The sequence below is a fragment of the Kribbella catacumbae DSM 19601 genome (assembly GCF_000372465.1).
Lineage (GTDB): Bacteria > Actinomycetota > Actinomycetes > Propionibacteriales > Kribbellaceae > Kribbella > Kribbella catacumbae.
Genome location: NZ_AQUZ01000018.1, coordinates 56357 through 111098, shown reverse-complemented (window position 1 = coordinate 111098; position 54742 = coordinate 56357). Strand labels below are relative to the sequence as shown.

Genomic DNA, 54742 nt, shown 5'->3' with positions numbered 1-54742 from the left:
GGTCTTCGAGGACGTAGCTGGCTCGGGTGGTGATGGGAGCGTCGGGCTGGGTGACGTAGGGGAGCACCCGGAAGTCGGAGCGCCACTGGTGCTGGTTGGCGGTGACGCGGACGTAGCCTCGTTGGGAGTTGAAGAACTTGAGGTGGGGGTTCGCGGCGAGGAACTGCTGGCCCTGCGGGGTGGTGTCGGCGCCGTCGCCGCCGCTGGTGATCGACGTACCGACGAACTCCGTGCCGACCGTGCGGGAGTCGGGGTCGGCGAAGTCGCGCTTCAGTTCCAGGGCGTAGTTCTGGTGCCGGTCGCCGGTGATCACCACCAGGTTCCGTACGCCGCTGTCCTGCGCGGCCGCGAGCACTTTGTTGCGCTCGGCAACATAGCCGTCCCACGGGTCGAGCCAGACGTGGGTCTCCGGGCCGGGGGTCCAGTCGGTCTGGCCCATCGGGGCCTGGTTGCCGAGCACCTGCCAGCGGGCGCGCGACGTACGGAACCCGTCGAGCAGCCACTTGCGCTGCTTGCCGCCGAGCATCGTGTTGTCCGGGTCGAACCGGTCGTCGCAGGTCGACGAGGCGCCGTCGCCGCACGGCTGGTCCGACCGGTACTGGCGGGTGTCCAGAATGGTGAAGTCGGCGAGCCGCCCGTACGGGAGCCGTCGGTGGAACCGGCCGTCGGGACCTGACGGCAGCTGCTCATGCCGTAGCGGCAGGTTCTCGTACATCGCCTGGAACGCCTGCGCCCGGCGGGCCCGGAACACCGCCGGATCCTGGTCCGGCTCGGTGTCGGCCTGCGAGAGGTCGCCGGCCCAGTTGTTCTCCACCTCGTGGTCGTCGAAGGTGTGGATCCACGGATGCGCGGCGTGCGCGGCCTGCAGCGGCGCCTCGGTCTTGTAGAGCGAGTACTGCAGCCGGTACCGCGCCAGGTCGAACGTCTCGGTGTGGAACCGCGGATCCGTCACGACACCGCGCTTGTTCGTCTTCACCCCGGACTCGTAGAGATAGTCGCCCAGGTGCACGACCAGGTCGAGGTCTTCGGCCGCCATGTGCTCGTACGCCGTGAAGTACCCGTCCTGCCAAGCGTTGCAGGAGGCGAACGCGAACCGCAGTTCACGCGGCGAGCTGAACGGATGCGGCGTGGTCCGGGTCCGGCCGACCGTCGAGACCTCGCCGCCGGTACGGAAGCGGTAGTAGTACTCGTGGTCGGGCAGCAACCCGCGGACCTCGGGGTGGACCGAATGCCCGAGTTCAGGCGTCGCGATCACGCTGGACCGGCGTACGATGTGGCGGAAGTGTTCGTCGCGGGCGACCTCGTACTCCACCCGGACCGGCTTGGCCGGCATTCCGCCGCGGCCGTCGACGACGTACGGGTCGAGGGCGAGGCGGGTCCAGAGCACGACACTCTCGTACTGCGGATCGCCGGACGCGACGCCGAGGGTGAACGGGTTGCCGGTGCCGGCCGGGGCGGCGTACGTGGTCGAGGCGTCCCAGGCGCCGGTGCCGAGGAGGACCGCGGCGGTGCCCGCGCCTCCGAGCCCGATGAAGCGACGACGTGAAACAGCCATGGGGTTCCTCCGTGAGCGGGCCGGTCGGTGGAAAGCGTTCTCAGCCTTCAAGCGCCAGGTGAACAGCGCGGTAAACGAGTTCCTCCGGAGGGTGAATCTCGGTCAATGGGTGACTTGGCAGGATGGGGCGCATGCAGACTGATGAGCGGATCCGCCGCGCCCGGCCGGACGACGTACCGGCGATCGTCGACCTCGTGCACGCCCTCGCGGAGTACGAGCGGGCACCTCTTGAATGCCGCCTGACGGCCGGCCAACTCCAGACAGCACTCTTCGGTACTGCGCCCGCCGTGTTCTGCCACGTCGCGGAGACCGGCGGCGAGGTGGTCGGCTGCGCGATCTGGTTCCTCAACTTCTCCACCTGGCGCGGCGTCCACGGCATCTACCTGGAAGACCTCTTCATCCACCCCACTCAACGCGGCTCCGGCCTCGGCAAAGCCCTCCTGACCGCCCTCGCCCAGGAATGCGTCCGCAACAACTACGAACGCCTCGAGTGGTCAGTCCTCGACTGGAACACCCCCGCCATCGACTTCTACAAGTCCCTGGCCGCCCACCCCCAAAACGAATGGACCACCTACCGCCTAACCGACAAACCCCTCACCGAACTGGGCTCGTGACCCGCTGAGTGAGAATGGGTGGGTGGAACTGAAACCCCTGTTGATCACCCGGCTCTGTAATGCGTCTGTTTGGCCGATTTTGGCGGGGGTCATCGTGATCGCCTTGCGCGGCGACCTGCCGGTCGTGGCTGTGGTCGGGGGTGCGCTGGTGTGCCTCGTGGCCGCGGTCTATCTGGGGTTCCTCGGGTGGCGGCTGGGGGTCGTCTGTGATGCGGGCGGGATCGACGTGCACGGATTGTTCCGCAGCCGGCGGATCGCGAAGGAGGAGATCGTCGCGATCACGAACTTCCCCGCCGTTCGGTGGAAGACCAGGGCCGGGAAGGCGCGCTGGACGCCGATCTTCGCGTTCGCCAACCTGGGCCGGGTGTTACCCCTGGTCGAGCGGCACAACGAGGCCGCCATCTCGATTCTCAAGGACTGGTTCGAGGACCCCAAGCCGCAGGCGCCGAAGAAGAAGCAGCGTCAGCGTCGCACGCGATAGCCGGTACTGCGTCAGCGGTTGGCGCGGTAGCGGCGTTTGGCCTCGTACATCGCGTTGTCGGCGGTGCGTAGGAGCTCGTCGAGGTCGGCGGCGTACGGGCTGACCACCGCGGTGCCGATACTCGCCGTGACCCGTACGTCGATGCCCTCGAGCGGTTGCCGGATGGACTCGTCGATCCGGCGCATCAGAACGTCGAGGTCGTCGCCGTCGATGTCCTCGGCCAGGATCGCGAACTCGTCGCCACCCAGCCGCGCCACCGTGTCGCCGTGCCGGACCTCGGTCAGCAGCCGGTCGGCGATCTCGCGAAGCGCCCTGTCGCCTTCCTCGTGCCCGTACTGGTCGTTGACCTGCTTGAAATGGTTGAGATCGCAGAACAACAGAACCCCGCGCCGCCCGCTCTGCCGGGACCTCTGCAATGCGGCGTTGAACCGGTGCTGGAGCAGCCGCCGGTTCGGCAGCCCGGTGAGCGGATCGTGCGCCGCGTGGTGCCGCAGTTCGCGTTCCTCGTCCTTGCGGGCAGTCACATCGTCGATCTGGATCAGGATAATGCGCGGCAGATCCTTGCCCTGGTTGACGATCGCCGCCGTGCCACCCAGCCAGATGTCGTTGCCGTCGGTCCGCCGGAAGGTCCGCTCGAACCGGTACGGACCTCGCCCGGTGCTGAGCTGCTCGATCTCCTGCTTGGTCTGCCCGGCTGTCTCGTCACGCAGATAGTCGACGAAGACAGTGCCGACCAGCTGGGCCGGGGTGTAGCCGGTGATGTGGCAGAACGCATCGTTGACGCGCAGGATCCGGCCCGCCTCCGGGCCGTCGAAGGCGATCGTCGCCATCCCGTTGCCGGCGCCCTCGAAGACCAGCCGGAAGGTTGTCTCACTCGCCTCGAGCCGGGCTTTCTCGGCGAGCAGGGCGTCGGTCAGCCGGGCCTTGTCGATCGCCAGACCGGCCTGCGTCGCGAAGATCTCCAACAGCTCGCGGTGGATCTGTCCCGGCCGCCGCTGGTCCTCCGGCAGGTCGACCGACAGCATCCCGACCAGCTCGCCGTCGGGCGAGTGCAGCGGCGCGAACAACGCGTCCAGCGGATGCCAGGCGTCCGGAGCCGACGAGACCGGGATCTCCGGCACCCAGCCGACGATCTCGCCCTCGGGCAGCCGCTCGTGCGGGACGAACCGCAGCCCGCCCCATTTGTCCGCGATCGCGAACTCGGCGTCGAAGATGTCGGCGGCGCTGATCGTGCCGAGCAGCGCCTCCTTGGCCTCCGGCGAGCCGGCCACCGCGATCACCTCGAACTTGCCGTCGGCCTGCCGCAGATTCAGGACGGCGATGCCGAAACCGAGGCCGTCCACGACGCCGTCGACCACTGCCTGGAGGGTTTCGGACAGGCTTCGCCCAGCGCCCATCCGGGCGCTCACTTCGTACAGACGGCGTACTGCCGTCATCCGTACAGTGGGCTCTTTCTGCACGTGCGATCTCCGGCGTCACGGCGTCGGCGGCCTCACGGGACCCCGCCGTGGTGAGGGCCCCCTTACAGGGTGACAGACGATGCCCGCCGGACAACGCTCTCCGACACGCCGGGACCGGCCCGATCAATGCCGGACGGGAGCCGATCCCTCGCTGCCTGTGACGAGAATACGCCTGCTGGCACCGACCGTGAGATTTGTCAGTACTGGAGCTCCGCCAGCGACCGGTACGACGTCCGCGCCGACTCCCATTCGTCGGTGGGGGCGTCGTGCTCGACCAGCCACTGCCGGACCCCGCCCGACTCGGCTTCGGCGAAGATCGCCGCGAAGTCGAGTTTGCCGGTACCGACATCCGCGAACGACCCGTCCTCGGCCATGTCCTTGACGTGCAGCGCGGGGAACCGGCCCGGGTGGTTGCGGAAGTAGTCGGCCGGGTTGCGACCGCCGTCGACCACCCAGTACAGGTCGAGCTCGAAGCCGAGCAGCTCGGGCTCCACCTCGTCGAGCAGGATGTCGAACAGCACCTGCCCGTCGACCTCGGCGAAATCATGGCCGTGGTTGTGGAAGAGCAGCTTCAGCCCTTCCTTCTTCGCCAGTTGCCCAGCGGTGTTGAAGGCGGCAGCGGCCTCGCGGAACCCATCGGGCGTCCGCAGCTTGACAGGCAGCGACGGTACGGCGACCCACTGGCCGCCGAGGGTTTGGACGTCCGCGAGGGCGCCCTCCCAGTTGTCGGTCAGCCGGGGATAGCCGACGTGCTCCAGCACGATCTTGAGGCCCGCCGCATCGGCGTACGAGCGGATCTCCTCGGCGGTGTGCCCGTGCCGGCCGCTCACGCCGACGGTTCGGTAGCCGATCTCGGCCAGCCGCCGCAAGGTGCCGGGGTAGTCCTCGGCGAGCGCCTTGCGCATCGTGTAGAGGTGCATGCCGATGCCATCGGCGGGTATGGTCCGGTCGCTCATGGAGGGTCTCCTTCGAGATTTTGTCAGGCGACGTGTTCCAGATACCGCGCCAGGGCGAGGTCGAAAACCTCTTGTCCCGGTGCGTCCCACAGTTCCTGGTTGAAGATCTCGACCTCGACCGGGCCGTTGTACCCCGCGGCGTCACAGGCCTCGCGAAGGCGGCGCAGCTCGATCGAGCCGTCGCCAATCATGCCGCGGCCGAGCAGGTTGTCGGCCGGCACCGGCGTCACCCAGTCGCTCACCTGGTAGGAGCAGATCCGGTCGCCGGCCCGCTCGATCTGCCGGTAGACATCGGCGTCCCACCACAAGTGGTAGGCGTCGACGATGACTCCGACCTGTTCCACCGGGAACTGCTCGGCCAGGTCGAGCGCGCCGCTCAGCGACGAGACGACGCAGCGGTCGGAGCAGAACATCGGATGCAGCGGCTCGACCGCGAGCCGGACGCCCCGCTCACCGGCGTACGGCGCAAGCTCGGCGAGGCCGTCGCGGATCATCCCGCGGGCGCCGTCGATGTCGCGGGAGCCAGGTGGCAGGCCGCCGCTGACGAGCACCAGTACGTCGGTACCGAGGGTGGCGGCCTCGTCGATGGCGCGACGGTTGTCCTCGATCTTCGCCTGGCGCTCAGCGGCGTCGGTGGCGGTGAAGAATCCGCTTCTGCACAAGGAGGAAACCCGCAGTCCGGCATCGGCGACGAGTTTCGCCGACCGCTCGACGCCGTACTCCTGGATCGGTTCGCGCCACAGGCCGATCCAGGACAGTTCTGCTTTGGCGCTGGCGGCAACTACTTCCTCCAGCGACCAGTACTTGGTCGTTGCCTGGTTCAAGCTGTAGCGGTTCATGCGTCGACTCCGCCGACGATGAGCAGCTTGCGGAAGCGGTCGACGGCCAGCTCGGGTGACGTCAGTACTCCGGCCGCGTCGGCCAGGCGGAACGTGTCAGCCAGGTGTGGCAACGAGCGTCCGGTCTGCAGTCCGCCGACCATGCCGAAGCCGGGTTGGTGGCCGTTAAGCCAAGCCAGGAAGGCGATTCCGGTCTTGTAGTAGTAGGTCGGAGCCGAGAAGATCTGCCGCGCCAGCGGGACGGTCGGCGCGAAGATCTCGTCGTACTTCGTCAGCTCGCCGTCGTCGAGTGCCTTCAACGCGGCCGCGGCGGCTGGCGCGATCGCCGCGAAGATCCCGAGTAGCGCGTCGCTGTGGTGATCCTCGTCGCCGCGGATCAGCTCCGGGTAGTTGAAGTCGTCGCCGGTGTAGAGCCGGACGCCGGCCGGAAGACGCTTGCGGAGAGCAACTTCTTTGCTTGCATCGAGCAAGGACACCTTGATGCCGTCGACCTTGCTGGTGTTGTCGTTGATCAGCTCGACAACCACGTCGGCCGCGGCGTCGAGCGAGTCGCTGCCCCAGTAGCCGTCCAGCGCTGGGTCGAACATCGACCCGAGCCAGTGCAGGATGACTGGCCGCGACGACTGGCCGAGCAGCCGGTCGTACACCTTGCGGTAGTCATCAGGCGATCCAGCCGCCGCGCACAATGCCCGACTCGCCATCAGAATCGGCTGGGCGCCAACCTCCTCAGCCAGCGCCAACTGCTCCTCGTACGCCGCGATCACCGCGTCCAAGGGGTGCACGCCAGCGGGGAGCTGGTCAGTGCCAACGCCAACCGCAATGCGCTTCTCCGAGGCGCCTGAAGGGCGCGAGGTCGCGGGCGCGCCGCCGCCCGCTACTCCACCGATCGCCGAGGCGCTGCGAAGCGGCGCTTCGGCGGCTGAGCGGCGGATCAGTTCTTGGGTTGCGGGCCAGTCGAGGCCCATGCCGCGTTGGGCGGTGTCCATCGCCTCGGCGACCGACAAGCCCAGCGACCACAGGTGCCGCCGGAACTCCAGCGTGTGCTCCCAGTCGATCACCGCGGGCGCGCCCGGCGAGTTGTCGCCGAGCGGGTCCGGGACGACATGCGCCGCCGCGAAGGCGAGTCGGCTGGTCGCCGGCTGATAGGTGCCGTGAGCAACCGGCGTACCGGTCAGCTGGTAGCTCTCCAGTCCGCCGTCGCCGGTAGGCAGCCGCAGGGACAGGCTCATGCCCGCGCCTCGATGTCGAGCGCGGGGACCTCCAGCTTGCGTCCTTCGCGCCACGACTGCAGGCCGAGTTCCGCGAGCTGGACGCCCTTGGCGCCCTCGACGAAATCCCAGGTGAACGGAGCGTCGTCGACGACGTGCCGCAGGAACATCTCCCACTGCACCTTGAAGCCGTTGTCGAACACCTCGTTGTCCGGTACCTCGGCCCACTGGTCGCGGAACGAGTACGCGGCGGGGAGATCGGGGTTCCAGACCGGCTTCGGCGTCGCGGAGCGGTGCTGGGCGCGGCAGTTGCGCAGTCCGGCGACCGCGCTGCCCTCGGTGCCGTCGACCTGGAACTCGACCAGTTCGTCGCGGAACACCCGCGTGGTCCAGGACGAGTTCAGCTGGGCGATGATGCCGCCCTCCAGCTCGAAGACGCCGTACGCCGCGTCCTCGGCGGTGGCGGTGTAGGCCTGCCCCTGCTCGTCGTACCGGGTCGGGATGTGTGTGGCGCCCTGGCAGTAGACCGACTTCACCGGCGCGAAGATCTGGTCGAGCACGTACCGCCAGTGGCAGAACATGTCGACGACGATGCCGCCGCCCTCTTCGGTCTTGTAGTTCCAGGCCGGCCGCTGCGCTTCTTGCCAGTCACCCTCGAAGACCCAGTAGCCGAACTCGCCGCGCACCGACAGGATCTCGCCGAAGAAGCCGCCGTCGACGAGCCGCTTCAGCTTGCGCAGGCCGGGCAGCGACAGCTTGTCCTGGACGACGCCGTTCTTCAGGCCGGAGTCGCGGACCAGGCGGGCCAGGTCGACGGCCGCCTCCAGGCCCTCGGCGATCGGCTTCTCGCAGTAGATCGCCTTGCGGGCCTCGACCGCGGCGCGGACCCCCTTCTCCCGGAGCTGGGTGAGCTGGGAGTCGAAGTAGATCTCCACGTCCGGCTCGGCCAGGGCCTCGGAGAGGTCGGTGGTCCAGCGGCTCAGGCCGTAGGTGTCCGCGATGTTCTTCAGCTTGAGCTCGTTGCGCCCGACCAGGATCGGCTCGGGGATGATCATCGACCCGTCCGCGGCCGGGATGCCGCCTTGCTCGCGGATGGCCACGATGGAGCGCTCCAGGTGCTGGCGCAGGCCCATCCGGCCGGTGACGCCGTTCATCACGATGCCGACGCGTCGATCGTTCACTGTGCTACCTCTCTTCGGCGCAGCGGCTGCATGCTCGCCTCCCTCGTCGCCTGGGAAAGGGCTTTCCAAGGCTCGTGACCGCAACCATAGGTGGGTCGTCACGACGAGTCAACCTGATGGGAAAGCTGGCGGAAAGCGATTGCAGGCCGATTCCGGACACCGCGCCCTCCGGTGCGTGCGACCGAGCGGATGGGGTACGGCGAGGCGATCGGCGTTAGCGTCGTTTCAGGAGACGGAAGGAGCACGGTGGCCAAGCGCGGTGAGCAGGCAACCGACGGGGTCGAAAGCTCGGATGCGGAGCGGCGGAGGGGTGAACGTCGGCGGACGGATCGGCGGCAAGGGGATCGCCGGCAGGCGGAGCCGCAGCCGGGTGAGCAGTCGGTCGACGAGCTGTCCGCCGAGCTGCGGGCGGCCGAGGAGCAGGCCCGGGATGAGCAGCGCGAGCTCTATCGCACCCTCGACCTGGCCCTGCGGATCGGCGAGGTCGTGCTCTCCAGCGGCGCCGGTACTGCGGACGCGACGGCGACGATCCTCAGCGTGACCGCGGCCGCCGGACTGCGCGGCTGCGAGGTCGACATCACCTTCACCTCGATCGCGATCTCGTACCAGGCCGCGCCCGACGTCGCCCCCGAGACGCACATGCGGATCGTCCGGTACCGCGGCCAGGACTTCTCCCGCCTCACCGCCGTCGACCAACTGGTACGCCGATTCGCCCGCGCCGAACTCACCCGCGAGGAGGCCAGCCGCGAACTCGCCCGGATGGTGTCCGCGGGCCCGCCGTTCCCGCGCTGGAGTTCCGTGGTCGCGTGGGGCGTGATGGCCGGCGGCGCGACCCTGCTGCTCGGTGGTGGCTGGCTGATCACGCTCGTCGCCGTCGTCACCGCGGTCGTGATCGAGCTCAGCAACCGCTGGTTCCACCGCCAGCGACTGCCCGCGTTCTATCAGCAGGTGGCCGGCGCATTCGTCGCCACTGCCGTCGCCCTGATCCTGTACGCCGTCCACGCACCGGTGAAACCGTCCCTGGTAGTTGCCGCCGGCATCATCATGCTGCTGGCCGGGATCGCCCTCACCGGTGCCGTCCAGGACGCGATCACCGGGTACTACGTGACCGCGGCCGCTCGCAGTCTCGAGGCGATGCTGTTGACCGGTGGCATCATCGCCGGCGTCTCCCTCGGCATCAGTCTCGGCATCAAACTCGGCCTCCCGGTCGCGATCGAGGCGCAGACGATCCAGCTCGCCAACCTCCCGATCATGGTCGGCTCAGGCGCCCTGATGGCAGTCGCGTTCGCCTACGCGTCGTACGCGCCGCTGCGCTCGCTGCTGCCGATCGCGGTGGTCGGTGCGCTGGGGTCACTCGTCTTCACTTTGATGGCGCGAGCCGAGTTCGGCCCTGCTTGGTCGACGGCGGCAGCAGCCTTCGTGGTCGGCCTCGGCGGCTACTCACTCGGTCGTCGCGTAGGCGTACCACCACTGGTGGTAGTCGTCTCCGGCACCGTGCCGCTGCTGCCAGGATTGACCATCTACAAGGGTTTGTACGAACTCATGAGCCTCGGCAACCTGGTCGGCATCGTCTCCCTGGCCACCGCCGTCGCCATCGGAGTCGCCCTCGCCTCAGGTGTCATCCTCGGCGAGTACGTAGCCCAACCCATCCGCCGCGAAGCCCGCCGCCTAGAAGACCGCCTAGCCGGCCCCCGTCTCGTCGGCCCTCGCCGCCCCATCCGCCGCCGCACCGAGCGCTCCCACCGCTCCCGCCGAACCCGCCGCTCAGGCCCAGCCTCGTGACCCTGAGAGTCGGGATGCGCCCCGACTCGGGAACGCTCCTACACGGCGTGAAGGCTTTTGGCCGCTCCGTGACAACAATCCTTCACGCGGTGCGAAGGGCGGAACCGGCCGCGTCCTACTGGCGGGTAGATGGCATCGCCCCAACTTGTTGCGGAAGCTCGAACAACGTGGCGCAGCACAGTCCCTTGCCGCCCGAGGCGGATGGATCGGCGACCGTACCGACCTGCGCGAACGACGCGCCATCGTTGGTGCTCTCGTAGATCGCGCCGATCCCGTCAGCGTTGCCGACGAAGGTGACCACGCTGGCCAGCACCCGTCCGTTCGCGGCGCCGCTGTGCTGGAGCCTGACCGCCCGCGGATAAAGCCCTGTGTCATCGCGAAGTAGTTGCCCCGTCGCGGCTTCGGCGTACGACGTGTTGACGAGGCAACCGATCAACAAGGCGAGGGCCAGCCCGAGCCGGCGCATCAGCGGATCTCTTCGAGTACGACGTCGTCGAGCTGTAGCCAGACATCCTGACCGTGCCCGAAGAATCCGGCGTAGAGCTGGACGAGCGACTCACGCCCGCTGTCGAACTCCACCCTGACCTGCGTGTACTGCGGATGCGCGCCGCCGGCCTTCTCTGCAAGGGCTTTGCCGCGGAGCGAGCGGACGCCGAGCATCGTCTCGCTGTTGTTGTCCGCGGTCCGCATCCAGGCGGACAGTCGATAGCGGTGATAAGGGCGCACGGCAACGTTCTGCTGGACTTGATGCAAGCCGATCGAGTCGCGCAGCAAGGCGTTGTTCGCGCCGCTGTGACCGAGGTTGGCCTTGTCGATGCCGCCGCGCCCGTTGAGTTGCCACGGCGGTGACAGCGACGGCCCGGCCTGTCCTTCGAAGCCGGGATCGCTGACCAGGTTGGTCTTCGCACCGTCGTCGGTCAGCTTGGTGTGCATCAGGAACACGTTGTACGGATCCCACTGCGACATCGTGAAGTAGAGATCCTGGCCGGACGACCACGGATGCAGGTACGTCCCATAGAGCCCGGGGAAGTCGGTGCCTCGGACAACGATTTGCTCGCCCGACCAAGGACCGGTGAGGGACGCCGCAGAACGCAGTACGACGGAAGCGCGCTGCTCGTCGAGGTACATCATCAGCCACTTGCCGAGGTGCGCGTTCCATTGCACGGATACTTCGCTGATCGGCCCGATGGCGATCGGTACTGCGGCGCCGATGCGGCTCGACCAGGTCTTGCCGTCCCAGTAGCGCCAGGAGCTCTTGGACAGCACCTGGTTCTCCGGCACGCGGGCCAGCTGCGCGTTGCCGAACCGGCCGTTCGGCGTACCGATCATGTAGACGTAGCCGTCCCGGCGGACCAGCGCGGTCATCTGGAAGTTGTCGTCCCAGGCGGCGGTGTTCTTCCAGATCGCCTTCGGGTCCTTGGTCCAGGTCTCGCCGTTGTCGTCGGAGTACGCGAAGCCGGAGTGGTTGGTGAACCAGCTCCCGGCCGGACCCCAGTAGTTGACCGACATGTACTGCACGTACTGCCGCTTGCCGACCGAGATGCCCCCGGTCGGGATGACGGTGTGCTCGTCCCGGTCGATCTTCTTGCAGTCCAGGAACTGCTTGGCGTGGCCGGGGCGGTCTTCGGCCGCGCTGTCGAGCGTCATGCCGTCGGCGAGGTTGCGGTCCTTGCTGCGGAACAGCAGGTTGCAGCGCCAGTCGAGGGTCGCCGGGTCGCCGACGCCACCGCCCGGGCCGGTCCAGCCGCTGCCGTAGCTGTCACCGAACGCGGTCAGGATCTCGCCCGAGCCGTTGTCCCACAGGATGCCGAGATCGGTGGACTTGAGCTGGAAGCGCGCCTCGGTGTCGTTGATCGAACCGGGCCCGGTGAGCTTGGCGACCTGCTCGGCAGGCGAAGGAATCGCTGACGCTTGGGCGACCGGTGGCGGGTTGGCCGGCAACATCGCGGCTCCGAGCAGCAAGGGCAGGATCAGAACGAATCGCTTCTGCATGCGCATCTCCTAGGCCGGGACAGAGCGCGGGAAATCGATTTCTGAAACACCGTAGCCATCACCCGGACCGCGGTCAACGCCTTGCGTCCTCCGGCAAGACCGAGAGCTCAGGCATGGTGCAGGCCCGGGGCCTCAGGCGCGCAGCGACTGCTCGAGGGCGTCGGCGGTCTGAGCGGTGGCGTCTTCTTCCTGGAGCAGGACGGCCAGCTCGGCCGCGCGCTGACGGGGGCCGTCGGCAAGCATCGGTTCGAGCGCGGCGAACAAGGTGGGTTCGCTCAGGTCGGTGAAGCGGAGTGTGCTGCCGACGCCCATTCGCTGGAGCTGGGCGCCCCAGAACGGCTGGTCGGCGAAGACCGCGCAGACCACCGTCGGGACGCCGGCGCGCAACGAGGTGGCCGACGTACCGGCGCCGCCGTGGTGGACGGCCGCGAGGCAGCGGGGCAGCACGGTGTCGTGGTTGAGGTTTCCGACGACTCGGACCGCGCTGTTGTTCGCAGTACCGGCTTTGAGAGTGACGAGAGCGCGAACGCCGAGCGTGTCGGCGACCTTTTCGATCATGGCCAGCGCGGCGTCCGGTTCGAGGACGGGCATGCTGCCGAAGCCGAAGTACACGGGTGGGTCACCGGCATCGAGCCACGCATCCAGCTCGGGGTCGTCAACCTCGGCGAGCAACCGGCGCTGGTCGGCTGACGGCGTCAGGAATCCGGTCAACGGCCGGCGCACGTCCCAGTCGATCAGCTCCGGTACGACGTGCCGGCTGTAAGCCTGAAGCTCCAGCGCGCCGGATCGTTCGAGGCGGACGCCGGTCGTCTCCTCGGTCGGTGGCAGGCCGACGCGGGCGCGGAGTTTGTTGACGAACGGCTCGAAGACCGGCCAGTTGGCGCTGTCGACCTGGGCATAGGTCTCCAGGTTCAGCTCCGGCGAGAAGATGTCGGTCGAGACCAGCAGGTGCGGGAACGCGCTGTTGCTGCGGATCGGCGCGTGATAGACGGACGCGTACGGGATGCCCGCGGCCTCGGCGATCACGACGGCCTCGAGTTCGGTCGCAGTACCGGAGACGAGGACGTCCGCTTCGGAGGCCAGTTCGATCAGGTCTGCCTGCAACTGGTCCGCGGTCTGATGCTTGTAGTCGAGCAACCAGTGCACATAGGACTGGAAATCGCCTGCGGCCAGCCACTGCTGGCCCTGCTCCGACTCCAGGAAGTCCTTGGCGCTCACCCGCAGATCGACCGTACGCAGGCCGAGCGCCCGCCCGATCCAGACCAGATCGGAACACAACCCGAGCGTGACGTCGTGCCCGCGCGCAGCCAGTTCCGCGCCGAGCACGGCCATCGGCTGCGCGTCCCCCCGGCTGCCCATTCCCACCATGACTACTCGCATGCGCCCACCCCTGAGCCTCGGTACGCCGCAGTCCGGCGTACGAACCCCGATGCTAAGCGCCGGACCCCGCTAGCGTCCCGCTTTCCTGTGCTTTACTGCTCGTGGTGCGATTCCAAGGTGTGGCGGCTGGGAGTGATCCCTGGCCCGTCGGCTCCGCGCGGTGCGGAGTGACCCGGCAACGACCGGGGCCAAGCGGTGATACCCCGCTCCTGCTCGGATCCGACCCGGGTCCCTGGTTGATGCTTTCATTCACCCAGAGGTAGCGAGCCATGTTCACAGGACGTATCGAGACCACCGCCACCGTCGCCGAGGTACGCGACGAATCCCTCCGGATCACAGTCGATCCAGCTATCCCGCTCGTTGCCGGAGGCGCCGTCTGTCTGGACGGTGTCCGGCTGACGATGATGTCGGCCGAACCGGGCGAGCTCGTGGCCACTGTCACCGACGAGACCCGCCGGCGGACAACGCTCGACCGAGTCACCGCCGGTACTCCGGTCCACTTCGAACTGCCCCTTGCGGCCGGTGACCGGATCGACGGGCACCTGGTCCAGGGGCATGTCGACGGCGTCGGCAAGGTACTCCGGGTCGACGACGAGCCGGCCGGGCGACGGGTTTGGATCAAGCCGGGTGAGCGGCTGCTCGCGCGGTTGGTGGCGAAGTCGTCGGTCGCGCTGAACGGGGTCAGCCTGACGGTGGCCGAAGTGCTCAAGGACCGCTTCTCGGTGGTGCTGGTGCCGGCCACGTTGCAGAAGACGAATCTCGGCACGCTCGCGGCGGGTGACCGGGTCAACCTGGAGAGTGACCTGCTCACCCGGATGGCACGGGAAGGGCACGGGCCCGAGCTGCTCGAAGCGGTGGCCCGGTTGCCATGGGCGGGTCACCTGAGCGGGCCGGTCGGCGTACAGAAAGTCGTTGCCCAGTTGGCCGCCGGCGGTGGTGTCGTGGTGTGGGATCCGACGCTGGAAGGCGAAGGGGATGTCGTCTTCGCGGCCGAGCGGTTCCGGCCGGAGGCGATGATCTTCCTGCTCACGCAGGCCTGCGGGCACACGACGATTCCGTGTGCGCCCGAAGTGCTGGAGCGGTTGGAGATTCCGCGGATGCCTGGCGAGGGGGATCGGCAGGGCACCCGGATGCATGTTCCGATCGATCTGGCCTCGCTGCCCGGGACCGGGGTGAGTGCGGCCGACCGGGCTGCCACGATTCGGCGGCTGGCCTCGGCGGACGCAGTACCGGGGGATTTTCTTCAGCCGGGGCACGTCTTTCCGCTCGCAGCTCGGTCGGGGTTGTTGAGTGAGCGTCGCGGGCACACGGAGGCGACGGTTGCGCTTTGTGTTGCTGCCGGTCTGGCTCCGGTCGGGGTGTGTTGCGAGGTGATGCGGCCGGATGGGGTGATGGCCGATGCTGTCGACCTGGAGCAGTTCGCGCTGCGCTGGGATCTCCCGATGATCGACGTCCATGATCTCGCCCGGTGGCTGTGATGGCCCTCAAGGTGACCCCTGGCGAGGTCAACCGTTAGAGTTACTGACTGGAAACATCGGCCTGCTATCGCCGGGTCAAGGCCCGGCGGGCTCGGAGGATCGACGTGGCACTGGGTAGGACGTCCCCGCGGGACCTGCCGCTGTTCGCGGAGCTGTCCGGCCGGGAGATCAAGGACATCTTCCGGGCCGGCGAAGAGGTCTCGGTTCCGGCCGGCTGGTCGCTGATCCTGGAGCAGACGCCACCGGACGCGGCGTACCTGATCCTGAGCGGGACGGCGGCGGTCCGGGTCAAGGGCGAGGAGATCGCCGTCCTCGGCCCGGGTGACATCGCCGGCGAGGTCGCGGTCCGGCAGAACCGGTTGCGGACGGCAACGGTCACGGCGAAGTCGCGGCTGCAGTTGCTGCACTTCACCCGGGAGAAGTTCGACGACCTGACCGACCGGCTGCCGAACTTCCGCAACGCCATCGACGCCACCATCGCCGAACGCCGTGGTCCCCAACCCGGCTGAGCCCGCCGGCCCCGAGCCCGCGGGCCGTGAGCCGGCGGGCCGTGAGCCGGCCGGTGCCGAGTCGCCCGGCCCGGAGCCTGCCGGATCTGAGCCGGATCTGGTGGCGATGCAGCGGGAGTTCGAGCAGGCGCTGCTCGGTGGTGAGCGGAAGTTCACCAGGATCCAGGTGTCCGAGCGGGCCGGTATCTCCAGCGAGCGCGCAGAGCAGATGTGGCACGCGCTCGGCTTCGCCACCGTCCCGGACGACGAGATCGCCTTCACCGACGGCGATGTCGAGGCGCTCCGGCTGGTCGCGGCGCTGGAGGACGACGGCTTCATCGACCCCGCGGTCGAGTCCTCGCTCGCACGCAAGCTCGGCCAGACCCAGTCCCGGCTGGCGTCATGGCAGTCGGCGATGTTCCTGGAGTTGCTGGCCGGCTCCAAGCTCTCCGCGGACGACGCCATCGAGGTCGCATCATTGTTGCTTCCGGCAATGGAACGGTTGCAGACCTACGTCTGGCGACGGCATCTCGCGGCGGCCGCCGGTCGCGCCATGGCCGGCTCCGACGAGCTGTCCCGCGGAGTCCGGGTGGTGGGCTTCGCCGACATCGTCAGCTATACCAGGCTGACCCGTCGGCTGTCCGTGGTCGAGCTGGGCAGCCTGATCGAACGCTTCGAAGGCCTCGCCGCCGATGTGGTCGCGCTGAACGGCGGCCGGGTGATCAAGTCGATCGGTGACGAGGTCCTCTTCGTCACCGACACTCCCGCCCAGGGCGCCGCACTCGCACTGGCCCTGCAGGACAAGGTCTCCGAGGTCGGCGACATGCCCGAGCTCAGGATCGGCCTCGCCTACGGCAGCATCCTGATCCGCCTGGGCGATGTGTACGGCGAGGTCGTCAACCTCGCTTCCCGGTTGACGTCGGAGGCCAAGCCCGGTCGCGTTCTCGCCGACCGTGAGCTCGCGGGCGCGCTCGACGGCCATCCGGCGTACCGGTTGCGCAGGCTTCGGCGGGTCTCCGTCCGCGGCTACCACCACCTGACGCCGTACGCGCTGCAGCGCGCTTCGTCGGACCACTGACCCGTCAGAGACAATGGCCGGGTGGATGAGATTTCAACGGCTGGGGAGCTGGCGTCGATCGCTGACGGGGATCCATTGGTGATGTGGGCCGGGCAGGGTGAGGTCGGTGGCCGAGTCAGAGCCTGGTACTCCGGGGACGCGGTGGCGGTGGCCGTTCATGATCTGTCGAAGCACGACCGGCTGGTGGTACGCGGGCCGATCGATGACCTCGCGCCACTCGTCGCCAGCGCGCTAGCGGAGATCGGGCGGCACCTCCGGCCGTTCGGCGAAGAGGCGCTGATCCGCGAGCTGGTCGAGCGCGTTCCCGGGCTGTCGGTCCGGGCGGCGTTCGGGTGGATGGAGACGACAGTTGCGCCTCCCCAGACGACCACGGCTGCGTGGATGGAAGGCGACGCCGGGGTCGACGAGCTCCTGAGCGAGGCATCGCCGGACTCCTACGCATGGCCGGGAAGTTCCGGCGTACTCCGGTGGGCAGCTGTCACTGGTGAAGCGGGCGAGTTGCTGAGCATCGCGGCTGACGCCTGGAGTGCTCCCGAGGTGGGGTTCCTGGCCGGGGTGGCTACGAAGCCGGCTGCGCGAGGGCAGGGATTGTCGCGGCAGGTGTGTGCGTTCGCGACGGCCGAGCTGGTGAAGCGGCATGGACTGACAGCACTGATGGTCCACGGTGACAACGATGCGGCGATAGCTGTCTATCGCAAGCTGGGCTACAAGTACCGCGCGGTTGCCGCGGCGCACGTGTAGCCCAGCGTTATTGGATCAGCGAGTCGGGGTGATCGTCAGCGTGACGCCCGGCTTGGACGACGTCGGCGGCGTCGGGGTGGGTGTCTTGCCCGGAGTCACGCTCGCGCCTGGCGGCGTGGGGGTCGCCGATGGTGTGGCGGGTGTCGTCGCCGGGGCAGGCGGCGGTACGAAGGGGGCCTTGTCGGAGTCCTTGCAGTTCTCGCTGGAGCCGTAGCCATCCGTGATGGTGCGCTGCGGGAAGGTGTTGCTGACAGAATCCGTGTTGCTCTCGGGAGTGTTGATCCGGCAGTCCTGCACTGGCAGGTTGATCGGGTTGCCGCTCTGGTCGTAGAGCCGGACCTTCACCTGCCGGCCCTGCTCGTCGAACGGGTAGATGTTGTCGACCTGGTTGCCATCCAGCCACAGGCCGCTTTCGCGGTAGCTGGCGGAGCTGGCGGAGTAGTCGTCGCCACTGCCGAACACTCCGGACGACGTGCCGCCGACGAAGCTGAAGGCCAGCCAGATCGGCACGATGATGGTCGCGATGACGTTCAGCGGTACGACGTACCAGAGCCAGCGGCGATCCTGCTGCGTCTTGCGGCCGATCCAGACCGAGACGGCGGCTCCGGCCAGGGCGCCGACCACCGTGACGGCAGAGGCCCCCGACATGGCGAAGATCGCGCCGCCGCCGACGACGCCGCGTGCCACCCACCAGACAGGCTGGCCGATGGTGACGAGCTCGTGCCGCACGTTCGGCGGGACCTGATCGAGCATGCCGCGGATGGACTCGGCGGCCTGCTGGCCGCGTCGGGTCTCCAGCACGACCTCCGGGTTGCTGCCGCGCAGAGCCCGCACCCCGAGGTACGCCGCGCCAAACAACGCGATCAGGCCGATCACGCCGAAGAACAGCGTTTCCTCGGTGCCGTTGGCCAGGCCGATGACCACGAAGAACGGTCCGACGATCGCGGCGGCAATGCCCCAGCGCAGCGCGGTTTCGCCGCCGGTCTTCTCCTTCGGGGTCGCCTTGCGGGGCGGGTAGCCGGCCGCGGTGCGCAGCTCATCGGCGTACTGCTGCGGCGTCCCGAGGCGCTCCTGCAGTGAGGCGGCCGTCGGCTCGTCCTCGAACTCAGCGGCGACCTCGGTCAGGTGGCCGCTGACATCGTCGAGCACGTCGGCCAGTTCGCCCGGCGGGAGGTCGCTCAGCTCGGCCCTGACCTGAGCCAGGTAGGTCGCGACCGGTCCGGTCAGAGTGCTGTTCACGCCGCCTCCTCGAGCAGCAACACCGACATGGTGTCGGCGAAGTGGTTCCACGTCTTGGTCGACTGAGCGAGCAGGTCCAAGCCGGTCTTGTTCAGTCCGTAGTACTTGCGGTGCGGGCCTTCCTCACTCGGCTGCACGTACGACGTCAGCGCGCCGGCCGCGAACAGCCGCCGCAACGTCCCGTACACCGAGGCGTCGGCGACGTCCTCGAGCCCGGCCGCGCGCAACCGGCGCAGTACGTCGTAGCCGTAGCCGTCCGCATCGCGCAGCACAGCCAGGACGGCCAGATCGAGCACGCCCTTGAGCAGCTGACTCGGGTCCATCGCCTCCACCACCTCCATTAGGTGCACCGCGAGACCGGACCCCTCAGACCGATCCCGCGGTGCTCTGCCGACCACACTACTACACACCGCAGAGTACTCCGCAATCCTGTTTCACCCCGAAGCGTCAGGTGCTGGGTGTTCCCCACGCGCTCTCCTTCGTCGCGTGCTTGGTCGAGCGCTCCCGCCCACCGGGTGTTTGCGCTCCTGCGTCGCGCGGTTTGACCACGTGTGGGTGGTCGGCCAGGTTGGCGAGGCGTGATGCGGTGGGTGTCCTGTCCCGACCGACAGGACATAGTCCTCGAATTGACCCGGGCAAGCGTTTGCGCGACCCGAAAATCGCACTATGTCCTGTCGGTCGGGACAGCATCCGCGACTCGCTCACTCCTCATGAGGCCGCGTCGGTGGTTGAGCGAAATCGATCAAGTCGGGGCAGCCCGGGGTCGGTCACAGTGGAGGTATGAACTCCACGGATGTGTTTGCTGGCTTTGTCGCCGCGGTTGCGGACAGCCTCGACGAGCCGGATACGACGGGGTGCGATCTGGCTGAGCGGGTGCATTTGTCGCGGTCGCATTGCGATCGGGTGATTGCGGCTGTGGCGGGTGAGTCGCCGTCTGCGTTTCGGCGGCGGTTGTTGCTTGAGCGGGCGGCGTACCGGTTGTTGGCGGGGGATGCCGGGGTGCTCGAGTTGGCGATCGAGGCGGGGTACGGGTCGCATGAGGCCTTTACGCGGGCGTTCAGCAGGGCGTTCGGGATGTCGCCGCGAGTGTGGCGGCGGGAGCCGTCGCGGCGGTTCTTTCTGTCGGCGCCGAGTGGAGTTCATTTCCAGCCACCGGCAGGTTTGCGCCTGCCCGCTCAGAAGGAGACGAGAGGGATGGACGTACTGGTCAGGATGGTCGAGCATCACGTCTGGCTCACCGGGGAGCTGATCGAGCGAGGGAGCCGGCTGCCGGCCGTGGAGCTGGACAAGCCGATCGAGCTGTCGGTGGAAGGGATAGACGACGACGTGTCGATCCGGTATCTGCTGGATCGGCTGGTCTGGCAGGAGGAGATGTGGCTGGCGTCGGTGGAGGACCGGCCGTTCCAAGTGCCGGAGTGTGGACGCGACGTGACCACGCCGATCGCCGAGTTGCGCAGTCGGCATGCGGAGGCGGGTTCGCGGTTCGTGGTGCTGGTGAATCGGCTGAACGAAGAGGGTCGTTTCGACGACAGCTTCGTCGACATCACGTGTGAACCGCCGCGCGTCTTCACCTACGGCGGGATGGTCGCGCACGTACTGACCTTCGCCGCCCACCGCCGATCCTTGCTGATCGGCGCCTTCTACACCGCAGGAATCAACGACCTCGGCTTCGGTGACCCCATGCACTTCGTCGCCGATGGTACTCCGAGCTAGCGCAGTTGATCCCACGCGCTCTCGTACGTCGCGAGCGCGTTCGACCGCCTTCCGCCCCCAGCGGCAGATGGCCTCCACCCGACCTTGAGCACCGCCCAGCCACCCCAACCGGCCGAACCGCGCCCACCCCGTGCCCAACGTCGCCCAGCCCCTGCCGTTCGGGGAGGAAGATACCCCCGGATCGGGCCAAAATCCGCCTCAGGTCCAGCGAAAATCCTCCCCAAACTCCAACTCCCAGCCACACCGGATACCAACTGGCGTGCAGGCAGGCAATGGATCCTGGCCATCACGAACTCCGGCTGCAACACGGCTACCGCGACAAGCGTTGGCGGGCATCGCACAGGAGTCGGAGAATCTTTCGTCGCTCAACCCGGTGCAACAGGGCGCGTGGAGCAACCCCAGGAGCGGGCATCGGAGGTCGCGTGGGATTGAACCCCACACGGCAAGCCCAATCGCCGGTTAGTTCTTCGGGTCGTGGAGGTCTGGGCGTTCGCTCGGGGTGTTGATGGTGACCTCGAGGGGCGCGGCCTTGGCGGTCGGTGGGTTGACCTTGCCGACGGTGATCGGCAGGTTCAGCTTGCTGTTGGCCAGGTCGATGTCGATGGTCGCGCCGGTGTCGTTGGGGGTGGTCCACTCGGTGTCGCTCAAGGTCACCGCGAGGCCGAGCACGCGGCCCTTCGGGATCACCTGGTCCTGAGCGCGCAGTGGCACGGTGACGGTTGACCACTTGCCTGGTGTCAGCGGCTTCGGCTTGCTCAGTGAGTTGCTGTGCGCGGCGTCGCCCCAACCGCGGCTGACGATGCCGTGGTCGCTCTCCGCGGTCTGCTTCTCGACCGTGAAGTAGCAGGAGTCGTCGTAGTCGACGCTCGAGCCTTCGCAGGTCGAGGTGTCGGTACGCCGGATCCCTGAGTACCGCTCGGCTTCGCCGTACTCGACCAGGCGTGCGGTCACCGGCGTGGTCGGCGAATCGGACTTGACCCGCAGCGTCACCGTCGGGGTGCCGCTGACCCGGATCGCCGCCGGCAGCGGTGCGGACAAGAACATCTGCCGCCCGGCGATCACCGCCGACGGCGTGGCCACGATGTCGTCCTCGGTCAGCGACGGCTCGTCGGTGATGGAGACGGACCCCTTGCCGAACGCGCCGAGCTTGCCGGCCGACAGCGGGACCGGCACGGTCTTCTGCGTGGCCGGCCAGGTGCTGTAGTTCTTCCACTCGTCCGGAGCGGTCTCGACGGTCGCGATCGGCTCGCGCATCACGTTGTTCTGCAGGCCTTGCAGCCAGAAGTCGAACCACTTGTGCAGCTCTTCCACCCACTCGTCGCGGCGGAACTCGAACGGGTCCACGTGGTCTTCCAGGCCGAGCCAGATCTTGCGCGGTACGCCGTTCTTGGCCAGCGCGGTCCACCATTGCGCGAAGTGGTTGGTCTGCACGTTGTAGTCGCTCAGGCCGTGGGTCACGAAGACCGAGGCCTTCACCTTGCGCGCGTCCTTCAGGTAGTCGCGCTCGGCCCAGAAGCTCGTGTAGTCGCCGGTCTCGTCGTCGTCCTGCTCACCCAGGTCGGCGCGCACCGCGGCGCAGGCCGGCGTCTTGTGACCGACGTAGTCGGCGAGCCAGGGCATGTAGTCGACCGAGTACGGTACGCCGCCGGAGCGGGAGTAGTCGTACCACGAGGAGATCGCCGAGATCGGCACGATCGTCTTCAGCCCGCGGACTCCGGTCGCGGCCACGCCGTTGGCCAGCGTGCCGTCGTAGGACTTGCCGATCATCCCGACCGAGCCGGTGGTCCAGGTCGCCCGGACGGGCGCGCCGTCGGCGGTACTGGCGGTGTTGCGGCCGTTCAGCCAGTCGATCACCGCGACCACCGAGTCGATCTCGTCCTTGCCGCCGACGTCGCCGCAGCCGGTGGAGCGGTTGGTGCCGACGATGTCGACGCCGACCATCGCGTACCCGCGCGGGACGAAGTAGTTGTCGTAGAACAGCGGCATCTTCTGGATGTCGCCGTTCTCGTCGTAGGTCTTCTTCTCGCTCTCGTTGCCGCGTCCGCAGCAGGAGTAGTACGGCGAGGCGTCCATGATGACCGGGATCTTGCGGCCGGCCGCGGCGGTCTCGCGGGGGCGGACGATGTCGACCGCGATCACGTCGTTGCTGCCGTCGGAGTCGGTGTCCATGGTGGTATCGACGTACACGGACTCACGGATCGCGTTGGCGTAGTCGTAGACCGGCTGCGTACTGCGCTTGCCCGGGTCCACGTTCGGCGGTACGTCGGAGTCCGCGGCCCGCGTTCCGGGCTGATCCGCATCCGGCGCCGGGGCCGTTTCAGAGCTCTGCTCCGTGCTCTCCGGGGCAGCGAAACCCCCGAAGACCCCGTCCGGCGCCGGCGCGGCAGCCGCAGTACCGGTGACGGTACTCAGGCCTAACAGCGCGGTGGACGAAGCCAGGAGGAGCACCCTGGCGCGGACGGTCGTCATGGCTGGGAAGGCTAGTCATTCCAGCGCCGCAAAGCCAGGTTCTGAGAACATTCCCGGCCACATCACAGCCACACAGGGTGATGCCGGCGCCACTTCCGATAGTGTGACCGCCACCCAGGGGGAGATGTACGGAAGGTGGGCAAAGCGATGAACCTGCGAGCACCAGTCACACTGCTCGATGTGGCGCAGCGCGCGGGCGTGTCCGTGGCGACCGCTTCACGCGTGCTGAACGGCGGCGACCGGGTGCCACGCCCGGAGCTGCAGGAACGCGTCCGGGACGCCGCGGCGGCGCTCGGCTACACGCCGAACGCCCAGGCGCAGGCACTGGCGAAATCGTCGACCAACGTGGTCGGCATCCTCGTCCACGACATCGAGGACCCGTACTTCGCGGCGATCGCGAACGGCGTGATGCGGGCCGCCGACGAGCGCGGCCTGCTGGTGATGATGGCCAGCACGTTCCGTGACGCCGACCGTGAGATTGCCTACCTCTCGTCCTTGCGCGCTCAGCGGGCCCGGGCCGCGGTGATGATCGGCTCGCGCCGGACCGACGCCGAAGGGCTGGCCCGGACGGCGACCGAGATCGAGACCTTCCTGAACTCCGGTGCGGGGCTGGCCCTGGTCAGCCAGGCAGGCATGCCCGCCCACACGATCGAGCCGGACAACCGGGCCGGCGCGGCCGAGCTGGCCCGGTCGCTGGTGGGTCTCGGGTTGCGCAAGTTCGGCGTACTGGGTGGTCCGGAAGGGCTGGCGACGGCTCGGGACCGGCGTGACGGGTTCGTGGCCGGGCTGGCCGAGTCGGGGCTGGAGCCGGTCGCAGTACAGGCCGGTGAGTTCACTCGTGACGGTGGACATGCGGCGGCGCTGGAGCTCCTTGACAGCAAGGCGGATCTCGACTGTCTCTTCGCCGTCAACGACGTGATGGCGGTCGGTGCCATGTCGGCGCTGCGGGCGCGCGGGGTCGACGTACCGGGGGAGCTGTCTGTCGCGGGCTTCGACGACATCGCGACGCTGCGGGACGTCTGGCCCGGGCTGACCACTGTGCGGTTGCCGCTGGAGCAGATGGGCCGCCGGGCGCTGGAGTTGGCGGTCGAGGGTGGCGAGCCGCAGACCGAGACGTTCCCGGCTGAGGTCGTCCTGCGGGAGAGCACCCGGCAGCGCTGAGCCTTGCGAGCTCTGAATATGCTCGCGGAGTGACTGATCCCGCGCAGATCTCCGAGATTTTCGACCCGTCGGTCTGGAAGCAGGTCGACGGGTTCGACCTGACCGACCTCACCTACCACCGCTCGGTGGATGCCGGGGTGGTCCGGATCGCGTTCAACCGGCCCGAGGTACGCAACGCGTTCCGGCCGCAGACGGTCGACGAGCTGTACCGGGTGCTCGACCACGCGCGGATGTCGTCCGACGTCGGCTGCGTGCTGATCACCGGCAACGGCCCGTCCCCGCGCGACGGCGGCTGGGCGTTCTGCTCCGGCGGCGACCAGCGGATCCGGGGCAAGGACGGGTACAAGTACGCCGAGGGCACCACGGCCGACACGATCGATCCTGCCAAGGCCGGCCGGCTGCACATCCTAGAGGTGCAGCGGCTGATCCGCTTCATGCCGAAGGTCGTCATCTGCGTCGTACCGGGCTGGGCGGCCGGCGGCGGGCACAGCCTGCATGTCGTCTGCGACCTGACGCTGGCCTCGGCCGAGCACGCGCGGTTCAAGCAGACCGACGCGGATGTCGCCTCCTTCGACGGCGGGTTCGGATCGGCGTACCTGGCCCGGCAGGTCGGGCAGAAGTTCGCCCGCGAGATCTTCTTCCTGGGCGACGAGTACTCCGCCGAGGACGCCTACCGGATGGGCATGGTCAACAAGGTCGTGCCGCACGCGGAGCTGGAAGCCGTCGCGCTGGAGTGGGGCCGGAAGATCTGCGCGAAGTCGCCGACCGCGCAGCGGATGCTGAAGTACTCGTTCAACCTGATCGACGACGGCCTGGTCGGCCAGCAGATCTTCGCCGGCGAGGCGACCCGGCTGGCCTACGGCACGGACGAGGCGGCCGAGGGGCGCGACTCCTTCCTGGAGAAGCGGCCGGCCGACTGGTCGGGCTACCCGTACGCGTTCTAACGGGAGTTCGTGAGTAGTTCCCAGAAACTATTGTTCGAGCTACTGACAGTTCTCGGTAAGTCACTTACCGTCGACCGGTATGGACAACCTCTCCCGCCGTGGACTGCTCGCGGGAGCCGGTGCGCTTGTCGCCGCCGGTTCCCTCGGCCTTCCCACCGCCTCCGCCCGCCCTGTCCGTGCTGCCGCGCTGCCCGCCACCAAGCGGTTCAAGATGAGCGCGACAACCAACGAGTTCTTCCGCAGCAAGCCGCTGTGGGGTCCGACGGTGATGCAGTCGTTCGCCTTCGACACCCCGAACAACCGGCTGTTCACCGGCCAGCTCAGATCAGGCACGCCGGCCAACAGCGGTGACCTGACACTCAGCCAGCTGAGCTTCTCGGGGACCGTGCTCGGCCACATGTACCTGAACGGCTTCGGCCATGCCGTCTCGATCGGCGCCCAGGCGGTCGGCAGTACGACGTACATCTGGACCGAGACGGACGTGGACACCGCGAACGGGCGGGGACGTCAGATCTGCCGGTTCCCGTGGAAGAACGGCGCCACCCTGAGTTCGTCCTCGGTGACGAAGTGGAAGCCGGTCGCGGGCGGCAGCGTCTTCACGCCCGCGGTGGACCAGCGGTACGGCCGGCTCGGCGTACGCCACTCGTCGCCCGACGGCATGCGCATCAATGTCTACGACCTCGCCGCAGCGTCCGCTGGGGACTACTCGACCGTGCTCGCGTCCTTCAAGCAGCCGACTTTGACTGCGGGTGTCGCCTTCCAGGGCTGGGCGCTCTACGGCTCGTACTGCTACTTCTGGGAGGGCACGGCCTATCCCGGCGAGCCGGACGAGACCAAGGCCAACTCGAAACTGTGGGCCTACGACATCAACGCCGGGAAGATCGTGGACTCGTTCCTGACCCTGGCCGGGAAGAGCCTGACCTACCGCGAGGCCGAGGGGATGGCGGTCTACGGCTCGACCGACGCGACCGCCCGCCTGTACTTCGGCTTCGCGTCGGGCGTCAGCGGCGACCGCCGAGCCAACCTCTTCTACCGCAACGACCTGGTCTAGCGACTACTGGGCGACGCCGTACAAGCGGTCACCGGCGTCGCCCAGGCCTGGCACGATGTAGCCCTTCTCGTTCAGGTGCGAGTCCATCCCGGCGATCACGAGCGTGCAGGGGATGTCCACGTCGGCGAGTTCGCGCTCGATCCGCTCGACGCCCTCGGGCGCGGCCAGGATGCAGATCGCGGTGATGTGGTCGGCGCCGCGATCCACCAGGAACTGGATCGCCGCGGCCAGTGTGCCGCCGGTCGCCAGCATCGGGTCGAGCACGTAGCACTGCCGGCCGGACAGGTCCTCGGGCAGCCGTTCGGCGTACGTCGAAGCCGTCAGTGTCTCCTCGTTGCGGATCATCCCGAGGAAGCCGACCTCGGCCGTCGGGAGCAGCCGCGACATCCCCTCGAGCATGCCGAGACCGGCGCGCAGGATCGGTACGACGAGTGGCTTGGGGGAGGTCAGCTTGATGCCCTCCGCCTCGGCGACCGGGGTGGTGACGGTGATCGGGCCGGTCCGGACGTCCCGGGTGGCCTCGTAGGCGAGCAGCGTGACGAGTTCCTCGGTCAGCCGCCGGAAAGTCGGCGAATCCGTCCGCTCGTCCCGCAGGGTGGTGAGCTTGTGGGCGACGAGCGGATGGTCCACGACGAGGATCTGCATGGCCGGAACGCTACCGTCGGCGATTCGCTGCCGGGAAGTACGCCCGCTGCTAGCCGGGCCACCTTCCAATACTGACCGGGAACAGAAACAGAAAATGCAGTAAAAAAGAGAAAACTGGTACGCGAGTCTGCGACCATGAAAATGTGTCTGATCCCACGGCTGGGCCGATGACCACCACCGAGCTCGACTTCGCGGTCGCTGCCTACACCGAGGACGGGGACTGGCTGGTCGCGCCGCTGGCACTGCGGGGGGAGCCCGACCTGTCCGCGCTCGTCTCGGCGCTGCGGCGCTATCCCGGCGACGCGGGGGTGATCGGGATGATCTCGGTCGACGAGGACTTCTTCATCCTGCTCCGGGTGATCGGCGGCCGCGCCCGGCTGCTGATCTCCGACGTCACCGCCGCCACCGAGTGGCCGCTGGCCAAGCAGGTCGTCGACGAGCTCGACATCCTGCTGGCCGATGACGACGACGAGCAGGTCCCGGCCGGTGACCTCGGCATCGTCGCCGACCTGGGGATGAGCGCGATGGATCTGGGCGCGCTGATCGACGACGTCGACCTGTACCCCGAGGAGATGCTCGAGGAGATCGCCGAGGTGCTCGGCTTCGGCAACCAGTTCCACGAGGCGATCGAAGCCATTGGTTAATCCCGCCCACCGGGCGTGGGCCCAGCTGATGGGCCTCGCGCTGGAAGAAGCCGAGCGTGCGCACGGCAGCGCCGACGTACCGATCGGGGCGATCGTCGTGGACGCCGATGCCCAGGTGATCGGCCGAGGGCACAACGAGCGGGAGGCGACCGGGGATCCGACCGCCCACGCCGAGGTACTGGCCATCCGCGAGGCGGCCCGGCACGTCGGCGAATGGCGGCTCACCGGCTGCACGCTCGTCGTCACGCTCGAGCCCTGCACGATGTGCGCGGGCGCGATCGTACTGTCCCGGCTGGACCGGCTGGTGTTCGCGGCGTACGACGAAAAGGCGGGTGCGGTCGGCTCGCTCTGGGACGTCGTCCGGGACCGCAGACTCAATCACCGGCCCGAGGTGGTGGGCGGCGTGATGGCCGACGAAGCGGGTGCGCGACTCCGCGATTTCTTCACAGGCCATAGGTCTTGATAGCCTCTGCGGCGGTGGCGTGTCCGAGCGGCCGAAGGAGCGCGCCTCGAAAGCGCGTGAAGGGTACCCCCCTTCCGAGGGTTCAAATCCCTCCGCCACCGCCAACCACTCTCGGGTGGTAGTTACGCCGGAGACCCTGATGCTGTGTGATGCGTCAGGGTCTCCGTTCCTTTCTGACACGATCTCACTCCGCGCTGATGATTCGTTGCCGGAGGCACGGCTCCATTAAGCTGCAGTCCCGACCCGAGAAGTAGAGGGCCGACGTGGACGTCCATGAGCTCGACCGGATCTTGCTCGCCGGCGCCGGCGTACTGCTGGTGGCGATCATCGCCGTCCGGCTGACCGGGCGGCTGGGCCTTCCGTCGCTGCTGATCTACCTCGCGATGGGCCTGATGCTGGGCGAGTCGGGCGCCGGGATCCAGTTCGAGGACGCGGAGCTCGCGCACGCGCTCGGGTTCGCGGCGCTGGTGATCATCCTGATCGAGGGTGGTCTGACCACCCGGTGGAACGAAGTCCGCCCGGTGATGCCAGTGGGCGTCGTGATGGCGACCCTCGGCGTCGCCATCAGCGTGGGTGTGGTGGCCTGTGTCGCCCACTACGTGCTCGGCCTCGACTGGCAGATCTCGGTGCTCCTAGGCGCCATCACGTCGCCGACAGACGCCGCCGCGGTCTTCTCCGTACTGCGGCGCGTCCCCGTCCGTCCACGGCTCCGGGGCATGCTGGAGGCCGAGTCGGGTCTCAACGACGCCCCGACGGTCCTCCTGGTGACTCTGGTGAGCACCGACGGCCTGCAGGAGCACGGTCTCCCGTACTTCGCCGGCCTGGTCCTCTACGAGCTCGTGATCGGCGCCCTGTTCGGCTTCGTGATCGGCTGGGCCGCTGTCGGCCTGATCCGCCGGGTCGCGCTCGGCTCGGCCGGCCTGTACCCGCTGGCGATCGTCTCCCTCTGCTTCGTCTCGTACGCCGGTGGCACGGTGCTGCTGCACGTGTCGGGGTTCGCCGCCGTCTACGTGACCAGCCTGGTCCTCGGGCGGGCGGAGTTGCCGCACCGGCTCGCAACCAGGTCGTTCGTCGACGGGTTCGCCTGGCTGGCGCAGATCGGGCTGTTCGTGATGCTCGGCCTGCTCGCGTCGCCGGGGCGGATCCGGCTGAACGACGTACTGCTCGCGCTGGTGATCGGGATCTCGGTCACCGTGGTCGGGCGGTTCGCGGCGGTGACGTTGTCGGTGTCCTGGTTCCGGATCCCGTGGCGGGAGCAGACGTTCATCGCCTGGGCCGGGCTGCGCGGCGCGGTACCGATTGTGCTCGCGACGATCCCGCTCGCGGAGAAGGTGCCACAGGCGACCCGGGTGTTCGACGTGGTGTTCGTGCTCGTGCTGCTGTTCACGCTGATGCAGGGGCCGTCGCTGCCGTGGCTGGCGAAGCGGCTGGGGGTGCTCGACGACAACGCGTCGCATGAGGTGGATATCGACGTGGCGCCGCTGGAGTCGCTGGGCGCGGACATGCTGCAGGTGCAGATCCCGAGCGAGTCACGGCTGGCCGGCGTCGAGATCGGCGAGCTACGGCTGCCGGCGGGGGTGTCGGTTTCGCTGGTGATCCGGGAGAAGCGTGCCTTCGTCCCCGAGCTCCGGACCGTACTGCGCGCCGGCGACGCCGTACTGGTGGTCGCGCCGACCGCAGTACGCGAGCAGACGGTCCGCCGCCTCCGCGCAGTCAGCCGGGCCGGCCGCCTGGCCGGCTGGTTCGGCGAACGCGGCCGCGAACAGCAGTAACCCACCAGTGGTGGGCTGCTTGGCTCAGCCGGGGTTTTGGCCGGACGGGATCGGCTGGCTGGGGCGGATGCTCGGCAGGCACAGGGTGGTTTCCTTGGCGAGGGCGATCGACTTGACCCCTTCCGGGCGCAGTCCCCGGTAGCCCTCACCGACGACGAGGTCGACGGTGTGGTCGGGGCGGGCGTCGGCGAGGGCCTTCACCTTCCCGAGCACCTGACCGGCGATCAGGTTCATCTCCGGCGCGTTGGCCGTCGTCCCGCGCAGTGCGACGCCGGCGACCTTGTCACCCTTCGGCTCGTTCGCGATCTTGCCGATGTTGAAGCCGCGCTTCTTCAGTATCTGCGCCACCGCGGCCGCCGTACCGGCCTTGGCGCCGCCGTTGTAGACGTTCACGACGACCTGTTTCGGCGTCAGCCGGTCGTTCGCCATCTTGGTCTCGACGCAGTTCGGCTCCGCGCTGCTCTTGGTCAGCGAGTTCCATCCCCACCACGCGCCCCCGACCAGCACCGACAGCAGCACCACCATCGTGATGGGCGTCCGCCAGTGAATCCGCGAGTGCGGCCGCGGCTGTGGCTGGAGTGCGCTCATCTGACAGTCCCCCGACTCATGACTTAATCCACGACCAGAACCCGGGCGTGCAGGACCAGACGCTGCTGCAGGGCCGCGCGCAGAGCGCGGTGCAGACCGTCCTCGAGGTACATCTCGCCCTTGAACTCGACCACGTGGGCGAACAGGTCGCCGTAGAAGGTCGAGTCCTCGTCGAGCAGCGCGTTGAGGTCGAGAGTGCCCTTGGTGGTCACGAGCTGGTCGAGCCGCACCTGCCTCGGTGGCAGCACAGACCAGTCCTTCGGCTTGTACCCGTGGTCCGGGTAAGGCCGTTCCTCGCCGACGCGCTTGAAGATCACCCACCGAAGTCTAGCGGGGCCTGAGGGTCGGTGAGAGGTCAGGAATGTCACCGGGAAAGTTGGCCCGAGCACTCAACCTTCTGCCCGGGTCCGTCGTCCAATGGGGATAGGGACTAGTAGGGGGAGTAAAAATGAGGACTTTGACCCGATTGGGTGCCGGCCTGGCCGTGCTGGTCGTGGCCGTCGCCGGTACGACGATTCCGGCCGACGCGCTCACCATCAGCCAGAACAAGGCGGCCCAGACCCGCCTGAACAAGCTCGGCTGTACGGCGGGACCCGTCGACGGCAAGGTCGGCGCGATGACCAAGGCCGCGACCGTGCGGTTCCAGTCGGCCAACAAGCTCAGCCAGACCGGCACGCTCACCACCACGTCGTACGCGCGGCTGCTGGCCTCGACGGCGAAGCGCTGTGATGTCCGGGCGGTACCGGCCAGGACCGGTAGCGGCCGCCGGATCGTGATCAGCCAGGGCCAGAACTGGGTCTGGCTGGTCGACGCACGAGGCAAGGTCGTGCGCCAGGGCGGCATCATCGACAACCCGCAGTACCTGAAGGCGGGGACCTACACCAGCGGCGCCAAGTGCGGCCGGGCTGCCCGGATCAGGAAGAACACCGACGGCGGCAGCCTCTACCTGAACAACTTCGTCCGGTTCGCGCCGTGCGGGGTCGGCTTCCACCAGATCCCGACGTACCAGCGGGGCGGCGCCCAGATCCACGCCGACTGGCTGCTCGGCACCAACTACCGTGCGTCGCACGGCTGCATTCGGGTCTCGGCCGCGATGTCGGCCACCATCTGGTCCTTCGCCGCCACGGCGACCCGGGTGGTCGTCATCCGCTGACCAGTACTGCAAACCACTCAGTGCCCCGAGCGTGTGAGGTTCAGCCAACCTCCGCCTCGGGGCACTAGCATGCCGAGCGCAGGGGACCGAGTTTTTCTTCGTTCGTTCGAGAGGCAGGCTGACATGGCCGAGACAGCCGACGTCGTGGAGACCGTGAAGCAGGGGTACGCGTTCGAGGGGCCGGCGATCGAGCTGGGCGCGCTGCTCGTGGACGGTACGCCGAACCCCGAGGCGGCGGTCCGGATCCCGCTGTCGATGGTGAACCGGCACGGCCTGGTCGCGGGCGCCACCGGTACCGGCAAGACCAAGACCCTGCAGTTGATGGCCGAGCAGCTCTCGGCGGCCGGGGTCGCCGTCTTCGCGGCCGACATCAAGGGCGACCTGTCGGGTATCTCGCAGCCGGGCCAGGAGAGCGAGAAGCTGCTGGCGCGGACCAAGACGATCGGGCAGGACTGGTCGGCGACCGGCTTCCCGACCGAGTTCTACGCGCTCGGCGGGCAGGGCACCGGCGTACCGATCAGGGCCACCATCACCTCGTTCGGCCCGGTCCTGCTGTCCAAGGTGCTCGGGCTGAACGACGTCCAGGAGTCCTCGCTCGGCCTGATCTTCCACTACGCCGACAAGCAGGGCCTGACGCTGCTGGACCTGAAGGACCTGCGCGCCGTCATCAACCACCTGACCAGCGACGACGGCAAGGCCGACCTGAAGGATCTCGGTGGGCTGTCCGCGGCGACCGCCGGAGTGATCCTGCGGGCACTGATCGGTTTCGCGGACCAGGGCGCCGAGGCGTTCTTCGGCGAGGCCGAGTTCGACACCGCCGACCTGTTGCAGCAAAAAGACGGCAAGGGTGTCGTTTCGCTGCTGGAACTGCCCAACCTGCAGGACCGGCCGGCGCTGTTCTCGACCTTCCTGATGTGGCTGCTGGCGGACCTGTTCCACGACCTGCCCGAGGTCGGCGACGTGGACAAGCCGAAGCTGGTGTTCTTCTTCGACGAGGCGCACCTGCTGTTCGCGGACGCCTCGAAGGCGTTCCTGGACTCGATCGCGCAGACCGTCCGGCTGATCCGGTCGAAGGGTGTCGGCGTCTTCTTCGTCACCCAGACGCCGAAGGACGTACCGGACGACGTCCTGGCGCAGCTTGGTTCGCGCGTCCAGCACCAGTTGCGCGCACACACCCCGAACGACGCGAAGGCGTTGAAGGCGACCGTGTCGACCTTCCCGAACTCGTCGTACGACCTCGGCGAGGTGCTGACCCAGCTCGGGATCGGCGAGGCGGTCGTGACGGTGATGAACGAGAAGGGCGCGCCGACCCCGGTCGCGTGGACCCGGTTGCGGGCACCGCTGTCGCTGATGGCGCCGGCGACGGCTGAGCAGCTGACGGCCGCAGTGCAGGCGTCGGCGGGTAACGCGAAGTACACCGAGGTGATCGACCGCGAGTCGGCGTACGAGAAGCTGGCCGCCAAGGTCCAGGCGGGTGCCGAGCAGGCCGAGGCGGAGGCGCAGAACAAGCCGGCGCCGGAGCCCAAGGCGGCACCGCGCAGCCAGAAGCAGGACAAGGGGATGGTGGAGCAGGTTGTCGGCTCATCGGCCTTCAAGCAGTTCGCCCGGTCGGCCGGCCGGGAAATCATCCGGGGCCTGTTCGGCGCGGCCCGCCGCAAACGCTGACCAAGTATTCGACCCTGATGCAATAGTCACCCTGGGTATGGCGATCATTGATCCTTGATCAAACGACTGACTAATCAACCAGCGACTTTCGTGTCCAACTGGTTATCCACAGCGCGCCGTCGCCGATTGGGACCGAACCCTCACTCGTCGTACCGTGTGGGGTAATGGTTGCGCAGAGTAGGCGAGCGGTCCGTTCCTGGGCGCTGTGGACGCTGTCGGTCCCAGCGCTCGGCATGGTCCTGCTCGTGGACCTGGCGGCGATCGGCTACGGCGTCCATGCCTTCTCCGCTCTACCGTCGGGGCGTGGGCTCGAGATCGTCTTCGCGCTGACGGTCTCGGCGCTGATCTCGGTCGAGGGCGCGCGCCGGGTGGAGAGCCGGCGCCGGCGCGGTGGCGCGCTGCACAAGGACCTCGCCCCGGCCTGGATGATCGCGGCCGCGCTCGTCCTGCATCCTGCGCTGGCGATCCTCGTCGCGGTGCTGCTGCGGATCTGGTGGCGGATCCGGGCCGGCAAGTGCGTGCCGTACCGCTGGGCCTTCTCCACCGCGGTCCACGTGCTCGCCATCGGTGCCGCGCACGCCGTCTACCTGTCCGCTCGCGAGCTGGCCGTTGGCAGCGAGCTCGGCCTGGTCATCTCGATGGCGGGCGGCGCGCTGGCCTACGTCGCGACCGACACCCTGCTCTGCGGGCTGGCGATCTCGCTGATCGTGCCGGGCAGCAGCCGGCAGGACACGGTCGGCGGCAAGGACGACCTGTGCGTCGACGCGACCGCCGGCACGCTCGGCTGCCTGCTCGCCGCCGCGACTCTGGTCAGCCCGTGGTTCGCCTTCGTGGCGATCCCTATCACCTTGACCGCGCAGCGTGCGTTGCTGCTCGGCCAGTTGGAGTCCGAGGCGCAGACCGACCCGAAGACCAGCCTCGGGCGGGTCGACTGGTGGCGCCGCCGGACCGAGGAGATGCTCCGGGTGTCCCGGACCCAGCGCGAGCCGATGGCCGTGCTGCTGATCGACATCGACCACTTCAAGCTGGTGAACGACCGGCACGGCCACCTGGTCGGCGACGAGGCGTTGCGCGCGGTCGCGACGATCCTGCGCTCGGCGATCCGGACCAAGGACGTGATCGGCCGGTTCGGCGGCGAGGAGTTCGTGATCGCCCTGCCCGACACCGACCTCGACGACGCCACCGTGACGGCCGACCGGCTGCGCTCGGCGGTCGCCGCGAGTCCGCTGGCCGCGATGTGCGCCGGAGTACTGGATGATCCCGATCTGGATCCGGACACCTTCCGGTTGACCGTCTCGATCGGGGTCGCCGTCTATCCCGCCGACGGGAGCACCGTCGACGACCTGCTGCTGCGCGCGGACCGCGCCATGTACGCCGCCAAGGCCGCCGGCCGCGACCGGGTCCGGCTGGCCGCCGACATGCTCATCGAGCCCCAGCGCTCCTTCGAGCCCGGCCGCGCCGGTACTGCGGCCCGCCCGCCGGCTGACCTCCAACACCGATAGTTCCGTCCGCAGAACCTTTTGCGGCCCGCTGACGTCCTACGGCCTGAGGGCCTGAGGAAGGTGGGGGCGGATGCAGCGGTCGGCGAGCCGCGATGAGGACTTCACGGCTTTCGTGCTCGCGCGCTCGGCGCGGTTGGTGCACCTCGCGCGCATGCTGTGCGGTGATGCCGGGCTGGCGGAGGATCTGGTGCAGACGGCGCTGGAAAAGGCGTACCTGCGCTGGGACCGGATCGAGCTCGGCGACCCCTTCGCCTACGTCCGGCAAGCTGTCGTCAACCAGCATCTGTCCTGGATCCGGCGCCGGCCGTGGCGAGAGCGCCCGAGCGGGAGCACGAGCGAGCTCGACGAGCAGTTCAGCTCGTCCTTGCGCGGCCGAACGGCGGCCGACCCGAGTACGGGCGTGGAACGCCGGCTGGCGATCACCGAAGCGCTGGCGACGCTGACCAGAAGGGAACGAGCCGTGGTGGTACTGCGCTACGTCGAGGACCTGACCGAGACGCAGACCGCGGCCACCCTCGGCGTAGCGCTGGGAACGGTGAAGAGTACAAACGCCAGGGCCTTGCAGAAGTTGCGTTCCGCCCCCGAATTGAGCGACAGCTACGCGGGAGAACAGTCATGAACGACGACGAACTGCGGGAGGTACTGCGCGCGCCGGATGGCATCGATCCGCTCGACCCAGCGAACGTGATCGCCGGCGCACACCGCCGCCGCCGGAAACGCGGCATGGCGGTCGGCGGCGCGGCAGCGGTCGCAGTACTGGCTGTGGTTGCTGTGAGTGTGATCGCCGGGACTCGGCCGAGTGGCAGCCCAGTGGTCGAGCAGCCGACGCCTTCAGTCAGTACTCCGAAGGCGACCCGTACTACGCCGCAAGGGCCGAATGTGGCGACGCTGGTCGCGCAGTGCAAGGCAGAGCTGCGTGTGCATGACTTGGCCCTTGGACCAAAGACGGCCAAGCAGGCCCTGCTGTCGTCGGCAGACGGCTCTCTCATAGTGATTGCTGACGGCAAGAACTGGACTGCCTGTGACACCGGCTACCGCCAGGTCGGCGGCTCGGTCAGGATGTCCGCGCGAAGCCCTGGCCCCATCCGGCGGCCGGCCACGTCGGACGCCGATGCCTTTGCCGTGGCCAACAACGTGGTGACCAGGGCGGGCAAGGACTTCGACTACTACTGGGCCGCGGGGTTGCTGCCGGTCGGTGTGACGAAGGTCAGCTACTCGTTCCCCGGTGGCAGTTCCGTCGATGCGGTAGTCAGCGGCAAGTACTGGCTGATGCGTCACTCGGTGCCGATGGCAGGCCCGGAGACTACGCCGAGTCCTGAGCGAGTGGAGGTTCGGTTGCTTGCGGCAGACGGTGCCGTCCTGAAGAAGTTCAAGCTGCAGCCCGGAGAGCAGACCTGCGAGCAGATCTCGCACGGTTGCTGAACAGGCAGAACCTTTTCGGCCGGCCTCGCGTCCTTCAGCCCGACCAGCAGGAAAACCTTGCGGAGGGCAACAGATGAAGAAGCACGTGATCAAGCAGTTGGCGGTCGGTGGGCTGGCGGTGGTAGCTGTCGCCGGTATCGCGGGCGCTGCGGCCGCCGCGGCGAACAACATCCGGTTAAGGCTTGCAAGGATCTGCTGAAAGCCCAGCATCCTCTGGGATCGGTCAAGCTGGCCGCGCGTCTCGATGGCAAGCCGGGCAGCGTGGTGGTGCTTGCTAATGGCAACTACTGGGCTGGGTGCAGTACGGCATACGCGCGCCACAATGGCGAAGGTTCGCTGCGCGAGCCGGCCAAGATCGGTAGACCAGCTTTGACCGCGGACACCTTCGCCGTGGCGAACAACCTCATCCCGATGCAGGGCAAGGAATACGACTACTACTGGGCGGCCGGTCAGCTGCCCACCGGTGTCGCGAAGATCGCCTACACGTTTCCCGACGGCACGACCGCGAATGCAGTTGTCAAGGGCAACTATTGGCTGATGCAGCATCGCGAGGCAAGGTCCTGGACTCCGGGCTCCGCCACGAACCGCCCGAAGATCAAGGTGACCCTGCAGCGTTTGAACGGCTCGGTCTTGAAGGAGTTCCGGCTGATCTGGGGCGAACAAACCTGCGCACAGATCTCCCACGGCTGCTGACCAGGCCAAGCCCATCGACCTACGCGGGGCCAACCTCAACGCCACGCTCTCCTACCAACCACCTCGACCGGCTAGCCCACGCCTCCGTCGCCACGTGAACTCTCAACCGATGCAGGCTGTCACAGATCGCCGACTGTTGCTGTTGGCAACATCATCGGCTTTCCACAACTCGCAGCTCCCTGTGCATAACCTGACCAGTTCCGGCCAATCACGAATCCTCTTATAGATAAGGCCTTCCGGCCACAGAAACTGTCGGTGGCCTCGTCTAGAGTTCTGGGTATGGAGACCTCGCAGCTACTCCCACCGTCGATGCTCGGTGACAGCGCCCTGCTGACCACCATCGACGGCGTCGACGCTGCCCTGTCCACCCTGCTCACCTACCGGCTCCAGGTGACCGCCGACCTCGACCACCGCGGCCTGGCCAAAGTGATCGGCGCCCATGACACCGTCGAGTTCCTCGCGCTGCGCCACCACCGCAACCCCCGCGACGTCCGCCGAGACCTCAAAACCGGCAAAGCTCTGCCCAAGTACACCGCCGTCACCGCCGCCCTGCCCGACCCCCAAACACCCACCGACACCAGCTTCGACGACGCCGACCCCACCGACGTGGACGCGTCCGCGGACGCGGACTCTCACGCCGACGCGGACGCGCAGGTGGACGGGGATGGCGATGGGAGTGGGGGTGGGGTGCAGGGTGTGGTGGTGTTGAACCCGGGCCAGGCCGAGGCCATCGTGTCGACGTTGGAGAAGGCCCCGCCGACGGTCTCTGATGAGGAGTTGCGGGTGGCCGAGGAGCAGATGATCGAGGCTGCCCGGCTGTTGAGCCCTGACGGGCTGGTGGAGTTCGGTCGCGAGGTCCTGAACAGGCTGGACACCGACGGCCCCGAACCGGCCGAAGACGACGCCCACGCCAACGAGACCCTGTCGCTGCGCCGGGCCGACGGCGGCGTCAGGATCAACGGTTACCTGACCGGCGAGAACGCCGAACTCTTCCGGACCCAGATCAACCGTCTCTCGAAACCTCACCGGACCGTTGACGGCGACCTCGACCCGCGCTCGCACGCCAAACGCCAGGCCGACGCCCTCACCACCATCCTGAACGCAGCCGCCGCCACCATGCCCCGCAAACGCACCCCCAGCACACCCGGCACCCCCGGCGAGTCCGCCGAGCCCGGCGAGTCCACCGGGCCCGGCGGCGGCGACCCACACCAAGAACATCCCGGCCGGTTCTTCGCCCCGCCTAGCCCGCGCGCCAAGCCGCAGGCCGGTACCGGAGGTCTGTCCTGGCTGACTCCCGAAGCGGTCGCACTGCTCGACCCCTGGGGCGGCAGCAGTACCCCGTCAGCGGGCCCGTAGCACCACCGCACCGCCGGCGGCCCACCAGCCGCCGGCGCGGCCCTCCGCCGCGCGCCCAAAGCGCCCACCGACGAGGTCGGGCGCCATTGACCCATGTTTACATCCGGCCGGTGGCGCACGCCCGGACGAGGTCAGCGAAGTCGAGGCGCCACATCCGCCACTCGACCACGGTCGGGCGCCGCTGACCCAGGTCATCATCCGGCCGCAGACCGTCCGAAGGACCGGCAACTCGGTCCTTCGGATGGCAGTGGGTCAGCAGGCGGAGAAGGTGCCTGCGGAGATCCAGGCTTTGGAGACGTACATGCCGGTGTGGACGCGGAGCCAGATGTTGGTGGTGCCCTGGGAGCCTGTGACGCTTTGGCCGGTGGTTTGGCACTCGACGGTTACTTGGGCTGACTTGCCTGCCATCCCGACGACCGCGCCGCTGGAGCTCGCGGAGTTGCGGACGTTCAGGTAGCCGGACGAGATCGAGACGGTGCCGCGACCGCCGTCACCGGTCCACAGGTAGGTCGTGTCCACCCATGCGTTGTCGGTGAGCTTCAGCGCGTCCCAGAAGGTGCCGTCCGCGAGATCGATCCCGGCGGGGTTGGCGACCGTTCGGCCGAACTGGTCCTTCCCGCCGTTGTAGCCGTTCTGGTACGCCGCTTGCGCCTCCGGCCGGCCCTGCGGAAGGTCCTTCCACATCTCCCGGGTGGCGCTCGGGTTCCAGTAGTCGTCCTTGGTGTTCCACGGCCCGACATCCCAGACCGGCTCGAACGCGCACCGGGTCGCGGTGCACACCTTGACCGAGTAGTTGCCCGAGCCGTTGCTCGCCAGGCCCCGGCGAGACGGCAACGCGACGAAGTGGTCGCGGCTGATGATGACGTGCCCGTTGGCCGTCGTACCGCCGACCAGGCCCTCGCGGGTGGCGAAGACGCGTGACTTCAAGGGCGCGGCCTGGATCGCCATCCGGTTGGTGGCCGCTTGATCTGTGGGGTGCACACTCACGTCGCTGATCCACGGGCTGCCACCCTGCGGCGGTGCGATCACGATGATCCTGAGCTGGACCTGGTCGCTGGCGGCAGGCAGTGCCGTCGGCTGACCGGCCTTGGCGGGAGTCCACTCGGACCACCTGTCCTTGACCAGAGCCCGTACGTCGACCTCGGCCGTCCACAGGTCCGGCGTACCGGCGGTGTAGTCGACGACGACGGCTGAGGTAGCCGCGGCGAAGTGCACCGGGGCAAGGTTGGCGATGCCGGAGCGTTGGCGTACTTCGATCGATCCCATCGACGGGGGCGCGTCGCCGAGGATGATCCGGTTGCCGTCGACCCGGACGTTGGTAGAGCCGTCGACTGGCTGAGCAGCCACGCTGACGGGGTCGGTGGAGGCGGCGGAGCTCGGCCCGGCCGCGAGTGCGAGCGGGGTGATGGCGGCAGCAGCAGCAAGACAGACTGCTGTCCGCACCTTCGTGGTGATACGCATGTCTGTACCTCCGGGGCGGTGAAGGTCACCGGGTGCACTACCCGGTTCACCCAATGTGACAAACAAACTGGATCTGCGGTATAGCTCGTCAATAAATTTCTTCCGATCAATTGGTGACGTAACAGAACCTAAGTGGTGACCCAGCGGGTTGGGACGGGTGTGACGCAGGCAGAGGAGATTCGATGACCCGGACCGCGGACGCCGACTTCGAGCGATTCGTGCAGGCCCAGTCGACCCGGTTGCTCCGCTTCGCGGAGGTGTTGTGCGGGGATCGGCATACGGCCGAGGATCTCGTTCAGCAAGCGTTGATGCGGTCGTATCCGAAGTGGCACCGGCTTGACGGTGATCCGCTTCGCTACGTACGCCGGGTGCTGGTGAACAGGTTTTTGACCGCGTCCCGTCGGCACTGGACGAACGAAGTACCGAGTGACCCGGTGGACAACCACTGGGATCGCCGCGAGGTCGCCGACTTCTCCGCGGAGGTGCAGACCAGGGAGGCCGTACTTGCGGCTCTGGCCGGTCTGACCGTCAAAGAGCGAGCCGTGGTCGCGCTGCGCTACTCGCAGGATCTCTCCGAGGCCGAGACCGCCGAGTTGCTCGGCATGGCCGCCGGGACCGTCAAGAGCACCGCGTCCCGGGCTCTGGCCAAGCTGCGTCTCGCACCCGACCTGATCGACACCACCACTGTTGGAGGAAGAGCATGACCGACGAGCAGCGGGTGCGCAGCGCGCTCGAGTACGACTTGGAGCCCTGGCAGCCCGACCCGGCCGACCTGATGCGTCGCGGCCGCCGGCTCGCCTGGCTCCGCCGAGGACTGGCCGCGGCGGGCGTGACGGCCCTCGCAGGCACTGTCGCTACAGTGTCCGCCGCGGTCGGGGGACCTTCCGACGTCCGGAACCTGCTGGCCGGCGACGGCAAGCCACCGGCGCCGATCGAGGTACCCACCAACCTCCCGACGGCGGCCCCGACCTGCCTGCCGACCGTACCGACGCCGGGCAAGCCGAGCCTGCCGCCGCCTCCCGCAACGCCTTCCCTGCCAGGAAAGCCGGGCAAGCCGACGCTGCCGCCGGTACCGACGACGAAGCCGACGCTGCCGGGCAAGCCGACGCTGCCGCCGGTGCCGACGCCGTCGCTGCCGGGCAAGCCGACGCTGCCGACCACGAAGCCGACGTTGCCGGGCAAGCCCACGCTGCCGCCGGTGCCGACGCCGTCGCTGCCGGGCAAGCCCACGGTGCAGACCACGAAGCCGACGTTGCCGGGCAAGCCGACGCTGCCGCCGGTTCCGACGCCGTCACTGCCGGGCAAGCCGACTCTCCCGCCAGTGCCGACGCCGTCTGCGCCGGGCAAGCCGGAACTGCCGCCCTGCGTGCAGCTCCCCGAGCCGACGGCCACGCCGTCGCTACCGGGTAAGCCGACGCTGCCGCCGGTACCGACCGCAACACCTTCCCTCCCAGGGAAGCCGGGCAAGCCGACCCTGCCGCCGGTCCCGACGGCCACGCCGTCGCTGCCGGGCAAGCCGACTCACCCGCCGGTGCCGACTGCCACGCCGACCTGGTCCAAGCCGCCCAAGCCGACGTGGCCCACCGCGACGCCGAGCTGGCCGAACACGCCTCCCCCGTCGTTCCCCACCGGCACCCCCTCCCACCGGTAGGCAACCCCCGATCCGCCGGCGAGTAGAGCGATCGACCTCTACTCGCCGGTGGTTCCACCCGCCAGCATCACAGTTTCCGGAGGTGCTCGGCCGTCTTCTCGTCGGCCGGGAAGAATGACTCGATCATCAGCTCCGACACCGTCACGTCCAGCGGGGTGCCGAACGTCGCGATCGTGGTCAGCAGCGACAACTCCCGATCACCTTGCCGGAGCTTCATCGGTACTACGACCTCGGCCGCGCCGGCGATCTCGGTCCGCTCGCCGCCGGAGTACCCGCGCAGTTCGTCGTACAGGTCCTGGAGGTCGGGGTCCGCGGTGCTGGTGACCTGGCGGTGGAGGCTGGACAGGACGCTCGTGCGGACCTCGGGCAGGTTGCCGATCCGTGGCGCGAGGCCGTCGGGGTGCAAGGTCAGCCGGAGCGCGTTGATCGGCGGTTTGAGCAGCTCGGCCGACACTCCCTCGGTGAACAACTGGATGCCCGCGTTGGCCTCGACGATGTTCCACCAGCGGTCGACGACCAGCGCCGGGTACGGCTCGTGGGCCTTTAGCAACCGGCGCAGCGCCTCCCGGATCGCCAGCATCGCCGGTGAGTGCAGCGAGGCCTCGGTGTAGATGGGCGCATAGCCGCCGGCGAGCAGCAACTGGTTGCGGTCCCGCAGCGGTACGTCGAGATGCTCGGCCAGCCGCAGCACCATCTCGCGACTCGGCTTGGAGCGGCCGGTCTCGACGAAACTCACGTGCCGCGTGGACACCTCCACCTGGTTGGCCAGGTCCAGCTGGCTGAGCCGGCGGCGCTCCCGCCAGGCACGCAACAGCTCGCCCACCGGGCGCTGGAACGTCTCGTCGATCGTTGCGGTCATGTCCCGACCGTAACCGCTGAGGTGGTCACCTCCATTACCTCTGACGTCATCGACCGGTACCGGGTCCGGCGGCAGAGTTCAGGTCATCGCAACGACCAACCTGAGGAGCACCAAATGAACGCCACCACCCTGGCCGGCCAGTACTTCGCGATGTGGAACGAGGCCGACGCCGACGCCCGATCCGCCATCATCTCCAAGACCTGGGCGCCCGAAGGAAGCTTCGTCGACCCGAGCTTCGAGGTCAGCGGGTACGACGGCCTGAACAAGCTGGTCGGGACCGCACAGCAGATGTTCCCCGGCCACGCCTTCTCGGTGACCGGCGAGATCCAGGAGCACCACAACCGCCTCCGCTGGACCTGGCACCTGGCCGCGGAAGGGCAGGAGCCCGTTGCCGGCGGCACCGATGTCGTCACCCTCGCTCCCGACGGCCGCATCCACGAAGTGATCGGCTTCCTGGACTTCGCGCCGGCGCACTAGGTCAGGGGTAGGTCAGGGTCCGGCTACGACTTTGGTCGGGCCCGGTAGACCGACTGATGGGGGATTCCTGGCTACCCACCCGGCGGCCTAGGTTCGAGGTCATGGAAAAACGTTGGAACAAAGGGCTTTCGGCTGTGGTGGTTGCCGCTGGCATCGTCGGCGCTCTGGTGCCGGCTACTGCTTCGGCGGCAACTGCCGAGCCCATCAATTGGAGCGACTGTAGACCGGGCGGCGTCGAGCAGTGCGGCAAGTTGACCGTCCCGCTGGACTGGTCGAAGCCGGGTGGGGCGAAGACGCAGATCTTCGTCGCGCGCGTGCCGGCCAAGGACCAAGCGCACAAGCTCGGCTCGCTGACCTTCAACCCCGGCGGTCCCGGTGGCGCCGGGGCGTCGATCTTCGCCGCGGGTCTCGGCGACAAGTTGTTCGCGGACTATCGCGACCGGTACGACCTGGTCAGCTTCGACCCGCGCGGCAGCGGCAGCAGTACGGCGCTCAACTGCGGGCCGATCCTGCGCGCCGGCGTACCGGTGTTCCCCAAGAGCAAGGCGCAGTACGACGCGATGGTGGCCTCCAATCGCGCGACCGGCGAGCAGTGCATCAAGCAGCACGGCGAGCTGATGCGCAACCTGGACACCCGCACGGCGGCCCGCGACATGGATGCCATCCGGGCCGCTCTCGGCGAGGACAAGCTCAACTTCATCGGCCTGTCCTACGGCTCCTTCCTCGGTACGACGTACGCGCAGCTCTTCCCGCAGCGCGTCGGCCGGATGGTGCTGGACGGAATCGTCGACCACGCGCAGAGGCCGACCCGGTTCATGCTCGAGGAGGCGAAGGTGATGGAGGAGACCTTCAACCGCTTCGCCGAGTGGTGTGACAAGGAGACGGCGTGCGCGCTGCACGGGCAGGATGTCGGCGCCGTCTGGGACAAGACGGTCGCAAGGCCGACAAGACTCCCCTGCAGGTCCCTGATCACCCGCCGGTCACCGGCGACACGATGCGGATGGCCTTGCCGGCTCTGCTGCCGAAGACGGATTTCCTCGGTGATCCCTGGCCGGCGCTGGCCAACGGGCTGGCACAGGCGGTCAAGGGAGACGGCTCGTTGTTCGCCGAGACGAGCTACCTCGGCGACTACGAAACGGCGTACGCCGCCGTGTCCTGCATGGATCTGCCCGGTGAGCTGATGGGGTACGCCGATGCGAAGGCGCGGCTCGCCGTCGCCAAGGCGGTGGCGCCTCGGGTCGGCGCGGCCGTCGAGGGGTGGGTGATCACAGCGGCTTGCTCAGGCTGGCCGATCGCGCCGAGCAACCCTTGGCAGCCGACGCCGGTGAAGGACATCCCGCCGATCCTGATCACCTCCACCAGCAAGGACCCGTCCACCCCGGTCAGCAACGCGCGCGGCCTGGCGCGTCAGATCCGCGGCAGTCACCTCTTGATAGCCGATGCCTATGGCCACACGGCGTACTTCAACTCCGAATGTGCCCGCACCGCCATCGCGAAGTACCTGCTCGACGGCGACCTCCCGCCGAAGCGCTCTACCTGCTAGACCGCAAAGGCGCACCGGCTAGACCGCAAAGGCACCGAGGATCCGGCGGCAGTGATCGTTCCACGATGTGATTGGTGGGTGTTTGGCCTCCCCGTTCCCGGTTCGGCGGACCATGATGTGGTGCATGGGCGGATGCGGAAGGGGCGGGGATGAGTAACCTGCAGTTCGATCCGGGGGTGTCGCGGCAGATCGAGTCGGTCTACACGACACCGGACGTGGTCGAGCAGCGCCGAGTGGTCCGGACCGCTCTGGCGCTCAGGCCGGGGGACCGGGTTCTCGACGTCGGCGTCGGTCCGGGTCTGCTCGCGGCTGAGATGGCGGCCGAGGTCGGCCCGGACGGGCGGGTCTGCGGGATAGACATCAGCGACAGCATGCTCGCGCTCGCGGGTCGCCGTACCAAGGTGCCGGACGGGCCGGAGATCGAGCTGGAACTCGCCGCCGCCGGGCGCATCCCGCACGGCGCCGAGAGCTTCGACGTCGCCGTCTCCACCCAGGTCTTCGAGTACCTGGACGACGTACCGGGTGCTCTCGCCGAGATCCGCCGGGTACTACGCCCTGCGGGGCGCGTGGTCCTGCTGGACACGGACTGGGACTCGATCGTCTGGCGTTCCAGCGACGACGCCCGGATGGGCCGCGTGCTCACCGCCTTCGAGGAGCACCTCGAGGATCCGCACCTGCCCCGCACGCTCGGCGACCTGCTGGACAAGGCGGGCTTCACCGTCACTCACCAGCAAGTGGTCCCGATGCTCAACGTGAGCTACGACGCGCGCACCTACAGCGCCGGCCTGATCGACATCGTCGAGGCGTTCGTCCCTGGTCGCGCCAAGATCAGCGAGCAGGAGGCGGGCGTCTGGGCGGACGATCTGCGCAACCTCGGCGACAGCTACTTCTTCAGCCTCAACCGCTACCTCTTCGTGGCCTCGGCGCTGTAGTCCTTTTGGCATCCGACGGCCAGGGGGCGGGCGTACCGTGGGATACGCCCGCCGCCGTCGGTCGCTCTCCCGCCCCTCAGTGGGAGAGCTCGCGGCTCGGTGAGCGCCACCCATGCCCGAATGGGGCCGACTGAACCGCGGGACCCTTTACACGTACCCCAGCCTGGGCCGCTCACACCCGCGTCGTCAGAAAACTTGACGTTCCTCATACAAGTCCTGCCTTCGAGGACATGGACGGGTGACACCGGGCGCCCCTACTCTGAAAGGCGATTCCGGGGCCGGGGGAGGTCGCGGACGTCGCAGGGGAGGGAAACCGATGACGCACGTCTTCGACGAGATCCACGAGGACGAACTGACCGAAGCCGAGCTGGACGAGCTGGAAGCGCTCGGGGCCGCCGAGGACGCGGACCACATCCTCGGGACCTCGGATGTCTGAGGCAAGGATCGTCTGGCGGCGCACGCAGCTGAACCGGCGGACCGTCGCGATGCTGGTGGCCGCCGAGAAGCTCTACCAGTCGCAGTTCAAGTTCATCCAGGGGTCGTACAACAAGGGCGGGGTGCAGGCCTCGGCCGGCACGCACGACGGTGGCGGCGCGGTCGACATCGACGTGGTGAAGCAGAGCCCGGCCCAGCGCCGGGCCATCGTGCTCGCGCTGCGCAAGGTCGGCTTCGCCGCCTGGCTGCGGACGCCGGCACAGGGTCGCTGGCCGTACCACGTGCACGCCATCGCGATCGGCGACCAGGATCTGTCCCGCGGCGCGGCGATCCAGGTGACGGAGTACAGGCGCAAGCGGAACGGGCTGGCCAATCGCGGCAAGGACGACGGTCCGCCCGGCTTCTACGGGATTACCTGGGAGCTCTACCAGAAGGCGCACCCGGCGCCCGTGCCGGTCGCAGTACCGGACTCGTCCATTTCGCTCGGCGCGATGGCGTATGCGCGGACGCATGACGCGATGACCGGTGCTTGGGGTGCCGATCGGGCTCGCGTGGTCGCCTGGGCCGCGCACCCGAGGGTCGCGGCGATCAGCAAGGCCGAGACGCTGCCGCCGGCCGGGGTGCCGTGGCACCTGCACTTCCAGCGGGTGCTCAGGAAGGTGCAGCTGAAGTTCCAGCTGCCGGTGACCGGGATCTTCAACGAGGGGATCGCCGCGGTGATGAAGCGCTACGGCTACAAAATCACCGCTTGACCCAACGACTGTGACAACGACAAGGCCCCACCGGTAGCAGCCGGTGGGGCCTTGTTTGGTCCACTACCACCCGAGTCTTCCGGTGCAGCTGTGGAGATGGAGAGCGGAACCGGCGCCGATGCAGGGGTCAAGACGCCAGCTCCGCTTGCCTGAGGGGTTATCGCGTGTCGACCGCCCATACGTGGGCCTGGTGGAACTCGAGGTGCTGCTGCATTCCGACCGGTACGCCGGCTGCTCCGAGGTGCTGGAGAGTCGGTACGACGACCGCTCGCACGTCCGTCCGCTTGACCTCGTCCAGCAGCGCGTGGAACGCCGCGGACTCGGCCGCGTCGCGCTCGGTGTACACCGTGCCCAGGGTGAATCCCTCGGTGCTGGCGAACGCGGCGAGCGAGTTCGTCGCCTCGGCCAGCTCCTCGGCGCAGCTGAGCGCGTCGGCCCGGACATAGCCGAGCAGCGTCGGACGGGTGGTCATCGCGATCGCTCCGGCGTGCCGACCGCGTCGACGAGAACCGGCTCGCTGGTCACGCGCAGTGAGGCGAACCGGCGGCGCATGGCTTCTTCGTACTGCGCGGCCTGGTCGATGTCGGCGACGTGATCAGCAATGGTGGTGGCGCCGAACCAGACCCGCACGCGGCGGTGCGAGGCGGGAATCTCGATCGACTCGGTCATCGGTGGTCCTTCGGTTCTCGAGGGGGCTGCCCAACGCTGGACATAAGGAAAGAACACCGTAAAAAGCCGGGCCCCGGAATAGACCGGCAAGGACCTTTACAGAGGCCTTACGCTGCCCTGGTTCCCGGGTGAAACCGCTGGTCAGACCCGCTGGGAGCGGTTCCGGCCGAGGCCCGGCTTTATGGCCTGTCAAGAATGTTTACAGGAATTTGCCAATAACGATTCGAGCAGCGCTTCAGAGTTTCGATTCGGCAGGAAATGTAGGACTTCCTGGTAACTCCTAGAGGTCATTCGGACACGGAGCGATTCAGTCCGGGCAGGGCAATCAGCAGGCCCAGTCCGGCCGCCACGAGCGGAACGAGCAGGGCGGACCTGAAGCCTTCCACCGTCAGTTCGTCCGCCGCGGTGAGGGCGGCGGCGACCACAGCGAGTCCCAATGCCGAACCGAACTGGAACGAAGTCGTCAGTACTCCGCCCGCCAATCCCTGCTCTTGTTCAGAAATCCCGTCGGTGGCGGCGATGGTCAGCGGCCCGTAGGCAAGTGAGAACGCCAGCCCCAGCAGGATGAGCGACGGCAGCATCGCCGGGTAGCTCCAGTCAGCGCTGAGCGGCAGGAAGAGTGCGTAGCCCAGCGCGGCGAAGGCGAATCCACCGAAGACCACCCGGCCGTTGCCGAAGCGATTCACCAGCCAAGGCGTCAACGTCGGGGCGAGGACGGAGTCGATGCCGATCACCATCAACGCGAGCCCGGTCTGAAGTTCCGTCCAGGACCGTAATTCCTGCAGATAGAGCACTGCGATGAACTGGAAGCCGACGAAGGAACCGACCAGGAGTACTGCGCCGAGATTGGCTCTGACCAGGGAAGCGCTGCGCAGAATGCCCAACCGGATCAACGGTGCGGCCACTCGTCGCTCGATCCCGATGAACGCGGCGAGCAACAGCAAACCGGCGATTGCCGTGAGCACCGTCTGCGTCACCGGTACGTCGGGCGCGCGGACCAGCGTGGCCACCAGCAGGAGCATCGACGAGGTCAGGCTGATCGCGCCGCCGAGATCGAAGCCGCCCTCGTGCTTGCCGGGGGCAACTTCTCGCGGGAGCAGGGTGAGCGCGCCGGCCAGGATCAGTGCCGCGAGCACGACCGGCGCGAAGAAGACCCAGCGCCAGTCGATCGCCGTGAGCAAGCCACCGGCCACCATGCCGAGTGAGAAACCGGCGGCCGCAGTACCGGCGTACACGAGCAGGGCTTTGTTGCGTTGGGGGCCTTCGGGGTAGGAGGTGGTGATGATCGACAGGCCGGCCGGGGTCATGAAGGCGGCGGCGATCCCGGTCACGAAGCGGGCCAGGATCAGCACCCAGCCTTCGGTCGCGAAGCCGCCCAGGCCGGAGAAGGCGAGGAAGATGACCAGCCAGGTGATGAACATCCGGCGCCGGCCGAGCATGTCGGCAGCCCGGCCGCCGAGCAGGACGAACCCGCCGTAGCTGAGCACGTAGGCGCTGACGACCCACTGCAGTTCGCTGGTGGACAGGCCGAGCTCGGCCCGGATGGAGGGCAGCGCGACGCCCATCATCGAAACGTCGATGCCTTCCAGGAAGATCGCGCCGCAGAGGACGAGGAGAACAGCCCAGGACCGGCCGGTCAGCCGCTCCTGGGTGATGGTTGAAGGCACGGAAATTGCTCCGGTTCTCTGAGATGTGGTCGGTTACCTCTTGTAACCGATCTCATCTTGGGGAACCATGAACGATTGTGGAAGAAGGCACTTCAAAGGAACCGAGTCACTCCTGCTGCACCGAGGACGCATTTCAGTGGGACACCCGCGAGGACTGCGACGTCCGGCAGATCCTGGACCGGATCGGCGACAAGTGGTCCCTGCTGGTGATCGCCCTGCTCGACAACCGCAAGCTGCGCTTCACCGAGCTGAAGAAAACGATCGACGGCATCAGCCAGCGCATGCTCACCGTGACGCTCCGCCAGCTGGAACGCGACGGCCTGGTACGCCGTACCGTCTACCCGGTCGTACCGCCACGCGTCGACTACGAGCTCACCCCACTGGGCGTGACGCTGCACGCCACCATCCAGTCCCTCGTCACCTGGACCGAATCCCACCAACGAGAAATCGCCACCGCCCGCGCCACCTACGACAGCAGAGCTACAGCCTGACGCCATGCAGCTGACCACCGACCAGCTCGACCTGGTCCCGCTCGACGTCGAACGCGACCTCGCAGATCTGCATGCGATGTTCGTGGACCCGATCTGGTCGGCGTCCGCCTTCGAGAAGCCGGCTCCCGACCTCGCCGCCTCGCGCGCCCGCCTCGACCAGAACTTCGGCGACAACGGCGGCCACGCCTGGGCACTTCGGTCCCGCACGTCCCCCCGAGCGCTCGGGGTGATCGGGGTGTTCTCCGACCAGGGCACCTCGATCCGCGGCCTCGGCTGGTACCTCCATCGCGATCAGTGGGGTCAGGGCTTGATGGGAGAGGCTGCTCGCGCGGTTGTGGACCATCTGCTGGGGCTGCCGGGCATTGACGGTGTGGAGGCTTGGATCGATTCCCGCAACGCCCGGTCGCTCGGTGTCGCGCGCCGGGCCAGGCTGGAGCTGGCGGGACGCCTGCCGCGGATGAACGGTGGCGTGACCTCGCAGTGGCTGGTGATGGTTCGCGCGGCGCATCCGATCGACCCGACGGTGATCAGCATCCGTTCTCAAGTGCCGGTGCGTGACGTGATGAGCACGGCTGACCTGCTGGTCAACCTCCTTGGTTTGCAGGTCATCTACCAGTTCGGTGAGCCGGAAGTGGAGTTCGCGCGGCTCGGTCTTTCTCGGTGGAACGGCGGGCCGGCCCTCGATCTACAGCGCTCTGGCGAGATCGCCCCGCTGACGCTCGGCGTCGACATCGGCGTACCGGTCGATCCTGTCTATCAGGCTGTTCTAGCCGCTGGTCTTGCCGTCGATGCACGTCCTGCTGACATGCCGTGGCATCGCCGTGAGTTCGCCTTCCGTCTGCCGGAGGGGCATGCCATCACGGTGTCGGGTGCTTCATCCGGCTGAGCTTCGCCGGGTGACCCGGTACTGCGAACAGCGTCACCGGCGCGGCCAGTACTGCGAACCACCGACCGATGCCGATCTGGATCGCCTGCTGGATCTCCTGCTACTGGCCGGCAAAAGCTGAGCAGCCAGTTGGCCTTCGGGCTAGGGTCGGGTGGGTGGAGATTGCTGCGCGGATCGCGTCCGCTCAATTGCAGGGTTTGACCCGATCGCGCCGGCAGATCGTGGCCGGTCCGCTCGTCGGACTGCTGCACGACGAGGAGGTCTGGTTCTTGTCGGGCGCGGTCGCCGCCGACCCTGGAACGCCTTTCGATCCAGAAGAAGTGCCCTGGGCGCTGGAGACGATCCGGAAGGCGTTCGCCGCCGAAGGGCGCTGGCTGCATGCTGAGCTGGTCGAGGAAGCCAATCCCGGCCTGGCGGAGGCCCTGGCGGCTGAGGGTATGACGATCGTTTCGCGCCCGCCCTTGCTGGCGGTCGAGCCCGCGGACCTCAAGCTCCCTGACCTTCCCGAAGGCGTCACCGCCTCGGTCGTCACGTCGCCCGAAGAGCAGGTCGAGGCAAACGCCGTCGCCGCTGATGCGTACGAGACCGAGGATGCGGCGAGCCCCTTCCAGCCCGACCCCGCCAACGGCGCCAGCGTGCTGATCCGCCAGGATGGCGTACCGGTCGCTACGGCTGTATGGACCGCGATCGCCGATGGCGTGACCGAGGTCGCCGGAGTCGGCACGCTGCACTCGCATCGTCGACAGGGCCTGGGCGCAATCGCAACGGCGTACGCAACACAGCAGGCCTTCGAGACCGGCGGCGCGACGCTGGCCTGGCTGACCCCTGGCGACGACGGCGCCGATCGCATCTACCGCCGCCTCGGCTACGAGCCCAAGGCAACAGCCATCCACCTCGGCGATCCCGGCGGTCACCTCGAGGATCTACGGTAGAGAACTCGTTGTCGGCGGCAACATGCAGGGCATGGACAAGGTGGTCGTAGAGCGACGGAGCATCGACGTCGTGCCGGATACGGAACGGCACGGCACCCCGATCAGTCAGTTCACCCTGTGGTTCGGCGCGAACATGCACGTAACCGCGGTCGTCGCGGGCGCCCTCGCGGTCGTGTTCGGCGCCGACGCGCTGTGCAATCTCTGACCCCACCCCACCACCCCAGTCAGGGGGCAATCATCGGACTGCTGCTCGCAATGTCTTCGGCGGCATCGTGATGGCGCTGCACTCGGCGCAGGGCCCACGGCTCGGCCTGCCGCAGATGATCTCGAATCGCGCCCAGTTCGGCGTGTACGGCGCGGTGGTGCCGCTCGTGTTCGTGGTGGGCAGATAACCGCGACGAGCGTACATCCGCTGCGCCGACCCATAGTCGGCGTACAGCCCCACACCGAGCCCCACAATCGCCGACCGCTCAGCAGCCCGCGCTTCGGCCGCGTCCATCAACGCATCCACGGTCGCCACGAACACATCCCGCTCACCCCGCCGCTGCTGCCCCAGCAACCCCTCGTACCTCTCCACCGTCCGCCCAGGCCACCCCAACGCACTGAACGCCACCGAGATCACCGCCGGATCCCCATCACCCATCGCCCTGATCTCCACCACGCCCATCACCAGTCACCTCCACTCGCCCCGCCCGCGACCTGCTGACTCCACAAAACCCGCCCAACCAGAGCCCGCGGCTTGCTGACCCCACAAGACCCGCTCAAACCGGAGCCAGCGGCTAGCTGATCCCGGCAGCCCGCTCAACGCTCCGAGGCCCCGCCTTCCCCGGGCAACGTACTGCGACCCTCCCGCCCAAGCGACCGGTTTCCCGCCCCAACGCCCCAGCCGCCGGCCGGTCAGGTCCCGAGCAGGAGGCGGCGGAGGGTGGTGTGCAGGGTGGTGGTCGCTTTGCGGGCTGGGAGGTCGGCTGCGGCGTGCGACAAGGCGATCGTGGCGTTGGCCAGCCAAGTGGCGGGGAGTTCTTTGGTGAACTCGCCAGTGCGCTGACCGCGACGGATGGTCTTGGTCAGTAACTCGTTGATCGGTTGGTGGCGCTGGTCGTCGCCGGTCGCGGCGGCCGGGTAGAGCCGCACTGGATGCTGCTCGGAGAATCGCCGGCCGGTGTCGATCAGGAGAAGCAGCGCATCCATGGCCGTACCGCTCTCAAGATCCAGCCGGCCGTACTCCGCCAGCAGTTCGCCCGTGAGCTGATCGGCAACCGCGACCAGCAACGCGTCCCGCGATGGAAAGTGTGCGTAAACGGTCTGCCGGGTGACGCCGGCGGCCGCCGCGATGCTCTCGACGCTCGCCTCCGGACTCTCACCCAGGACCGAGATCGCTGCAGCCAGGGTCGCCGCCCGGCTGCGATCGGCATCCGCCCGCCGCCGGCGTACCGGCTGACCATCCACCTGCTTGATCTCTGTCACCTTGTCAAGGTTAGCGCCTCTCGTTATCTTTGACGGACTGTAAGAGATAACTGGGAGGGCCGATGACCCGGATAGCCGAGAAGTTCGTCGAAGAGTTCTACAACTCGTTCACCAGCGAGGTACTGACGGCGGCCGATCCCGCCGAAGTGGTCGACCGGTACTACGCCGCCGAGGCCGTCCAGATCGCGGACGGCATCGAGATCGACCGCGACAAGCTGATCGCTCATCTGCGCCCGGTCCGCAAGAACCTGGTCAGCTGGCGCTATGAGGTGCACGAGGCGGTGCGGGAGCAGGAGCAACTCGCAGCCCGCTTCACCATCCACGCCCAACTGCGAAAGGGACGGATGCTCTCCACCGAGGTCCACCTCTTCGCAGAGTTCGCCCCGGACGGCCGGCTCCGCCGGGCCACCCAACTGACCCGCGACGTCACCCCACAGACGCCGCAAGACGTCACCCCACAGACGACGGAAGCAGCACCACAATGACGAGCCGCGAGCTGCGCGTACTCGGGATGACCTGCGCCCATTGCGTGAACTTCGTAACCGAGGAACTCGAGCACCTCCCCGGCGCGACAGCAGTCACCGTCGACCTACCAACCGGCACCGTCACGATAACCAGCGACCAGGATCTCGGCCTACCGCAACTACAAGCAGCAATCGAAGAAGCAGGCTACGACCTAGCGGACTAACCCCAAACCCGATCCGCCAAGACGAGCGCCAGACCGCCAACATGGACCGCCCGGCGCCGTAGCGGACGCCCCGGCGCACGCTGGCCCGACGGCCACCGGCTTCCAGCGACCAATCGGTGGGCTCCGCCCCTCCTGGCGGGCTTCACCCCCTGGTAGAGCAAGGGGCGAACCCCGCGCCGAGGAGCGAACCCCTCCGGAGTACGGGTAAGCCCAAGCACCCGCCGACCGTGCATGCGGTGTGCTCAACCCCGGTTCGTGGGGTTCGCTCCCTGCTAGACAAAGGGGCGAACCCTTCCTGGAGGAGTTAACCCCTTCGAGGACCGCTTTGGCCGGTACGGCGGGTGGTCGGCTACTTGAAGGCCGCGATGTTTCGGATCGCCCAGTCGGCGAAGGTGTGGGGTGCGCGGCCGATAACCTGTTCGACGTCGGGGCTGATCCGCAGTTCGGCGGGGGTGGGCTCGCCGAGGACATCGAGAGTCGTGTCGACGACGACCTCGGGCATGAACTGCACCATCTGCGTCCGGGCCTCGTCCCGTGTCTGCTCGATGAACCGGATCGGTTCGCCGAGCGCGTCGCCGATCGCCTCGGCTCGTTGCCGCGGCGTGGAGAGGGCAGGCCCGGTCAACTCGTAGACCTGCCCAGCATGACCGTTGTCGCGCAGGGCGGCCGCAGCCACCTCAGCGATGTCGGCCGGGTCGATGGTGGGAATGCCGACCTCGCCAAATGGCGCAGCGACAGTCCGTTGGGTACGGACCGTCTCGATCCAGGCGTACGCGTTGGAGTTGAAGCCACCAGGTCGCAGGATCGTCCAGTCCAGGTCTGATTGCCGGACAGCATCCTCGATGGCCCGCCCCATGCCTCCATGGGATTCCGACTCGGGTCGGGTGACCACTCCGATGGAGGACAGCAAGACGATGCGGCGGACTCCGCTGACTTTCGCGACATCGACGATGTCCTGTGGGCTCAGCAGGTGAGCACTAGGACCGCCGTCGTGGAGGAACAGCGCGTCAGCGCCATCCAGAACTGGCCGAAGACTCTCCGGCGCGGTCAGGTCTGCCTGCAGGTATCGCACGCCTTCCGGCAGCACCGCGTCCGAGACCCGTCGGGACACCGCCGTCACCTGCCCGCCAGCCGCCGCGAGGGCCTGTACCAGCGGTCGGCCAACATTGCCGGTCGCTCCCGTCACTACGATCATGAATTTCTCCAGTGTCATTTCACCGTGGTTGCTGCTGACCCGGCGAAGCTAACACCGCCGGTATAGTAGGTACCTACAGGAAAGTGACTACCCATAAGGAGTCCGTGTGACCGGCAAGGCGACCTGGACGGCAGTCCCATCGACCGACCCCGCAGAGGCCTGTCCGATCGCCCCCGTTGTCGACATCGTCTTCAGCCGGTGGACGACACCGATTCTGTGGACCCTCAACATGCACGGTCGCCAACGGTTCGTTGAGCTGGAACGCCGGATCACCGCGATCACGCCGAAGGTGCTGACCCAGCGGCTGCGTCAACTCGAACGCGACGGCATGATCCTGCGCACCTACTACCCGGAAGTCCCGCCCCGGGTCGAGTACGAGATCACCGAACTCGGCCGCACCCTCGGCCCACTCTTCGCAAATCTCGCCGACTGGGCCACCACCAACCTCCCCAAGGTCGACGCAGCCCGACACGACTACGACGCCGACCCGGCCCGGTAACACGGATCTTTGGCCAGTCGGCCCAGCGCCACCGCCGCGGTGATGCGTTCAGCTCTCTGGTTTGGGGCCGAGCAAGTCCCAGCGATTGCCGGCGATGTCGATGAAGACAGCCACCTGCCCGTACGGCTCGTGCCGTGGTTCGGTGACGAACTGAACTCCCTTGTCGCGCATCCGCTGATAGCTGGCCTGGAAGTCGTCGACTCGCAGAAACAACCCCACCCGCCCGGCGAACTGATCCCCGACCGCCCGCGCCTGCCGCTCCCCATCAGCCTGAGCAAGCAGCAACGCGGTGGTAGCTCCCGGCGGCCGGACGACCACCCATCGCTTCGGGCGCCCATCGTTGGTCAGAGACGGCGAGTCCTCGACCAGCTCGAAACCCAGTACCTCGACGAAGAACTCGATGCCGGCGTCGTAGTCGTCGACGA

Annotated in this window: 58 protein-coding genes, 1 tRNA gene and 1 pseudogene (2 of these 60 cut by a window edge); 37 read left to right on the top strand and 23 right to left on the bottom strand. The window is 67.9% G+C overall.

What is annotated here, in order from left to right; all coding sequences use genetic code 11:
• Positions 1-1555: the 5' portion of an alkaline phosphatase D family protein gene (locus A3ES_RS0120080; protein ID WP_020388636.1), read on the bottom strand. It extends 26 nt beyond the left edge of the window; the window shows 1555 of its 1581 coding nt (coding positions 1-1555); its start codon is at positions 1553-1555; the stop codon falls past the left edge of the window.
• A 131-nt stretch (positions 1556-1686) separates the two neighbouring features.
• Here A3ES_RS0120080 and A3ES_RS0120075 point away from each other — a divergent pair, with 131 nt between their 5' ends.
• Entirely contained in the window at positions 1687-2169 is a 483-nt protein-coding gene (locus tag A3ES_RS0120075) for a GNAT family N-acetyltransferase (RefSeq protein WP_020388635.1), read from the top strand.
• A gap of 22 nt (positions 2170-2191) precedes the next feature.
• The gene (locus tag A3ES_RS47715; protein WP_157630630.1) at positions 2192-2650 is read left to right on the top strand and encodes a hypothetical protein; all 459 of its coding nucleotides are present in this window, start codon (positions 2192-2194) and stop codon (positions 2648-2650) included.
• An 11-nt stretch (positions 2651-2661) separates the two neighbouring features.
• Here the strand turns inward: A3ES_RS47715 and A3ES_RS0120065 are convergent, their stop codons facing one another.
• The 5 genes from A3ES_RS0120065 to A3ES_RS0120045 all read right to left on the bottom strand — a co-directional run bounded on the left by A3ES_RS0120065 (position 2662) and on the right by A3ES_RS0120045 (position 8294).
• A complete protein-coding gene (locus A3ES_RS0120065) occupies positions 2662-4110 on the bottom strand; it encodes a diguanylate cyclase domain-containing protein (RefSeq protein ID WP_026163029.1) in 1449 nt (482 codons plus the stop codon).
• A 197-nt stretch (positions 4111-4307) separates the two neighbouring features.
• Positions 4308-5066 (bottom strand): sugar phosphate isomerase/epimerase family protein, encoded by a 759-nt coding sequence (locus A3ES_RS0120060; RefSeq protein ID WP_020388632.1) that lies wholly within the window; start codon positions 5064-5066, stop codon positions 4308-4310.
• A 23-nt stretch (positions 5067-5089) separates the two neighbouring features.
• Positions 5090-5905, bottom strand: a complete 816-nt coding sequence (locus A3ES_RS0120055) for a sugar phosphate isomerase/epimerase family protein (protein ID WP_020388631.1) — start codon at positions 5903-5905, stop codon at positions 5090-5092.
• A complete protein-coding gene (locus A3ES_RS0120050) occupies positions 5902-7134 on the bottom strand; it encodes a dihydrodipicolinate synthase family protein (protein WP_020388630.1) in 1233 nt (410 codons plus the stop codon). Before A3ES_RS0120050 ends, A3ES_RS0120055 begins: the two co-directional genes overlap by 4 nt.
• On the bottom strand, positions 7131-8294 hold the full coding sequence (locus A3ES_RS0120045) for a Gfo/Idh/MocA family protein (RefSeq protein ID WP_020388629.1): 1164 nt from the start codon (positions 8292-8294) through the stop codon (positions 7131-7133). Before A3ES_RS0120045 ends, A3ES_RS0120050 begins: the two co-directional genes overlap by 4 nt.
• Before the next feature lie 246 nt (positions 8295-8540).
• Between A3ES_RS0120045 and A3ES_RS0120040 the strand changes: the two genes are divergently transcribed.
• The gene (locus A3ES_RS0120040) at positions 8541-10076 is read left to right on the top strand and encodes a threonine/serine exporter family protein (protein WP_020388628.1); all 1536 of its coding nucleotides are present in this window, start codon (positions 8541-8543) and stop codon (positions 10074-10076) included.
• Positions 10077-10191: 115 nt separating this feature from the next.
• On the opposite strand, the gene A3ES_RS0120035 is transcribed toward A3ES_RS0120040, so the two are convergent.
• From A3ES_RS0120035 to A3ES_RS0120025, 3 genes are all read right to left on the bottom strand, one after another.
• On the bottom strand, positions 10192-10542 hold the full coding sequence (locus tag A3ES_RS0120035; RefSeq protein ID WP_020388627.1) for a hypothetical protein: 351 nt from the start codon (positions 10540-10542) through the stop codon (positions 10192-10194).
• A complete protein-coding gene (locus tag A3ES_RS0120030) occupies positions 10542-12068 on the bottom strand; it encodes a DUF4185 domain-containing protein (protein WP_020388626.1) in 1527 nt (508 codons plus the stop codon). The genes A3ES_RS0120035 and A3ES_RS0120030 overlap by 1 nt, the downstream gene beginning before the upstream one ends.
• 132 nt (positions 12069-12200) lie before the next feature.
• Positions 12201-13448: a glycosyltransferase gene (locus tag A3ES_RS0120025; RefSeq protein WP_026163028.1), complete on the bottom strand. Its 1248-nt coding sequence runs from the start codon at positions 13446-13448 to the stop codon at positions 12201-12203.
• A gap of 269 nt (positions 13449-13717) precedes the next feature.
• Between A3ES_RS0120025 and A3ES_RS0120020 the strand changes: the two genes are divergently transcribed.
• The 4 genes from A3ES_RS0120020 (at position 13718) to A3ES_RS0120005 (ending at position 17233) form a co-directional block, all read left to right on the top strand.
• A complete protein-coding gene (locus A3ES_RS0120020; protein WP_020388624.1) occupies positions 13718-14926 on the top strand; it encodes a riboflavin synthase in 1209 nt (402 codons plus the stop codon).
• Between the two features lie 104 nt (positions 14927-15030).
• A complete protein-coding gene (locus A3ES_RS0120015) occupies positions 15031-15435 on the top strand; it encodes a cyclic nucleotide-binding domain-containing protein (RefSeq protein ID WP_020388623.1) in 405 nt (134 codons plus the stop codon).
• Positions 15416-16492 carry an adenylate/guanylate cyclase domain-containing protein gene (locus A3ES_RS0120010; RefSeq protein ID WP_020388622.1) on the top strand — a complete coding sequence of 359 codons (1077 nt, stop codon included), beginning with the start codon at positions 15416-15418 and terminating at the stop codon, positions 16490-16492. The genes A3ES_RS0120015 and A3ES_RS0120010 overlap by 20 nt, the downstream gene beginning before the upstream one ends.
• A gap of 21 nt (positions 16493-16513) precedes the next feature.
• Entirely contained in the window at positions 16514-17233 is a 720-nt protein-coding gene (locus tag A3ES_RS0120005) for a GNAT family N-acetyltransferase (protein ID WP_026163027.1), read from the top strand.
• 15 nt (positions 17234-17248) lie between these two features.
• On the opposite strand, the gene A3ES_RS0120000 is transcribed toward A3ES_RS0120005, so the two are convergent.
• Positions 17249-18472: an HAAS signaling domain-containing protein gene (locus A3ES_RS0120000; protein ID WP_020388620.1), complete on the bottom strand. Its 1224-nt coding sequence runs from the start codon at positions 18470-18472 to the stop codon at positions 17249-17251.
• On the bottom strand, positions 18469-18795 hold the full coding sequence (locus tag A3ES_RS0119995; protein ID WP_026163026.1) for a PadR family transcriptional regulator: 327 nt from the start codon (positions 18793-18795) through the stop codon (positions 18469-18471). Before A3ES_RS0119995 ends, A3ES_RS0120000 begins: the two co-directional genes overlap by 4 nt.
• Before the next feature lie 457 nt (positions 18796-19252).
• Between A3ES_RS0119995 and A3ES_RS0119990 the strand changes: the two genes are divergently transcribed.
• Positions 19253-20185 (top strand): helix-turn-helix domain-containing protein, encoded by a 933-nt coding sequence (locus A3ES_RS0119990; RefSeq protein WP_026163025.1) that lies wholly within the window; start codon positions 19253-19255, stop codon positions 20183-20185.
• Between the two features lie 459 nt (positions 20186-20644).
• On the opposite strand, the gene A3ES_RS0119985 is transcribed toward A3ES_RS0119990, so the two are convergent.
• Positions 20645-22654: a Xaa-Pro dipeptidyl-peptidase gene (locus A3ES_RS0119985; RefSeq protein ID WP_020388617.1), complete on the bottom strand. Its 2010-nt coding sequence runs from the start codon at positions 22652-22654 to the stop codon at positions 20645-20647.
• Positions 22655-22801: 147 nt separating this feature from the next.
• Here A3ES_RS0119985 and A3ES_RS0119980 point away from each other — a divergent pair, with 147 nt between their 5' ends.
• The 3 genes from A3ES_RS0119980 (at position 22802) to A3ES_RS0119970 (ending at position 25810) form a co-directional block, all read left to right on the top strand.
• Positions 22802-23815, top strand: a complete 1014-nt coding sequence (locus A3ES_RS0119980) for a LacI family DNA-binding transcriptional regulator (RefSeq protein ID WP_020388616.1) — start codon at positions 22802-22804, stop codon at positions 23813-23815.
• A 29-nt stretch (positions 23816-23844) separates the two neighbouring features.
• Positions 23845-24759, top strand: coding sequence for a 1,4-dihydroxy-2-naphthoyl-CoA synthase (locus tag A3ES_RS0119975; RefSeq protein WP_020388615.1), 915 nt, complete (start codon positions 23845-23847; stop codon positions 24757-24759).
• A gap of 79 nt (positions 24760-24838) precedes the next feature.
• Positions 24839-25810: a phage baseplate protein gene (locus A3ES_RS0119970; RefSeq protein WP_020388614.1), complete on the top strand. Its 972-nt coding sequence runs from the start codon at positions 24839-24841 to the stop codon at positions 25808-25810.
• 3 nt (positions 25811-25813) lie between these two features.
• Here A3ES_RS0119970 and upp read toward each other — a convergent pair whose 3' ends face one another.
• A complete protein-coding gene (gene upp, locus A3ES_RS0119965; RefSeq protein WP_020388613.1) occupies positions 25814-26455 on the bottom strand; it encodes a uracil phosphoribosyltransferase in 642 nt (213 codons plus the stop codon).
• 143 nt (positions 26456-26598) lie between these two features.
• Here upp and A3ES_RS0119960 point away from each other — a divergent pair, with 143 nt between their 5' ends.
• From A3ES_RS0119960 to A3ES_RS0119945, 4 genes are all read left to right on the top strand, one after another.
• Complete coding sequence (locus tag A3ES_RS0119960; protein WP_237745001.1) at positions 26599-27099, top strand: tRNA adenosine deaminase-associated protein; 501 nt, start codon at positions 26599-26601, stop codon at positions 27097-27099.
• Between the two features lie 28 nt (positions 27100-27127).
• Positions 27128-27562 (top strand): tRNA adenosine(34) deaminase TadA, encoded by a 435-nt coding sequence (gene tadA / locus A3ES_RS0119955; protein ID WP_020388611.1) that lies wholly within the window; start codon positions 27128-27130, stop codon positions 27560-27562.
• A 13-nt stretch (positions 27563-27575) separates the two neighbouring features.
• Positions 27576-27666: transfer RNA gene (locus tag A3ES_RS0119950), tRNA-Ser, on the top strand.
• 159 nt (positions 27667-27825) lie between these two features.
• Entirely contained in the window at positions 27826-29334 is a 1509-nt protein-coding gene (locus A3ES_RS0119945) for a potassium/proton antiporter (RefSeq protein ID WP_020388610.1), read from the top strand.
• A 24-nt stretch (positions 29335-29358) separates the two neighbouring features.
• On the opposite strand, the gene A3ES_RS0119940 is transcribed toward A3ES_RS0119945, so the two are convergent.
• Positions 29359-29922, bottom strand: coding sequence for a LytR C-terminal domain-containing protein (locus tag A3ES_RS0119940; protein WP_020388609.1), 564 nt, complete (start codon positions 29920-29922; stop codon positions 29359-29361).
• 23 nt (positions 29923-29945) lie between these two features.
• Entirely contained in the window at positions 29946-30239 is a 294-nt protein-coding gene (locus A3ES_RS0119935) for a type II toxin-antitoxin system VapB family antitoxin (protein ID WP_020388608.1), read from the bottom strand.
• A gap of 131 nt (positions 30240-30370) precedes the next feature.
• On the opposite strand from A3ES_RS0119935, the gene A3ES_RS0119930 reads away from it, so the two are divergent.
• From A3ES_RS0119930 to A3ES_RS0119895, 8 genes are all read left to right on the top strand, one after another.
• Entirely contained in the window at positions 30371-31075 is a 705-nt protein-coding gene (locus A3ES_RS0119930; RefSeq protein ID WP_040455056.1) for a L,D-transpeptidase family protein, read from the top strand.
• Between the two features lie 123 nt (positions 31076-31198).
• Positions 31199-32740 (top strand): helicase HerA-like domain-containing protein, encoded by a 1542-nt coding sequence (locus A3ES_RS0119925; protein ID WP_020388606.1) that lies wholly within the window; start codon positions 31199-31201, stop codon positions 32738-32740.
• A gap of 164 nt (positions 32741-32904) precedes the next feature.
• Positions 32905-34242: a GGDEF domain-containing protein gene (locus A3ES_RS0119920; RefSeq protein WP_157630629.1), complete on the top strand. Its 1338-nt coding sequence runs from the start codon at positions 32905-32907 to the stop codon at positions 34240-34242.
• A gap of 70 nt (positions 34243-34312) precedes the next feature.
• The gene (locus A3ES_RS0119915) at positions 34313-34861 is read left to right on the top strand and encodes a SigE family RNA polymerase sigma factor (RefSeq protein ID WP_020388604.1); all 549 of its coding nucleotides are present in this window, start codon (positions 34313-34315) and stop codon (positions 34859-34861) included.
• A complete protein-coding gene (locus A3ES_RS0119910; RefSeq protein ID WP_020388603.1) occupies positions 34858-35664 on the top strand; it encodes a hypothetical protein in 807 nt (268 codons plus the stop codon). The genes A3ES_RS0119915 and A3ES_RS0119910 overlap by 4 nt, the downstream gene beginning before the upstream one ends.
• Before the next feature lie 73 nt (positions 35665-35737).
• Positions 35738-35863 carry a hypothetical protein gene (locus A3ES_RS56770; RefSeq protein ID WP_020388602.1) on the top strand — a complete coding sequence of 42 codons (126 nt, stop codon included), beginning with the start codon at positions 35738-35740 and terminating at the stop codon, positions 35861-35863.
• A gap of 170 nt (positions 35864-36033) precedes the next feature.
• The gene (locus A3ES_RS0119900) at positions 36034-36357 is read left to right on the top strand and encodes a hypothetical protein (RefSeq protein WP_020388601.1); all 324 of its coding nucleotides are present in this window, start codon (positions 36034-36036) and stop codon (positions 36355-36357) included.
• Between the two features lie 279 nt (positions 36358-36636).
• Complete coding sequence (locus A3ES_RS0119895; RefSeq protein WP_026163024.1) at positions 36637-37713, top strand: DUF222 domain-containing protein; 1077 nt, start codon at positions 36637-36639, stop codon at positions 37711-37713.
• Between the two features lie 252 nt (positions 37714-37965).
• Here the strand turns inward: A3ES_RS0119895 and A3ES_RS0119890 are convergent, their stop codons facing one another.
• Positions 37966-39174 (bottom strand): hypothetical protein, encoded by a 1209-nt coding sequence (locus A3ES_RS0119890; RefSeq protein ID WP_020388600.1) that lies wholly within the window; start codon positions 39172-39174, stop codon positions 37966-37968.
• A gap of 182 nt (positions 39175-39356) precedes the next feature.
• Between A3ES_RS0119890 and A3ES_RS0119885 the strand changes: the two genes are divergently transcribed.
• Positions 39357-39878: a SigE family RNA polymerase sigma factor gene (locus tag A3ES_RS0119885; protein WP_020388599.1), complete on the top strand. Its 522-nt coding sequence runs from the start codon at positions 39357-39359 to the stop codon at positions 39876-39878.
• Positions 39875-40825 carry an anti-sigma factor gene (locus tag A3ES_RS0119880; RefSeq protein ID WP_020388598.1) on the top strand — a complete coding sequence of 317 codons (951 nt, stop codon included), beginning with the start codon at positions 39875-39877 and terminating at the stop codon, positions 40823-40825. Before A3ES_RS0119885 ends, A3ES_RS0119880 begins: the two co-directional genes overlap by 4 nt.
• Before the next feature lie 67 nt (positions 40826-40892).
• On the opposite strand, the gene A3ES_RS0119875 is transcribed toward A3ES_RS0119880, so the two are convergent.
• The gene (locus A3ES_RS0119875) at positions 40893-41684 is read right to left on the bottom strand and encodes a helix-turn-helix domain-containing protein (RefSeq protein ID WP_020388597.1); all 792 of its coding nucleotides are present in this window, start codon (positions 41682-41684) and stop codon (positions 40893-40895) included.
• A gap of 114 nt (positions 41685-41798) precedes the next feature.
• Between A3ES_RS0119875 and A3ES_RS0119870 the strand changes: the two genes are divergently transcribed.
• The 5 genes from A3ES_RS0119870 (at position 41799) to A3ES_RS0119850 (ending at position 45823) form a co-directional block, all read left to right on the top strand.
• Entirely contained in the window at positions 41799-42161 is a 363-nt protein-coding gene (locus tag A3ES_RS0119870; RefSeq protein ID WP_020388596.1) for a nuclear transport factor 2 family protein, read from the top strand.
• Positions 42162-42262: 101 nt separating this feature from the next.
• Positions 42263-43342: an alpha/beta fold hydrolase gene (locus tag A3ES_RS47710; protein ID WP_157630628.1), complete on the top strand. Its 1080-nt coding sequence runs from the start codon at positions 42263-42265 to the stop codon at positions 43340-43342.
• Positions 43261-43704 (top strand): alpha/beta hydrolase, encoded by a 444-nt coding sequence (locus tag A3ES_RS51360; protein WP_157630627.1) that lies wholly within the window; start codon positions 43261-43263, stop codon positions 43702-43704. Before A3ES_RS47710 ends, A3ES_RS51360 begins: the two co-directional genes overlap by 82 nt.
• Positions 43705-43853: 149 nt before the next feature.
• Positions 43854-44636 carry a methyltransferase domain-containing protein gene (locus A3ES_RS0119860; protein ID WP_020388593.1) on the top strand — a complete coding sequence of 261 codons (783 nt, stop codon included), beginning with the start codon at positions 43854-43856 and terminating at the stop codon, positions 44634-44636.
• A 428-nt stretch (positions 44637-45064) separates the two neighbouring features.
• Positions 45065-45823 (top strand): hypothetical protein, encoded by a 759-nt coding sequence (locus A3ES_RS0119850; protein ID WP_020388591.1) that lies wholly within the window; start codon positions 45065-45067, stop codon positions 45821-45823.
• Positions 45824-45980: 157 nt separating this feature from the next.
• Here the strand turns inward: A3ES_RS0119850 and A3ES_RS0119845 are convergent, their stop codons facing one another.
• The 3 genes from A3ES_RS0119845 to A3ES_RS0119835 form a co-directional block, all read right to left on the bottom strand.
• Entirely contained in the window at positions 45981-46295 is a 315-nt protein-coding gene (locus tag A3ES_RS0119845; RefSeq protein ID WP_020388590.1) for a hypothetical protein, read from the bottom strand.
• A complete protein-coding gene (locus tag A3ES_RS0119840) occupies positions 46292-46492 on the bottom strand; it encodes a hypothetical protein (protein ID WP_020388589.1) in 201 nt (66 codons plus the stop codon). Before A3ES_RS0119840 ends, A3ES_RS0119845 begins: the two co-directional genes overlap by 4 nt.
• 287 nt (positions 46493-46779) lie before the next feature.
• Positions 46780-48159, bottom strand: coding sequence for an MFS transporter (locus A3ES_RS0119835; RefSeq protein ID WP_020388588.1), 1380 nt, complete (start codon positions 48157-48159; stop codon positions 46780-46782).
• 77 nt (positions 48160-48236) lie between these two features.
• Here A3ES_RS0119835 and A3ES_RS0119830 point away from each other — a divergent pair, with 77 nt between their 5' ends.
• The 4 genes and pseudogenes from A3ES_RS0119830 to A3ES_RS52670 form a co-directional block, all read left to right on the top strand.
• Positions 48237-48650: a winged helix-turn-helix transcriptional regulator gene (locus A3ES_RS0119830; protein ID WP_020388587.1), complete on the top strand. Its 414-nt coding sequence runs from the start codon at positions 48237-48239 to the stop codon at positions 48648-48650.
• A gap of 4 nt (positions 48651-48654) precedes the next feature.
• Positions 48655-49536 carry a GNAT family N-acetyltransferase gene (locus A3ES_RS51355; RefSeq protein WP_020388586.1) on the top strand — a complete coding sequence of 294 codons (882 nt, stop codon included), beginning with the start codon at positions 48655-48657 and terminating at the stop codon, positions 49534-49536.
• A 155-nt stretch (positions 49537-49691) separates the two neighbouring features.
• A complete protein-coding gene (locus A3ES_RS0119815; RefSeq protein ID WP_020388584.1) occupies positions 49692-50468 on the top strand; it encodes a GNAT family N-acetyltransferase in 777 nt (258 codons plus the stop codon).
• Positions 50469-50490: 22 nt separating this feature from the next.
• Positions 50491-50851: pseudogene (locus A3ES_RS52670) on the top strand (cytosine permease); the annotation flags it as partial.
• 514 nt (positions 50852-51365) lie between these two features.
• Here the strand turns inward: A3ES_RS52670 and A3ES_RS0119800 are convergent.
• Positions 51366-51935 carry a TetR/AcrR family transcriptional regulator gene (locus A3ES_RS0119800; protein WP_020388581.1) on the bottom strand — a complete coding sequence of 190 codons (570 nt, stop codon included), beginning with the start codon at positions 51933-51935 and terminating at the stop codon, positions 51366-51368.
• A 62-nt stretch (positions 51936-51997) separates the two neighbouring features.
• Here A3ES_RS0119800 and A3ES_RS0119795 point away from each other — a divergent pair, with 62 nt between their 5' ends.
• Together A3ES_RS0119795 and A3ES_RS0119790 are read left to right on the top strand one after the other, a co-directional pair.
• Positions 51998-52420, top strand: a complete 423-nt coding sequence (locus A3ES_RS0119795) for a nuclear transport factor 2 family protein (RefSeq protein WP_020388580.1) — start codon at positions 51998-52000, stop codon at positions 52418-52420.
• The gene (locus tag A3ES_RS0119790; RefSeq protein ID WP_020388579.1) at positions 52417-52623 is read left to right on the top strand and encodes a heavy-metal-associated domain-containing protein; all 207 of its coding nucleotides are present in this window, start codon (positions 52417-52419) and stop codon (positions 52621-52623) included. Before A3ES_RS0119795 ends, A3ES_RS0119790 begins: the two co-directional genes overlap by 4 nt.
• A gap of 349 nt (positions 52624-52972) precedes the next feature.
• Here the strand turns inward: A3ES_RS0119790 and A3ES_RS0119785 are convergent, their stop codons facing one another.
• On the bottom strand, positions 52973-53818 hold the full coding sequence (locus tag A3ES_RS0119785) for an NAD(P)H-binding protein (protein ID WP_020388578.1): 846 nt from the start codon (positions 53816-53818) through the stop codon (positions 52973-52975).
• Positions 53819-53924: 106 nt separating this feature from the next.
• Between A3ES_RS0119785 and A3ES_RS0119780 the strand changes: the two genes are divergently transcribed.
• Positions 53925-54317 (top strand): winged helix-turn-helix transcriptional regulator, encoded by a 393-nt coding sequence (locus tag A3ES_RS0119780; RefSeq protein ID WP_020388577.1) that lies wholly within the window; start codon positions 53925-53927, stop codon positions 54315-54317.
• Between the two features lie 48 nt (positions 54318-54365).
• Here the strand turns inward: A3ES_RS0119780 and A3ES_RS0119775 are convergent, their stop codons facing one another.
• On the bottom strand, positions 54366-54742 hold the 3' portion of the coding sequence (locus A3ES_RS0119775) for a VOC family protein (protein WP_020388576.1). 25 nt of this gene lie beyond the right edge of the window; only the last 377 of its 402 coding nucleotides appear in the window; its start codon lies off the right edge, out of view; its stop codon occupies positions 54366-54368.

Coding starts and splice junctions, on each gene's coding strand:
- A3ES_RS0120030 (WP_020388626.1), bottom strand. CDS start 12,068: ATGCAGAAGCGATTCGTTCTGATCCTGCCCTTGCTGCTCGGAGCCGCG.
- A3ES_RS51355 (WP_020388586.1), top strand. CDS start 48,655: ATGCAGCTGACCACCGACCAGCTCGACCTGGTCCCGCTCGACGTCGAA.
- A3ES_RS0119840 (WP_020388589.1), bottom strand. CDS start 46,492: ATGACCGAGTCGATCGAGATTCCCGCCTCGCACCGCCGCGTGCGGGTC.
- A3ES_RS0120055 (WP_020388631.1), bottom strand. CDS start 5,905: ATGAACCGCTACAGCTTGAACCAGGCAACGACCAAGTACTGGTCGCTG.
- A3ES_RS0119850 (WP_020388591.1), top strand. CDS start 45,065: ATGTCTGAGGCAAGGATCGTCTGGCGGCGCACGCAGCTGAACCGGCGG.
- A3ES_RS0119970 (WP_020388614.1), top strand. CDS start 24,839: ATGGACAACCTCTCCCGCCGTGGACTGCTCGCGGGAGCCGGTGCGCTT.
- A3ES_RS0119980 (WP_020388616.1), top strand. CDS start 22,802: ATGAACCTGCGAGCACCAGTCACACTGCTCGATGTGGCGCAGCGCGCG.
- A3ES_RS0119895 (WP_026163024.1), top strand. CDS start 36,637: ATGGAGACCTCGCAGCTACTCCCACCGTCGATGCTCGGTGACAGCGCC.
- A3ES_RS0119860 (WP_020388593.1), top strand. CDS start 43,854: ATGAGTAACCTGCAGTTCGATCCGGGGGTGTCGCGGCAGATCGAGTCG.
- A3ES_RS0120050 (WP_020388630.1), bottom strand. CDS start 7,134: ATGAGCCTGTCCCTGCGGCTGCCTACCGGCGACGGCGGACTGGAGAGC.
- A3ES_RS0119925 (WP_020388606.1), top strand. CDS start 31,199: ATGGCCGAGACAGCCGACGTCGTGGAGACCGTGAAGCAGGGGTACGCG.
- A3ES_RS0119890 (WP_020388600.1), bottom strand. CDS start 39,174: ATGCGTATCACCACGAAGGTGCGGACAGCAGTCTGTCTTGCTGCTGCT.
- A3ES_RS0119920 (WP_157630629.1), top strand. CDS start 32,905: ATGGTTGCGCAGAGTAGGCGAGCGGTCCGTTCCTGGGCGCTGTGGACG.
- upp (WP_020388613.1), bottom strand. CDS start 26,455: ATGCAGATCCTCGTCGTGGACCATCCGCTCGTCGCCCACAAGCTCACC.
- A3ES_RS0119910 (WP_020388603.1), top strand. CDS start 34,858: ATGAACGACGACGAACTGCGGGAGGTACTGCGCGCGCCGGATGGCATC.
- A3ES_RS0119885 (WP_020388599.1), top strand. CDS start 39,357: ATGACCCGGACCGCGGACGCCGACTTCGAGCGATTCGTGCAGGCCCAG.
- A3ES_RS0119870 (WP_020388596.1), top strand. CDS start 41,799: ATGAACGCCACCACCCTGGCCGGCCAGTACTTCGCGATGTGGAACGAG.
- A3ES_RS0119985 (WP_020388617.1), bottom strand. CDS start 22,654: ATGACGACCGTCCGCGCCAGGGTGCTCCTCCTGGCTTCGTCCACCGCG.
- A3ES_RS0120020 (WP_020388624.1), top strand. CDS start 13,718: ATGTTCACAGGACGTATCGAGACCACCGCCACCGTCGCCGAGGTACGC.
- A3ES_RS0120075 (WP_020388635.1), top strand. CDS start 1,687: ATGCAGACTGATGAGCGGATCCGCCGCGCCCGGCCGGACGACGTACCG.
- A3ES_RS0119845 (WP_020388590.1), bottom strand. CDS start 46,295: ATGACCACCCGTCCGACGCTGCTCGGCTATGTCCGGGCCGACGCGCTC.
- A3ES_RS0119990 (WP_026163025.1), top strand. CDS start 19,253: ATGAACTCCACGGATGTGTTTGCTGGCTTTGTCGCCGCGGTTGCGGAC.
- A3ES_RS0119795 (WP_020388580.1), top strand. CDS start 51,998: ATGACCCGGATAGCCGAGAAGTTCGTCGAAGAGTTCTACAACTCGTTC.
- A3ES_RS0119880 (WP_020388598.1), top strand. CDS start 39,875: ATGACCGACGAGCAGCGGGTGCGCAGCGCGCTCGAGTACGACTTGGAG.
- tadA (WP_020388611.1), top strand. CDS start 27,128: ATGGGCCTCGCGCTGGAAGAAGCCGAGCGTGCGCACGGCAGCGCCGAC.
- A3ES_RS0120035 (WP_020388627.1), bottom strand. CDS start 10,542: ATGCGCCGGCTCGGGCTGGCCCTCGCCTTGTTGATCGGTTGCCTCGTC.
- A3ES_RS0120060 (WP_020388632.1), bottom strand. CDS start 5,066: ATGAGCGACCGGACCATACCCGCCGATGGCATCGGCATGCACCTCTAC.
- A3ES_RS0119875 (WP_020388597.1), bottom strand. CDS start 41,684: ATGACCGCAACGATCGACGAGACGTTCCAGCGCCCGGTGGGCGAGCTG.
- A3ES_RS0119930 (WP_040455056.1), top strand. CDS start 30,371: ATGAGGACTTTGACCCGATTGGGTGCCGGCCTGGCCGTGCTGGTCGTG.
- A3ES_RS56770 (WP_020388602.1), top strand. CDS start 35,738: ATGAAGAAGCACGTGATCAAGCAGTTGGCGGTCGGTGGGCTGGCGGTG.
- A3ES_RS47710 (WP_157630628.1), top strand. CDS start 42,263: ATGGAAAAACGTTGGAACAAAGGGCTTTCGGCTGTGGTGGTTGCCGCT.
- A3ES_RS0119785 (WP_020388578.1), bottom strand. CDS start 53,818: ATGATCGTAGTGACGGGAGCGACCGGCAATGTTGGCCGACCGCTGGTA.
- A3ES_RS0119790 (WP_020388579.1), top strand. CDS start 52,417: ATGACGAGCCGCGAGCTGCGCGTACTCGGGATGACCTGCGCCCATTGC.
- A3ES_RS0120025 (WP_026163028.1), bottom strand. CDS start 13,448: ATGCGAGTAGTCATGGTGGGAATGGGCAGCCGGGGGGACGCGCAGCCG.
- A3ES_RS0119915 (WP_020388604.1), top strand. CDS start 34,313: ATGCAGCGGTCGGCGAGCCGCGATGAGGACTTCACGGCTTTCGTGCTC.
- A3ES_RS0119995 (WP_026163026.1), bottom strand. CDS start 18,795: ATGGACCCGAGTCAGCTGCTCAAGGGCGTGCTCGATCTGGCCGTCCTG.
- A3ES_RS0119940 (WP_020388609.1), bottom strand. CDS start 29,922: ATGAGCGCACTCCAGCCACAGCCGCGGCCGCACTCGCGGATTCACTGG.